Source organism: Sediminibacterium sp. FW305-C-269 (assembly GCF_058231045.1).
In genome coordinates this window covers 1-57,671 of record NZ_JBIQXQ010000001.1, presented here as the reverse complement: position 1 = coordinate 57,671, position 57,671 = coordinate 1, and the positions used below count along the sequence as shown (strand labels likewise).

The window sequence follows — 57,671 nt, the reverse complement described above, 5'->3', positions numbered from 1 at the left end:
GGGTATATTCACCGTGCTTTTGAAAAGATCGCCGAGCGCAGACCTTTGTACCAGATCACGCCGCTGACAGATCGTTTGAATTATTGCAGCAGTCCCATTAATAACATGGGATGGCATCTTACCTGCGAGAAGCTGCTGAACGTGAAAACACCCAAGCGGGTGGATTACCTGCGGGTGGTCATTATGGAGCTTGCCAGGATCGCAGACCACCTGATCTGTAACTCTATCGTAGGAGTGGATACCGGTGCCTATACCGGCTTCCTGTATGTGATGCAGTACCGCGAATTAATCTATGAGATATATGAAGAAGTATGTGGGTCCCGTCTTACTACTAATATTGGGCGTATTGGCGGCTTTGAAAGGAATTTCTCAAATACAGCGTTTACGAAACTCGAGAAATTCTTAAAAGAATATCCTTCCGTGCTGAAGGAGTTCGAGAACCTGTTCACCCGCAACCGCATTTTCATGGACCGTACCATGGGTACCGGGGCCATCAGTGCCGAGCGTGCCATGAACTATGGATTTACCGGACCGAACCTGCGTGCGGCCGGTGTTGACTATGATGTACGTGTGCACGCACCTTACAGCAGTTACGAAGATTTTGATTTCAGCATACCTGTTGGTAAAACAGGCGATAACTACGACCGTTTCCTGGTGCGCAATGAGGAAATGTGGCAGAGCCTGGGCATTATCCAGCAGGCTTACCAGAAGATACAGGCATTCAAAGGAGAGGAGGCAGAAGTATACCATGCCAATGTTCCCGAATACTACCTGCCTAAAAAAGAGGACGTATACACCAAGATGGAAGCCCTGATCTGGCATTTCAAGATCATCATGGGCGAAGTGGATATGCCGAAAGGGGAAGTGTATCATTCAGTGGAAGGCGCCAACGGTGAACTGGGTTTTTACCTGATCAGTGATGGAGGACGTGCCCCGTTCCGCCTGCATTTCCGCAGACCCTGCTTTATCTATTACCAGGCCTATCCGGAACTGGTGACCGGCGGTATGCTGAGTGATGCGATCGTAACAATGAGTAGTCTGAACCTGATCGCAGGTGAGATGGATGCATAAAACATGATTTGAAAATGTGGCAATTTGAAAATTACGGCTGTTGTTCTGCCGGTTTTCAAATTTTCAAATTTTCAAATTTTCAAATTTGAAAAATAGTATGTCGAAATTTTCAGAAACACAACTGGCCGAAGTAAAACGCCTCGTGGCACGTTATCCGGAAGGCAAGCAGAAAAGCGCTTTGTTGCCGGTACTGCACCTAGCGCAGGATACTTTTGGCGGATGGCTGAGTACCGAGACGATGGATTATGTGGCAGAGCTGCTGAACATCACACCTATTGAAGTGTATGAAGTGGCCACTTTCTACAGCATGTACAACCTGAAACCGGTGGGCAAGTACCTGTTCGAAGTTTGCCAGACGGGCCCCTGCATGCTGCGCGGCAGTGATGATATTGTTGCCTATATCGGAGAGAAACTGGGCATTAAACCCGGTGAGACAACCGCAGACGGTCTGTTCACTTTAAAAACGGTTGAGTGTCTGGGCGCCTGCGGTTATGCACCGATGATGCAGTTGGGTAAACATTACCGCGAACACCTGACAAAAGAAAAAGTGGATGTGATTATAGACGAGTGCAGGAAAAACGCAGCAACGAATAATTAATGTATTAAAAGATGCAGACAAGAGTTCAATTGGTATATAATGATGTTTGTACTGTTGGCATATTGAGTTTGCTTCTTTTCGAACGGGTTCATACAAGAGATTTTTTTTGGATAGGACTACTCATATACTTTTTGATAAGGCAGTTTATCGCACACAAAGAGTATTTCAAGGTGAATAAAAAAGTGTACTAAAAAAATGCGCATTAGCCAATTTGCTAATTCGCTAATCGAATACTATGGGTGTAAAATTATTACTGGAAAAAGCACATGTAGAAGGCATCCGCTCCTACGAAGTATACCGCCGCGAAGGTGGTTACCGCAGTGTGGAGAAAGCCCTGAAGACCATGAGTCCCGAAGCCATTGTAGAGGAAGTGAAGAAGAGTGGATTGCGTGGAAGGGGTGGTGCCGGGTTCCCTGCCGGTATGAAATGGAGTTTTATTGCCAAACCGGAAGGAGTACCCCGTCACCTGGTATGTAATGCCGATGAAAGTGAGCCCGGAACCTTCAAGGACAGGTACCTGATGGAGAACATCCCGCACCTGCTGATTGAAGGATTGATCGTGGCTTCTTTTGCATTGGGCAGTAATGATACATACATTTATATCCGTGGTGAATATGCGTGGATCGTGGATATCCTGGAACAGGCCATCGGCGAAGCCAAGGCCAACGGGTTCCTGGGGAAAAATATACTGGGTACCGGTTTTGATTGTGAAATACATGTACAACGTGGTGCCGGAGCCTACATCTGCGGAGAAGAGACCGCACTGATCGAATCACTGGAAGGTAAACGGGGTAACCCGCGCATCAAACCTCCGTTCCCGGCCATACAGGGATTGTGGATGCGTCCAACGGTGGTGAACAATGTGGAAACACTTTCTGCCGTGGTGCCTATCATCAATATGGGTGGAGAGGAATATGCCAAGATCGGCGTAGGTAAATCGACCGGCACCAAGCTGATCTCGGCCTGCGGTAACATCAACAAACCCGGTGTATACGAGATCGATATGACCATCTCTGTGGAAGAGTTCATCTACAGCGATGAATATTGTGGCGGCATTGCCAATGGTAAACGCCTGAAAGCCTGTATTCCCGGTGGTTCTTCTGTACCGATTCTGCCGGCTAACCTGTTATTGAAAACAGCCAAGGGTGAGACCCGTTACATGAACTACGAGAGCCTGAGCGATGGTGGTTTTGCCACCGGAACCATGATGGGATCGGGCGGTTTCATTGTACTGGATGAAGACCAGTGTGTGGTGAAGAATACCTACACATTTGCCCGCTTCTACCGCCACGAAAGCTGCGGACAGTGTTCACCCTGTCGGGAAGGTACCGGCTGGATGGAAAAATTATTACTGCGCCTGGATAAAGGACAGGGCAAGTCAAGCGATATTGATCTGTTGTGGGATATACAACGTAAGATAGAAGGAAATACCATCTGCCCCTTGGGTGATGCAGCGGCCTGGCCGGTAGCAGCAGCCATCAGGCATTTCCGTGATGAGTTCGAATGGCATGTGACCCATCCGGAAGAAGCGCAGAAAAGGAATTTTGGATTGGCGCATTATGCGGATCCGATCCATGTTCCTACCACAGCGTAAAAAACAAGGCACGCAGAGGCGCAGAGGCGCTAAGTGTGCCGGGATGAAAACAATGTTTTAGTGAATGGCAACAGTTGCGCCTTAGCGGCTTTGCGAGAAATAAAAAAGTATGTCGGAGCAACCCTTATTGAAAGTAACCATCGACAACATCACCATCGAGGTGCCAGCCGGGACCACCATCCTGAATGCTGCCCGTAAAATTGGTGGCGATGTGGCACCGCCTGCCATGTGCTATTACAGCAAATTGCAGGGCAGTGGTGGTAAATGCCGTACCTGCCTGGTAGAAGTGAGCAAAGGTTCTGAAAAAGATCCGCGCCCCATGCCCAAGCTGGTGGCATCCTGCCGTACCACGGTGATGGATGGCATGGAGGTGAAAAATATTACCAGCCCGAAAGTACAGGACGCACGCGCGGGTGTGGTGGAATTCCTGCTGATCAATCACCCGCTGGACTGCCCTATCTGCGACCAGGCCGGTGAATGTCACCTGCAGGACCTGAGTTATGAGCACGGTTCAGAAGGTACACGTTTCGAGTTCCAGAAAAGGGTATTCAAGAAACATGACCTGGGCCCTTATATCCAGCTGCACATGACACGCTGTATACTCTGCTACCGTTGTGTATTCACGGCGGACCAGCTTACGAATAAAAGAGAACATGGTGTACTGGACAGGGGAGACCATGCAGAGATCGCTACTTTCATTGAAAAGAACCTGGATAATGACTTTATCGGCAACGTGATCGATGTTTGCCCGGTAGGTGCTTTAACCGATAAGACCTTCCGTTTCAAGAACCGTGTATGGTTCCTGAAACCGATGAATGCACACCGCGATTGCCCCAACTGTTCCGGTAAAGTCACTTTATGGAACCGGGGAGAGGAAGTGTTCCGCGTTACCGCACGTAAGGACGAATGGGGTGAGGTGGAAAATACAGAGGATGGCAAGACTGCCTGGATCTGTAATACTTGCCGCTTTGATAAAAAGAAGACCAGCGATTGGGTGATAGAAGGACCGCGCGAGATCAACCGGCATTCCGTGATCTCACAGGGACATTATGCCGGTAAGATCGGTACTACCCAACCCAAGGAGACGTTTACCGCAGTGCATGATGGCCGACAGCCGAAACTGCTGATGGACATACACTCGGTGAGTGAAGTGAACCGTCCGAATATCGAACTGAGTTTGATCAACGGCCCGGCGCATTCCGCTGATTTTAATAAGAAGAAGGACTAATAGCTATATAACACATGACACTACTTGCTATTGATTGGATATTACTGATCGAAAAACTGATCCTGATCGCGATCATCGTGTTTGCGAGCCTGGGCATTGCCCTGTATACCACATTCGCAGAACGTAAAGTGGCGGCGATCCTGCAGGACAGGCCGGGTCCGAACCGTGCAGGCCCGTTCGGATTGTTCCAGCCCTTTGCGGATGGTCTGAAACTGATCATGAAAGAAGAGATCATTCCGAATACCGCGAATAAATTTTTGTTTGTACTGGGTCCCGGACTGGCCATGACGGCTGCCCTGATGACCTGTGCCGTGATACCCTGGAGCAGCCAGGTACACCTGTTCGACAGGACCATCGATCTGCAGGTGGCCGATATCAATATCGGTATCCTGTATGTGTTTGGTGTGGTGAGTATGGGCGTATACGGTATCATGATCGGGGGCTGGGCCTCAAACAACAAGTTCTCTTTGATGGCGGCATTACGTGGCGCATCACAGGCCATCAGTTATGAGCTGGCCATGGGCCTATCCCTCATCGCTGTTCTGATGCTTTCCGGATCTCTGAGTCTGAAGACCATTGTGGACCAGCAGATGGCCCCCGGCCACTTATGGAACGTAGCTTACCAGCCACTGGGTTTCCTGATCTTTTTCATCTGCGCACTGGCAGAGTGTAACCGTACACCATTCGATCTGCCCGAGGCGGAGAATGAACTGAACTTTGGTTACCACCAGGAATACTCATCCATGAAACTGGGTTTTTACCTGTTCTCTGAATATGTGAATATGATCATGAGCAGTGCCATCATGGCTTCCCTGTTCTTCGGCGGTTTTGATATTCCGTTCCTGGACGAATCCACACTGGCGCCCAACCTGGCGGCAGGACTGGGCGTACTGGCATTACTGGTCAAGATCGTGATCTTCATATTCGTGTTCATGTGGATCCGCTGGACCGTTCCGAGGTTCCGTTATGACCAGCTGATGAACCTGGGATGGAAGAAACTGATCCCCCTGGCTTTGGTGAATATGCTGATCACAGGTGCAGTGATCCTGTGGCTGCAGGGGAAATAGGCATTAACGGATGAACGGATCCCGGATCAATGAATACACCATCCGAGATCAGTGATCCGGGTTGGCTAAAAACGATAAATCATTTTGCAGGCCTGGCCTGCCAAAAGAAAGATAAACATGCAAGCATTAACGAACAGATCAAAAGAGGTAAGTCGCAAACCCATCAGTTTCCTGGAGAGTTTGTACCTGCCGGCTATTTTTAAAGGTATGGCCATCACATTCAGCCATATGTTCAAAAAGCAGCCTACGATTCAGTATCCTGAACAGAAACGCCCGTTCAGTCCCGTATTCCGTGGCCTGCACGTGCTGAACCGTGATGAGGAAGGCCGTGAAAGATGCACCGCCTGTGGTCTGTGCGCTGTGGCTTGTCCTGCAGAAGCCATTACCATGGAAGCTGCAGAACGGTTACCCGGTGAAGAGAACAAATACCGTGAAGAGAAGTATGCAGCCCGCTATGAGATCAATATGCTGCGTTGCATTTTCTGTGGTCTGTGCGAAGAAGCCTGTCCGAAAGACGCCATCTACCTGAGTGAGACTTTTGCACCGGCTAACTTTACGCGCAAAGGATTCATTTATGGCAAGAGCGACCTGCTGATCCCGGATCCGAAAACAGAACCGGAAGCATACGCGAAAGCATTGGGAAAAGGAGAAAAAACAACTGCATCACCGAATTGATAATTACTGATTGGTAATGAGTAATTGGAAAGCCAATGATAATTACTAATTATTAATTACTAACTACTAATTAATTATGAGTACGATAGAAATATTATTCTTTTTCCTCAGTGCACTTGCCGTTTTCAGTGCCATCATGGTGCTGGTGAGCAAGAACCCGGTGCATAGTGTGCTGTGGTTGATCGCCGTATTTTTTGCCATATCCGGCCACTATGTGCTGCTCAACGCGCAGTTCCTGGCCATTGTGAACCTCATCGTGTATGCGGGAGCCATTATGGTACTGTTCCTCTTTGTGATCATGCTGATGAACCTGAATTCGGAAACCGAACCCCAGAAACATATCTGGATGAAACTGGCCGGTGTGATCTCGGGAGGTTGTTTTCTGATGATGCTGATCTCGCTGGTACGCCAGGCCGTTGAAATGGGCGGACGCAAAGCCATGATGGCAGAAGGCGATATCGGCCTGATCAAAAACCTGGGTAAAGCGCTGTTCAGCGAATATGTGGTGCCGTTCGAGATCACCAGCGTACTGTTCCTGAGTGCGATGGTGGGAGCGGTCGTTATCGGAAAGAAGAATTAAAGAGATACCTGCCGCGGAAGGCTAGCCTGAATGCGGTAACAACATATAAAGATTATAAAACTGCGGTGCGCCAACAGCGTTCCGCACCAAGCAAAGAAAATGCCGATACAATATTATATCTATCTCTGTTTGACCCTGTTCAGCATCGGAATCATCGGTGTGCTGACAAGGCGTAATGCGATCATCGTATTCATGTGCGTGGAGCTGATGCTGAATGCAGTGAACCTGTTGCTGGTGGCTTTCTCAAAAATGCACCATGCCACAGCAGCTGTGGGAAACACTGCCACCACCACCGGGATCGAAGGACAGTTATTCGTATTCTTTATCATGGTAGTGGCTGCGGCGGAAGTGAGTGTGGGACTGGCCATCATCGTCATGATGTACCGGAATACGCATTCGGTGGATATTAACTTTTTGAACAGATTAAAAAACTAAACAACGCCCAATGCCGAATGCAGGCACAGGATACATACAATGTTCCGTGTTTCGCTGCCAGCTTTGAACGTTCAGACTGATTGATATGAGCAAACTTGTTTATTTAGTTCCATTGTTTCCCCTGCTGGGTTTCCTGATCAACGGGCTTGGCAGGAAGTCGATGTCAAAATCATTGATCGGTATCGTGGGCAGCGGTTCCATCCTGGCTTCCTTCGTGGTGAGCCTGCTGATCTTTTTTGATGTGAAAGCCACTGGCGGCAGCGTGGTTACCCTGTTCAACTTCATCAAGGTGGATAGTTTCACCATACCGTTCGCATTCCAGATAGACCAGTTATCGGCCCTGTTCCTGCTGATCATCACCGGTATCGGTTTCCTGATACACCTGTATTCTTCTGCCTATATGCACGAAGAGGAGCCACAGCATTTCGGCCGCTATTTTGCCTACCTGAACCTGTTCGTATTCTCCATGTTGCTGCTGGTATTGGGCGCCAACTACGTGATCATGTTCATTGGTTGGGAAGGGGTGGGTCTCTGCTCTTATCTGCTGATCGGGTTCTGGTTCAAGAACGATAACTATAACTACGCAGCCAAAAAAGCATTCGTGATGAACCGGATCGGTGATCTTGGGTTCCTGCTCGCATTGTTCTGGCTGTTGTTGAAACTGGGTACCGCCAGTTACGGTGATGTATTCGCCAATGTTTCCAAACTCAGCAGTTTCGATATCACTGCGATCACCCTATTATTGTTCGTAGGAGCCATGGGAAAAAGCGCACAGATCCCGCTGTATACCTGGTTGCCCGATGCGATGGCCGGTCCCACACCGGTATCGGCACTGATCCACGCCGCCACCATGGTAACGGCCGGTATTTACATGATCGCCCGCAGTAATATCTTATATACGCTGGCACCGGCAACCCAAACGCTGGTGGCGGTGATCGGACTGGCTACGGCCATTTTCGCTGCGACCATTGCACTGAAACAGAACGACATTAAAAAAGTGCTGGCTTACTCTACCGTTAGCCAGTTGGGATATATGTTCTTAGGCCTGGGCGTGGGTGCTTATACAGGCGCCGTGTTCCATGTAATGACGCATGCTTTCTTCAAGGCCCTGTTGTTCCTGGCAGCCGGTTCTGTGATACATGCCATGCACCATGAACAGGATATCCGTAAAATGGGCGGACTGAAAAAATACCTACCCATCACACATATCACTTTCCTGCTGGGTTGCCTGGCCATTGCCGGTATCCCTCCGTTCTCAGGTTTCTTCTCGAAAGATGAGATCCTGACCGCAGCTTTTGCACAGAATCCACTCTATTACTTTATCGGGGTGGCAGGCGCTTTGATGACCGCTTTTTATATGTTCCGTTTGTATACCCTCACTTTCCTCGGACAGTTCCGGGGTACACACGAACAGGAGCACCACCTGCATGAGAGCCCCTGGCAGATGACATTACCACTGATCGTACTGGCAATCCTGTCCGTAGTTGGCGGATGGGTGGGTATACCTGAAGTGTTTGCCGAGCATGCACATAGCCTGGAACATTTCCTGGCGCCGATCTTTGCGGAATCAGCCAAGCTGGCTGAGCAGCATCATCTATCAGCTTCACAAGAATACCTGATGATGGGGGCTTCCACCGCAGCGATCGTTGTGGTGATCCTGCTGGCCATCAACAGCTATAAAAAATACCAGGCCAGTGATGATGCAGCAGCTAGCGGCCTGGGTAAGGTACTCGAGAACAAATGGTATATCGATGAACTCTACGATGCCGTGGTGGTGAATCCATTGCACAGCATTGCCGGATTCTTCAAGAATATCATAGAGAAGAGCGGTATCGACGGACTGGTGAACGGAGTGGGCAAATTGGTGGGCTATGGTTCACGTCAGTTGCGCCTGGTGCAGAGCGGACAGGTGGGCAATTATATCCTCATCATGGTGTTGTGCATGGTGGTGTTCTTCCTGATCTGGTTCAACGATGCCACCATAGTTCGCTTTATCAGTAAATTATTTTAAACAGCTTGTTGCGTTAAAGAAAGCATATGATCCCTGTTTCACTCATATTGATCCCATTGATTACCGGACTGGCCGCTTTTTTCCTGAAGGGAGAAAATGCTGCCAAAAACTGGGCGCTGCTGTCTTCGGCGATCACGCTGGCCGTTGCAGTTGCCGGTATCTTTTACCTGCCCGCGCAGTATCTTTCTTATGATGCGGCCTGGTTACCCCAACTGGGCAGCCGTTTCAGCCTGATGACCGATGGTATGGGCAAGATGCTGGTGTTATTGACCACCCTCTCGTTCCCGGTGATCATAATCGCAACCGCTAAGAACCAGTATCAGAACCCGGGTAGTTTCTACGGTTTACTGCTGCTGTCGCAAACAGGTCTGCTGGGTGTGTTCCTGGCGGCAGATGCGCTGGTGTTCTATTTCTTCTGGGAGCTGGCGCTGGTGCCGGTCTATTTCCTCTGTTCGATCTGGGGAGGTGAAAAAAGGATCGCTGTCACATTCAAGTTCTTCGTGTACACTTTCCTGGGTTCACTGCTGATGCTGGCGGGTATCCTGTACCTGTATTTCCAGTCGGCCGACCATTCTTTCGCTTTACAATCGTTCTACCATATCAAACTGAGCATGGGCCAGGAGGCATTGATCTTCTGGTTGTTCTTCATCGCATTTGCGATCAAGATGCCGGTGTTCCCTTTCCATACCTGGCAGCCGGATGCGTATGAGCAATCACCTACGGCTGTTACCATGATCCTGAGCGGCGTCATGGTGAAGATGGGCATTTTTGCGTTGCTGCGCTGGTTGCTGCCGGTGTTCCCGCATGCTTCCGCACAATATGCGCATCTCATCATCATCCTTTCTGTGATCGGTATGCTGTATGCATCATTGATCGCCATCCGCCAGGATGATATCAAGCGTTTGATCGCCTACTCTTCTATTGCGCATATCGGGCTGATGAGTGCTGCGATATTTGCACATGAGCAGACCGGCCTGGAGGGAGTGATGATACAGATGTTCAATCACGGTATCAATGTGATCGGTCTCTGGATCGTGGCCGATGTGATCGAACAACAATTGGGAACCCGTAAGTTCAGCGACCTTGGCGGACTGGCACAAAAGGCCCCTGCCATGGCCATTCTGCTGGTGGTGATGGCATTGGCGAACATTGCCCTGCCGCTGACCAATGCTTTTGTGGGAGAATTCCTGATGTTCAACGGACTGTTCCGCTATAATATATGGATCGCAGCTATCGCCTGTATCAGTATCATACTGGCGGCAGTGTATACTTTGAATATGGTGCAGAAAGTATTGTATGGCAGCACTACGGCAGTTACAGAGAATGCCAGGGAGATCGGAGGTAATGTGCAGTGGATGCTGGCGATACTGGTGATCATCATCATTGCGCTGGGTGTGTATCCGCAGCCGATGATCGATCTGACAAAAGATACCGTTCACGCCATACTGGCTAATCGTTAATAATGAAATCGATCCGCAGCTGATCCTGCGGGTTCAAGATAAGTTTGTTTTATGAATGCAATCATAGTTTCTGCTTTATTGGGTGTGGTCATGATGTTCAGTGGCATCATTGTAAAGAACCGCTCTTACCATACGGTGATCGCAGCCGGTGGACTGTTGCTGTTGCTGTTGGCCAACCTGCTGAACAGTTATGGCATATGGGTGATCAAAGTGGATACCCATAACATGTTCAACTTTGAGCAATTCGGCATGTACTTCAATACCATTGCCATTGCTGCTACTTTGATCTATGTGTTACTGAGCGGTAAAGCGGTTGAGAAGATCAGCTCGTACAGCGCGGACTATTATGCCCTGATCTTTTTTGTGTTGTGTGGTGTTTCCATTCTTTCGGCCTTTAACAGCCTGCTGATCCTGTTCCTGGGTATCGAGATCCTGACCATTCCTTTGTACATACTCACCGGTGCCGATAAGCGCAACCTGAAAAGTAACGAAGCTTCTCTCAAATATTTCCTGATGGGATGTTTCTCTACAGGTATCATGCTGATGGGCGTTACCCTGATCTATGGTGGTACCGGAAGTTTCATACTGGGAGAGAGCAAAGTGCCCGAAAGCGCACTGATGCCCAAAACCTCATTCCTGGAGATCGCGGGTATGATCCTGCTGTTCGTCTCCATGTCTTTCAAAGTATCCGCTGCGCCCTTCCATTTCTGGACACCTGATGTGTACGATGGGGCACCCGGCGTATTCACTTCATTTATGGCCACCATCGTAAAAGCGGCCGGATTCATTGCATTCGTGCGCCTGTTCGACCAGCATACAGAATTACTGGGCCCCAGCTGGAAGATTCTGCTGTCGTTCGTGATCATCGCCACACTGCTTGTCGGTAACATCACGGCGGTGTTCCAGCAGAGTGTGAAACGGATGTTGGCTTACTCGTCCATTGCACAGGCTGGGTTTATGTTGTTCTCTTTGTACGGCGCCAATGATTTTGCGAGGGAAGGTATTCTCTTGTATTCTTTTGCCTACAGCCTGGCTACCATCGGCATTTTTGCTGTACTCATCAAAATGAAGGATTATACTTTTGAGGGTTTCAACGGACTTGCCCAAACACAGCCGGTACTGGCATTGTCTACGGCCATCTGCCTTTTGTCATTGGCCGGTATCCCGCTGACTGCGGGTTTCTTTGCCAAATACTATATGCTGGCTTCTGCGGTAAAAGCCGGAGGCTCTTTATGGTTGGTAGTGATTGCCGTACTGTTTGCTGCGGTAAGCGTGTACTACTATTTCCGTGTGATCCAGGCCATGTACTTCAAAGAGGGCGAACCCGAAACCGAAGAGATCACCGGACCATTTAAAGCGGGCCTGCTGGTAGTGGCCGCACTGGTGATCCTGGTCGGCATATTCCCTTCCTTGGTCCTGAACTGGTTCTATTTTTAACCGCTCCTCACATTTCTTGCCTTGGGATGGCCATGTTCGGCAATCTCAATTATCTTTATAAGGTTGATCATTGGAGGAACCCTTATGAATGGCATGACTACCCTGGATTCCCTTACCCTGGCATGGCGTACGGTTCGCAGCAATAAATTGCGTACCGGTATCACTGTGGCCATTATTGCCTTTGGTATCATGGCCCTGATCGGCATTATTACGGCCATTGAAGCCATGAATCAAAGTTTGCGGGAGAGCTTTACCTCCATGGGTGCCAACGCATTCAGTATCCGCTACAAAGACTCAAGGGTTAGAATGGGTGGCGGTAATAGACAGTCATTTACTAAAACGAAACGGGGCAGACGGGAAAAGAAATCCAACCTCGATAAACCCATCCGTAAAGAAGAGGCTGAATTCTTCAAAAAGAATTTTAACTATCCCGGTGCACAGGTCAGTATTTATCGTCGCGGCCCTGGCGCGCAGGAAGTGCATTATGGCGATAAAAAAACCAATCCGCAGATCACCTTGTGGGGAGGCGATGAGAATTATCTTTCCGTGAACGGTTATTCTGTCCAGTTGGGACGTAACCTGAACAACCTCGATATTGAAAGCGGTCGCAGCGTGTGTTTGCTGGGCAGCAATGTGGCCACGAAACTGTTTGGCGACAAACCCGAGAAATGTATCGATAAAGTGATCCGTGTGGGCAGTCTGCCTTACCGTGTCATCGGTCTCCTGAAAAGCAAGGGCTCCAGTGCTATGATGCGGCAGGATGATATGATCCTCACTTCCTACACCAATGTCCGCCGTTTCGAGAATGCCAATCCTTCCTACCTGGTGGGTGTGATGGTGAGCAATGTGAAGGAACTTGATGTGGCATCGGATGAAGCCACTTCTGTTTTCCGCGCCGTTCGTAAACTGGAACCGGTGGAAGAAGTGAACTTCGTTATTGAGCGCAGCGATAAGTTCGCGGAAATGTTCATCGGGTTCCTCAGCAGCATCACCGGATCTGCCGGAGCCATTGGCCTGATCACCCTCATCGGTGCAGCCATCGGCCTGATGAATATCATGCTGGTTGCGGTGAATGAACGCACCAAGGAAGTAGGCCTGATCAAAGCCATCGGTGGTAAGAGCAAGAATGTACGCCAGCAATTCCTGTTCGAAAGTATGATCATCAGCCTGCTGGGCGCACTGTTCGGGATCCTCCTGGGTGTGCTGGTAGGTAACCTGTTCTCCATCGTATTGAAGACCGGTTTCGTAGTACCCTGGATGTGGGTACTCATCGGTATCATCATCTGTTCCGTAGTAGGCCTGGCCGCCGGTATCTACCCCGCCATGAAAGCCGCCCGCCTGAATCCGATCGTGGCATTGCGATATGAGTAGTAAGTAGTAAGTAGTAAGTAGTAAGTGGTAAGTGGTAAGTGGTAAGTGGTAAGTAGTAAGGGATGCCTGTATTGCGGTGCTATTGCCCATTCACCATTGCCCATTCACCATGAGAGCCCATATGTCATAACTACCCACTCACCACTCACGATTGACGACTCACGATTCTCAACAACCCGTCATTTCTTAAAGAACAACTTCAGTTTCTCGTTGATATAATATTTCAGGTCCTCTTCGGATCTGTTCTTGCGGAGCCAATCGCTGGTGGGGCGGTATTGTTGCATGAACTGTTGTAACTCTTCATTCTTCAAGCCACTGTATTGAGTGACCAGGGAAGCAGGAAAACGATAGTTGATATAGGCTTCCTTCTCATTGGTCTCAAAAAAAGCGAAGGCTTTGCGTTTGTTCTTCTCGTGCCTGGAAAAACGATCCAGGTTCAGTGCAATGCCAGCACCCGAATTGGCCTGTGATACGGTTGGGATGGTATAGTTGACAATGTCCTGCAGAAAGTCCTTTCTTCTTTCAATACTGTCCAGCTGATAACGGCTCATGCCTTTTGCTGTAACAGTTACATTGCCGAGGTTATGCGCTAATGGACTCAGTAACAAACTCAGGGTATCCTGCAGCAGCAACTGGTTGCTGTAATGGATCGTATCAAAATGGTAACCTACCGCGGCAAAGGACAGTACCTGGTTTTCTGCCAGTTCTATCTTAAAACGGCCGGTAGTGCTTGTCATCACTGTGGTTTGGGTGTTCAGGTTGGTCACACTGGCCAGTACAATGGGTTCACGGGTAATACTATCCCTGAGGTAACCCCAGCGTTCATTTTTTTTCTGTGCGTTGGCCATCAATCCGGTCAGCAGTAACAGAAGTCCAATACAATATTTCATAAACAGCATTTGTACAAAGGTACGTCATCGTTGCTGCTGTTACGGTAACATGAAAAAGTCCCGCCATTTGGCGGGACTTTTTTAACAATCAGGTCGGGTCTGTTGTGCAACAGCTGACCTTATTTTATTTGGGATCCAGTGCTTTTTTGATTTTTTCAGACAGGTCCTGCAGATGAATCTTACTCATACGGTCGGTGGCAGAAGCCGCAGCGGCTGATACCTGAGAACGTAACTGAACCAGCTGGGCACGGGCAATGCTGTACACATCGCTGCGGTTGGTTAAACCGGTGGCGTATGGGTTAGGACGTCCACCTGCACCAGGGAAGCTGATGGTCATGGTAGCAGTGGTTGCCGGTGGATTGATCAGGTTATCCAGTTTGTCTACATAACTCTTCTGCAACATCCTGCGGTAACCGTCAATGGCTTTGTTGGACTTCAGTTCGCTGAACAGATCGGCCTGTAATTCACTGAGCATATCCAGGGCGCTGTAGGCCTTATCGGCACCAAAACGCTCTACGCAATATTGCATGCGGTTCAGCCTGTCGCCGGAAAGAATACCTGCCAAAGCAGATTCCTGTGCACTGGCAATTGGGTCAACTGTTCCGGGAGGGTTGATCTTGTCCCAGATCTTTTTGTCGATCAGCCATTTCGGGGTCTGGAACAGCTGCCTGTTCAGGAAGCCCAATGCATCGCGCTGCATGGTTTTGGGAGTGATCTCATATACGGGTTCATCCTGCTCGGCAGTTTTGAAGGTCTCGTATACGCCACCGATGTTACGGGAAACATGACCCACATACCTGCGGAACTGGCCCAGTAACTGACCATACATTTCTTCAATATTGTCGTTCAGGTCAGCTTCTTCCTTGGTCCACTCAGGCAGTTTTACCAGGATGCGCTGCAGGTTCTTCACGCCATAGTCACTGGCTACCACAGCGTTATCACTCAGGTCTTCGCTCTGGCTTCTGGGATCCGCCTGATTACCAGATTCGTAAGTGCCAAACCAGGTGCGTGGATTGCTTTTCAGGGTCTCGGTGATCAGCTTGCTGCTGTTCTTTTTCACTTCTTCCTCAGAATTGCCGGGGATATAGCCATAACCCCATTTCATAGCCCACTGATCGTAGTCGCCGATGCGGGGGTACAGGCCCTCCTTGCTGATATTGTCTTCCGGCTGTGCCACGTAGTTGAAACGGGCATAGTCCATGATAGAAGCGGTGTGACCGTTGGCTTCCACCCAGGCTTTGTCGCGCAGTTTGGCTACCGGGGTCTTGCTGCTGCTTCCCATGTTATGGCGCAGACCCAGCGTATGGCCTACTTCGTGAGAAGAAACAAAACGGATCAGGTCGCCCATCAGCTCGTCGTCAAATTTCATTTTGCGGGCGCGTGGGTCTACGGCAGCGGTCTGTACCATGTACCAGTCGTGCACCAGTTTCATCACATTGTGGTACCAGCCAATATGGCTTTCCAGGATCTCACCGCTTCTGGGGTCGTGTACGTTGGGGCCGTAAGCGTTCTCAGTGCTGGAAGCAAAATAACGGATCACGGAATAACGGGCATCTTCCATGCTCATGGTGCTGTCGTTCTCAGGCCATTCCTTACCCATGATGGCGTTCTTGAAACCGGCTTTCTCAAAAGCTTTCTGCCAGTCGTTCACACCCAGGATCAGGTGTTTTCTCCACTGTTTGGGCGTAGCGGGATCGATATAATAAACGATGGGTTTCTTGGGTTCCACCAGTTCACCTCTTTTCCATTTCTCCACATCTTCGTCTTTGGGTTCCAGTCTCCAGCGAACGGCAAATTCCTTGTTCTCCACTTTCTGCTGGTCATCGCTGAACAGAACATAATCGTCTGTAAAGAAACCTACCCGTTTGTCGGCAATGCGCGGCGTCATGGGTTTCTCAGGCAATAACAGCAGGGAGGTATTCAGTTCCAGGGTAACGGCACCGGCTGCATTGGCAGCAGGAACGCTGGTACCACCGGGTATGCTGATAGCGCCGAAGCTGGTACCGCCCGGAGTGGCTGTAAAGGTCTTCACCGTACGTACCTCCACATTGATCGGGTAGGGGGCCAGTTTCTGGATATAGGACCTGTCTGGAGCGATCTGTGCCAGTCCCAGGCTCCTTTTCACACCACTGTTGATGCTTACCACCTGGTTGTCACCTTTGAAGAAATCGGTCACTTCGATCACTACAGCGGAACTGTCTTTTGAGAAAGCAGCGATCGGGAAAGCGGCCGTGATGGCATTCAGGTTGGAATTGGAAACGGCTTTGTAGATATCGTCTTTAGGGTCAGCGGCATTCACCAGCGTGATCACGCGGAGAAAGATGTTGTTGCTGGGTCCTTTTTCAAAAGCCAGTGTTTGCTGGTTGGCGATCTCACCACCGTATACACCGCGTCCGCCGCCATTGGCAGGCACTTTGATGTAACGGGTCACCGCCAGGATCTCGCGGCCCAGCAGGGCATTGCTGATCTCGAAATAGTACTTGTCCTCCACCTTGTGAACGGTGAACATGCCTTTTTTGGATACGGCTTTATCGGTGATTACTTCACGGTAAGGACGGGGTGTTTGTCTGGCGGCACCGGCAGCCTGGCCAAAAGCCGCGCCCAGTGCCCCTCTGGCTCCACCACCATTGGGGATCGAATCTCTCTGTTGGGCAGTGGCCAGGGTTCCGGCCAGTAATGCCACAACTAACAGTTGTTGTTTCATAAGCAGTAAGAAATAGTTTAAGATGAATCCTTAAAGATAAGTGTCCCGGGCAAAAAAGGAACAAATTAGATTGGCTGATATATGAATGGTGGAAGGTGGTTTTTTGTCGGTGAAAAACTTAGGGGGATAAGGGGTTATGCAGTATCTTACGGCCCCATGAAAAACCCCGGGGAAGGCTATATTATTTGCCGAAATCTTAATTTGCCGCTTTCGAAATAATACCTAATTTGTACTCCCTTTTTATACTGATTCCAAGAATGTTTTGTTAATTCAAAACATTTTTCAGTAGAATTGCGGAAACTTTTTTTAAATCAACTGTAATTTTTAAAAAACCAAAAATCAATTGAATCATGGCTGAGACAAAACCAACTGCAGGTGCTGCTGCAAAAAGCCCATCTTCTGCACAACCTAAGAAGAGCAGTAACTCGATTTCCTGGCTGGCGCCACTGTTATGTGTGATCATCGGTTTCATTATCTGGCGCTTCGTGTTGGGTGCTCCGAGTAACTTTACGAATCCAGACCCCGCTGGTGGTTTTTGGCCTAATCACAAAGGACCTAAAGGTACATGGCCTAAGATGTATGAAGGTGGTATCGTTGTACCTATCCTGATTGCCAACTTCCTGACCGTACTGACTTTCGTGATCGAAAGGTTCCTGACCGTTTCTAAAGCTGCCGGTAACGGAAGTATCGCTGAATTCGTGCGTACTGTACAGTTCCACCTGGCTAACAAAGAAGTAGACAAAGCGATCGCTGCCTGCGACAAACAGAAAGGTTCTGTAGGTAATGTGATGAAGTCTGGTCTGCACAAATACAAAGAAATGATCACCAATACCGAACTCACTACCGAGCAGAAGGTATTGAATATCCAGAAAGAAGTAGAAGAAGCTACCGCCCTGGAACTGCCTATGCTGGAGAAGAACCTGGTGTTCCTGTCTACCATCGCATCAGTAGCTACCCTGTTGGGTCTGTTGGGTACGGTAATGGGTATGATCAAATCATTCTCTGCCCTCGGTGATGAAGGTGGTGGTGATGCTGCCCGTGAACTGTCAAAAGGTATCTCTGAGGCCCTGTTCAACACCGCCCTGGGTATCGGTACTTCAGCAGTAGCGATCATTATGTATAACGTGTTCACAACCCGTATCGATGGTATCACTTACGGTATCGATGAATCAGGTTTCACTTTAACACAGAGCTTTGCTGCCAATTACAAATAATCTTTCAGATTTTTTGTGGAATTGACAAAGTTTTGAATCATTAATGTGAAATATTAAATAATAAACAATGGGTAGAGCCAAATTACCTCGTAAGAGTACCAGCATCGATATGACGGCGATGTGTGACGTGGCCTTTCTGTTGTTGTCATTCTTTATCTTAACAACGAAGTTCAAGCCCTCCGAGGCCATCGCTGTTACGATCCCGAAATCGGTAGCCGCCAAAGTGGCACCGACCAAGGATATTGTTCAGGTAATCATTGACAAGGACGGAAAAGTGTTTCTGGAAATGGATGACGAAGAAGTGAAGGAAACCATGGCCAATACGCTGAATACCACCAAGAACCTGGGACTGGATGTGAAAGCATTCAAAAAGAGCCCATTCTTCGGTGCTTCTTTCGGCGGCCTCAAAGCTTTCCTGGCCCTTCCGGAAGACCAGCGCAAGGGTAGCCTGCTGCCCGGTATTCCTGTAAAGGATAGTTCCAACAACGAGCTGACCGAATGGATGACACTGGTAAGGGACGCGTACCAGGGAAAAAAGCCTAACCTTCTCTTAAAAGGAGATAACCTGGCCAAGTTCCCTGCTTTTAAAAGCGTAATCACCGCTTTCAAAAAGAACGACTTCCTGAAATTCCAGATGGTGACCAATCCGGAAGCCGTTCCGGTAGGAACCGAACTGTGGAAGAAAGCCCAGTCAGGAGAGAAGCGGGAAGAGTAAATAAATTGCTAACGAAAACTAAATTCTACCGACATGGCAGAAATGGATACCTCGAGTGGTGGTGGTCATAAAAAAGGCCCCGGGGTCAAGAAAGGGAAGAAGCTGTCGACCCGAGTTGACCTGACGCCCATGGTGGACCTGGGCTTCCTACTCATCACTTTTTTTATCTTCACCACAACCATGAGCCAGGCTACAGCTATGAAGCTGATCCTGCCCAAGGACGCGGATAAACCGGAAGATCAGAATAAGGCCAAACAGTCGGGTGTGATTACCATTCTCTTAGGAAAAGACAATAATGTCTTCTACTATGAGGGAGAACTGGATAATACCGCATCTAACTTCAAGTCATCTAATTTTCATGATATCCGTGAAGTGCTGATCAATAAAAAGAACAGCGTAAGGGACGTCAAAGATTTCGTAGTGATACTGAAACCTTCAGACGAGTGTACTTACAAGAACGTGGTAGATATTTTAGATGAAATGACGATCAACGTGTGTACGCGTTACGCGCTGGTTGACATCACCGACATTGAAGCACAGCTGGTGATGAAATCAGAGGCGATGGCTGCGGCCGCACCGGCGAACTAATCGTGAAATTTCATCAAAGAAACTAATTACAAAAGAACCAGATCATGGAGATAAACAAAATTTTATCCGCTGATATTCTTGATATCCTTTTTGACGGAAGGAATAAGGACTACGGTGCTTATGAACTCCGCAAAACGTATAACAAGCGTATCAAGATCTCTATAGGCGGAATGGTACTGATCTGCGCACTTTTACTGGTGGGCTCGCTGGTAGCGAACTCAACCAAGAAAAAGCAGGCGGAGATCATTGTGGCCGATATGTCGCTGGAGAACGTAAACAAGGAGGAGAAAAAGCCGGAGCCACCACCTCCGCCACCTCCGCCAAAACAGGAGCCACCCAAAGTGGAGATCACCAAATTCACTCCTCCCAAGATCGTGAAGGATGAAGAAGTGAAACCTGATGAGGAAATCAAGGAAGTGGAAAAACTGGAAGATACCAAGATCGGTACCATTAACCAGGAAGGTGCGAAAGACGAAGGTGTTGTAGCCCCTCCCGTTGAAAAAGGAACCGGTGTGGTGGAAGCCCCTAAAGTTGAAGAAGACTACGATAAGGTATTCACCGTAGTACAGATCCCCGCGGAATTCCCCGGTGGTTTGCCTCAGTGGACCAAATACCTGGAGCGTAACCTGAACAGGGACCTCCCTGTTGAGAACGGTGCCCCTCCGGGAAAATATACCGTAGTGGTATCCTTTATCGTGGCCAAAGACGGAAGTATCAGTGATGTAGCAGCGGAGAACGATCCCGGCTACGGAACCAAAGCAGAAGCGATGCGCGTAATCACCAAAGGACCTAAATGGAAACCCGCGGTGCAGAACGGACGTAACGTTATCTACCGTCACAAACAAAGCATCACTTTCGTGGTATCAGAAGAATAATTCTGAACGACAGAAATTATAAAAGCCCTGCAATTTTTTGCGGGGCTTTTTTGTGAATGGACAATGGGCAATTGTGAATCGTCAGTTGTGAGTAGAATGAGTGAATGAGTGGATGAGTGAATGAGTGAATGGGTAGGTGTGAGTGGTCAGTGGTCAGTGGTGAGTGAATAGCCTATTCACAATTGACAATTGCCCATTCACTCATCCACTAATTGCCTCTTATGGAATTTTTGCAAAATTTACTCGTCGTTTTGCGGTGTGGATTTTTTGTTGTGGGAGAATCATAGTAGAAACTCACTACTATGGAAAAGTCACAGATCCTCTCCGCAGATATCCTGGACATCCTGTTCGATGGACGGAATAAAGGCTATGGCGCCTATGAATTGCGCAAGACCTACCAGAAACGGATCCTCTTTGCCTTGTCGGTTATGCTGTTGCTTTGTCTGCTGGCCGTGGCCGGCAGCTTACTGGCCAATGGCAAGAAGAACAGGACAACCGCAGAACTGGTGACCGTGGTGGAACTGGAGAATTTCAAACAGGAAGAACCCAAACCCGAACAGCCCAAACCCATCCCCAAACAGGAACCACCCAAAGTGGAAATGGCCAAAGTAACGCCTCCCAGGATCGTGGCCGATGACCAGGTAAAAGCCGAAGACGAAGTAAAAGAGATCGACCAGCTGGAGAATACCCGCATCGGTACCATCAACCAGGAAGGCGCCAAAGACGAAGGTTTTGTGGCCCCTCCCGTTGAAAAAAGCACTGGTGTGGTGGACAATATTTTGGAAAAGGATGATATAGACAAAGTGTTCACTTCCGTGCAGATAGAGGCACAGTTCCTGGGCGGAATAGCCGCCTGGCGCAAATACCTGGAAAGAAACCTGAACCAGGATATTGCTGCCCAGAATGGGGCTCCCCCAGCCGATTATTCGGTGATCGTATCCTTCATTGTTGACCGCGAAGGCAATATCAGCGACGTAAGGGCCGAAAACGATCCCGGCTACGGAACCAAAGCAGAAGCCATCCGCGTCATCCAGAAAAGCCCCCGCTGGATGCCCGCAGTGCAGAACGGCCGCAACGTGATCTACCGGCAGCGGCAGAAGATCACGTTCAGGGTGGGGGAACAATGATAGCATGATAGAATGAGTGAATGATAGAATGTTTTGATTCTGTTTCACATTCTATCATTCACTCATTCTATCATGCTATCATTCTCAATTCCCTCTCATTGTTCTACTTTTGCCTGTAAAGCAGACACTATGAGCACGCACTTGCGGGGTTGGGATGATACGATCGTGGCGTTGGCCACGCCGCCGGGGGTGGGGGCCATTGGGGTGATTCGGGTGAGCGGTAAAGAGACCTTCCGGGTGCTGGATGAGATGTTCCCCTCGAAAGACCTGTTCAAACAGCAGTCGCATACCATTCATGTGGGACTGTTGCAGCACCAGGGACAATTGCTGGATGAAGTGGTGCTGTCTTTGTTCAAAGGTCCCAGGTCGTATACGGGCGAAGACGTGATCGAGATCAGTTGCCACGGTTCACCATTCATACAAGAGAATATCATTCGTGCCCTTACCAGTAAGGGCGTGCGCCTGGCCAAACCGGGTGAGTTCACCCAGCGGGCCTTCCTCAACGGTAAACTGGACCTGACCCAGGCCGAAGCTGTGGCCGACCTGATCGCCAGTAATACGGAAGCCAGTCGCAGGGCCGCTTTGCACAGTATGCGCGGGGGCTTTTCCTCAGACCTGCAGCAACTGCGTGAACAGCTGATCCGCTTTTCGGCCATGATAGAACTGGAACTCGATTTTTCGCAGGAAGATGTGGAGTTTGCCGACAGGGCCGCTCTGCAGACCCTGGTGAACCAGCTGGCCCTGTCCACACACCAGCTCATCGGTTCCTTCCAGCTGGGTAATGTGATCAAGAACGGGGTGCAGGTGGCCATTATCGGTAAACCCAATGCAGGTAAATCCACCTTACTCAATACCTTACTGAACGAGAACCGCGCCATCGTGAGCGATATCGCCGGCACCACGCGCGATACCATTGAAGAAGTGCTCAACATCAAAGGTATCCTGTTCCGGCTCATCGATACGGCCGGCATACGCGAACATACCCACGATGTGATTGAAAGCATCGGCGTGGAAAAGAGCCTCGAAAAAATGCGCTCCGCCAATATCGTACTGTACCTGTTCGATGTGAATGAGATCACCGAAGCAGACCTGCAGCAGGTGGTGCACACATTTGAGAAAGAACAGATCCGCTACCTGCTGGTGGGCAATAAGGTGGACGGACAGAACACAGCGGCGCAACAGCGTTTTGCCGCTTTTACAGACACGGTATTCATCTCTGCCAAGGAACATACGCATATCGAGCACCTGAAAGAGGCCCTGGTCAGCAAAGCCATTGATGGTGATATTTATGCCGAGTCCACCATCGTTACCAATGCCCGCCACTACGAGGCTTTGCAGCACCTGGCCAAAGCACTGGCCGATGTACAGCGCGGACTGGAAGAGAAAGTGCCCGGCGACCTGCTGGCCATCGATATCCGCCAGTGCCTGCATTACCTGGGCACCATCACCGGCCAGATCACCAATGAGGATCAACTGGATTATATCTTTTCGAAGTTCTGTATCGGAAAATAAACAGCGTACGATTCATACGCGTTCTACACGATTTATATTGATTATCAGCAGATTTTATTTGCCTTTCCTTGCCTTTTACTGCCTTTAGTAGCCGGATATTAGTGACTATTCTGTTACTACTTTTTGTTTCGGAGTATTTTGAAATAAAGAGGGATGAATTATGGGCAACAATGATATAGTATGATACACAATGATGCAATAGTTAACAGGTGATTGGTTGCATTATTGCTGTTTTGCAATAATAACTGTTTGAACTCCTTGTATATATCCATTTTTATTTGCATATTGTATGCCGATTCTCCCCCTTTTAGACTGTCATATCACAAATCCAATAGCCTGCTCACACCTATTTTAAATTATTCCTGACTTACATATGGCAGACGCCGATTTTTTTAAGACACAAACTGCATCTTCAAAAATTAAAGCAAATATTGTAGCCAATTATTTTCCGAAATATTGCAAAATAATTTTAAAATCCCGACAAAAGGAGATACGTTATCTTGACTTATTCGCGGGCCCCGGAATTTATGAAGACGGGAGTTTGTCGACCCCGATTTTGATAGCAGACGCTTGCGCAAAAGATGTTGATTTAAAAAACATTGTACACCTAATGTTTAATGATAACGAACATATTGAGTCCTTAAAAAAGAATTTTGAAGCACGTTATGATGAATCCACTTTTTTATTTAAACCAAAATTTGGAGACAAAACAGTTGGGGAAGATGAAAAAATAACGGCATACTTGAGAAAAAAGAATACCACTCTTAAAAACCCATACCCTACTTTGTTGTTTTTTGACCCCTTTGGATATAAAGGGATAAATACAAAAGATTTAGCCAATTTTCTCTGTAATTGGGGGAACGAAATCTTTTTGTTCTTTAATATTAAAAGAATTCACGCTGCTGTCGAAAATGAAAAATTTGATGATTTGATGACTGAGTTGTTTCCTACTACAATCGAAACTATTAGATCTGATAGGAAATACGTTGGTAAGGTACAAGAACGGTTATCACTAATAATCGCAAACTTGGCTGACGAGTTTAAGAAGATTGTTCCGAATGTGTTTCATTGTGCTTTCAAATTTCAGGAGGAGGACAGCAATACTACAAGTCACTATATAATTCATTTTACCAAACATAATCGGGGATACGATTTAGTAAAGCAAATTTATAATGACTTTGATAATCTTGGCGCTACTTTAGGGGCAAATGGTGATTATACATTCGATGCGAAAAAATTAGATATGGGCGATGGGCAGATTGATTTTGGCGACCAAAATATCTATGTGCTTGGGAAGGAGCTTTTGGAAAAGTTCAAAAAAAGAAAACTGTCTGCGATTCAATTATTCAACGAGCACCAAGCATTGTCGAAATATTGCAGAACTCATTATTCGGACACTTTGAGAGATCTGGTTGAACAAGGTAAAGTGAAAGCTACTTTCACTGATAACAAAGAGCATAGTGTTAGCGTACTTATAAATGAATACTGTATTTTAGAATTCAATTAACCAATATGGCAAACTCTTCAATAGAATGGACAGAAATGACATGGAACCCAACTACCGGGTGTACTAAAATATCTGCAGGATGCAAGTTCTGTTATGCAGAGATTATGACACGAAGGTTAAAGGCAATGGGTCAAGAGAAATACAAAGCTGGGTTTAAAGTTGTCAAAACCCATTCCGAAACTTTGGATATTCCTTACACTTGGAAGACTCCAAAGATAGTTTTCGTTAATTCTATGAGTGATCTTTTTCATAAAGATGTATCACTAGAGTTTATTAAAAAGGTCTTTGCAGTGATGAACAAAAATCCACAGCATGTATTCCAAGTTTTAACTAAAAGAGCTAATCGGCTTTTCGAAGTTCATAAGGAACTTAAATGGACGCATAACATTTGGATGGGGGTTTCCGTTGAAGATAAAAGAGTAGTAGACAGAATTGATTTCCTACGAAATACTAGGGCTAAAGTAAAATTTCTTTCTCTTGAACCTTTGATTGGCGAACTTTCCGGGTTGAATTTAAAAAAAATTGATTGGGTTATAGTAGGTGGCGAAAGCGGGCATAATCCTAGACCGATGGATCCGGATTGGGTAATTGATATTCAGGATCAATGCGAAAAGGCAAAAGTTGCGTTTTTCTTTAAACAGTGGGGTGGTAAAAACAAAAAGGCTTCAGGTAGGATCTTAAACGGACGAACATACGATGAAATGCCTATAGTGCGAGAATTGAGTAAAGGCGATTAATTGTGGTAACTAAATAATAACTACATAGCGATAGTATTAGTTATGGATTTTAAATTTCTAATAAACTCGAAAGGACACATTCGGCAGCGTGAGAGTACTGATTTGGAATTCAAGGAAACCTTTCATTATGAAAGCATTCCGTTTTACTTACGGTCTATTGTAGGCATGGCAAACAATAAGGGAGGGCAAATAATTTTTGGAATAAAAAATTCGCCTCATATTCCAGAAGGACTCAAAAATGAAAAGTTCTTTAAATGCGATCCAAAAGAGTTCAATGAAAAGATGTTGGAATACTTTTCTCACGAATTTGAATGGCAATTAAACACGCTTGATTACGCTGGAAGGCAGTTCGGTCAAATATGGGTCCCAGAGGCAACAAGCAAACCGATTTTGTGTAAGAAGAATAACGAAAAGTGTAAGCTTCGCGAAGGTGCAATCTACTATAGATATCGTGGTGAAACCAAAGAAATAGCCTATCCAGAACTTTACAAACTTATTGAATCTGAAAAAGAAAAAGAGAAGAAACTGTGGATGGAGCATATACAGAAAATAACTTCAGTAGGGCCAAGGAATATTCAGATATTGGACTCATATAAGGGTGAAATGCAAGTGGGTGAAAAAAAGATTCTTTTAGATAAAAGCCTGCTTTCAAAAATAAAATTTATCAAAGAGGGGAAACTTGTAGAGAAGGATGGTGCGCCAGCACTAACGATAAAGGGGGAGATTGAAGGTATTGTAGATAATAATCAAGTTGTGTCATCCGACGAGTTGTATCCACTTTTGGCTAGCGATTTGATTAAAAGTTTATCTCTTAATCAACATGAGGTCAAATGTCTTCTTTGGAAATTTAATATTAAGGGCGATAGGCGGTACCATAATTCAATAAAAACAGGAAAAAATTCAGTCGTAAATAAATATTCGAAAAAGGTACTGGAAATGTTTAGTAGATACAAGGCTAAAGATAATTACATAAAAGATGTCTGCGATGAGTATGCAAAAAAGCATCCCTCAAAAGGGCGTATCGCTAAAAAAGCAAAAAAAAAATAAGCCGACTTTGTTAGCTCAATTGAAAACAAGCCTCTGTTATCTTCTCTAATTGTTTTACAAAACACACCACTGCATCCCTCTCATTGGCCTCATCATAAATAGTATTCGGCGATGTTAACGCTACCTTGTAAGTACCCCATTTCTCAAACAGTACTAAAGTGTCTTTGTGAGAGCGAATACGGCATCCCTGTAGTTCATCTCTGCCGGATCATCCATCCTTCTTATCCGAAAAAGAAGGCAGTTTCCAATGGTATTTCATGGCCAGTATACGCAGCAGTAAGCAAACCAGGAAACCTACGGGGAACACCCATGCATCCGGCAGTTCCAGGTAATTACCTGCTACCACCACAATAGCGCCCAACAGGGCGGCGGAAGCATAGATCTCTTTTTCAAAAATGGCGGGAATGCGGTTCAGGAAAATATCACGGATCACACCGCCACCTACGGCAGTTACCATACCTATCAGTATGGCCACTTCATAGTTATGACGAAAGCCCAGCGCTTTTTCTGCACCCGAAACGGCAAAAAGGGATAAGCCCAATGCATCAAACAATAATACCGGTCCGGCAAGCAACCTGTTCAGCGGAGTAACGCCAATGGTAATGAGGGCTGCGGTCATGGAAACCACCAGGTAGCGCCAGTCAGATAATCCGGCAGGAGGTATATCGCCAATGCACAGGTCCCTGATGATACCGCCGCCACAAGCTACCGTAAAAGCCACTACCAGGATGCCCAGCACATCCAGTCCCTTTTGTTTGGCAGCAGCGGCGCCACTTACGGCAAAAGCAAAAGTGCCGCCCAGATCGATCAGCGTATATAGGGTATGTAATTTATCCATTTACGATAGTTAGGGTTTATCCAGCCACGCAGCCGCGGCTGTGATCATAGCCTGCAAACCTGTTTTGAGGGTGGGATGCAGAACCGGATAAAATTTGGGTGAATGGTTTCCCGGAATGGTATTGATGCGGCCCTCGTTCCGGGCTTTGATGAAAGTATCCGGATCAGTGCCACCCACAAACCAGAAAACATAGGGCACATTCCAGCTCCTGCCGAAAATACTGAAATCTTCGCTCGCCGAAGCGGGGGGCGTTTCATAGGATCTGTCACCAAACTGCAGCAGGAACGCTTCCGCAAGTTTTGCCGTGGCGGCAACATCATTGTCGGTGATGGGGTAACTGTCCAGAGTGGTGAACTCCGGTTCTTTGGGTGCATTGGAAGCAGCCGATTCGGCACAGCAGATGCGTTTTACCGCAGAGAGAATATGATCCCGTACCCCTTCGTTGAAAGTGCGGATATTCAATTTCAAAGTGGCATCGTTGGGAATGATATTTTCTTTCACTCCGGCCTGTAAGGCGCCGATCGTTAATACGGCATTTTCAATAGGTGCTATTTCCCGTGAAACGATGGTTTGCAGCCGCATGGTGGTTGCTGCCGCCATGATCACCGGATCTATGGAAGTCTGGGGAGCCGAGCCATGTGCACCCATCCCGAATAATTTTACCCGTAAGCTATTGCCTGCTGAGAGGATGGGGCCTGCGCGATGTCCAACGGTGCCGGCTTCACCCACCATCACATGCTGCCCCAGGATAATATCCGGTTTGGGGAAGCGCTCCATCATGCCATCGTCGATCATCGACTGCGCCCCGCGGCCCACTTCTTCGCCTGGCTGAAAAACAATGAGTAAAGTACCCTTCCACGATGCTTTGTGCGTTGCCAATAACCGGGCAGCACCCATTAACCAGGTAACGTGCAGGTCATGACCACAGGCATGTGATACACCAACCTCCATTCCTTCTTCATCTTTTGCTTTCAGCGTGCTGGCATAAGGCAGGCCGGTATCTTCGGCCACCGGCAGCGCATCCATATCGGCCCGGAGCATTACTACCGGCCCTTCGCCGTTTTTCAGTAGACCCACCACACCGGTTACACCAATGCCGGTGGATACTTCATAGTGATAACGGGCTAAATACTCTGCAGCTATTCCGGCGGTGCGGAACTCCTGCATGGATAATTCAGGATGAAGGTGAATGTCTTTGTAAATGACTTCCAGTTCAGGAAGCATTGCCTCCAAGTCCTTTTCTAGTTGATCGTTCAATGATCGGATCTGTTCGGCTTGCATGATGGACAATTATTTCATGCTATAAGGTACAATATTTTATGCGTATGTCATACGGGTAGGACAGGCCTTACCGCCACAAAGATGGTGCATACTTTTATGCGTGCACCGAAGGCCCCCCTTTATAAGACATCTCCGTTCGCCAACCGCGCCTTACTGCCTCCGCGAGCCAAATTCCCCGTCATGCATAAAGCGCAGCAGCAGGAACGATCACGGTCATTCTGCCCACATCGGACTTAGTGCCTTTGTACGATACAACACCACATCTCCCCCCGGTGACTCATTTGTCACATCAACCAGGCTGCAGCTATGGTAAACATTCCTGTGATTCTGTTATACCCGTCCATCGCTCAGTCAAACAGGGAAACAGCTCACTCAAAGGGAGCTGTTTCTCCCTTTTAGAGAGCTATGGGAGTGTTTCAGAGGGCTGTAGGGCAGGTTTTGAGAGGGTCTTCCTCCAGTGTCGCCCTTCGGTGAGAGGTCTCCATTGCCAACCGCGCCTGAGTGCCTCCGCACGCAAATTCCCCGTCCGCTCATAAACTGCGGCAGAAAATAATTAAAGACAAAATTATCCTTAATTAGTACTTTCGCGACTCAATAATACCAGCAGGATGCAAGAATTATCGTTACACAGGTTCCATATACCGGTGATGGGATTGGCTTATACCATTGATTCTCCCATCAAAGTGGCCAGGTTTGGCATTTCTTCCGTGATCTCCATAGTAGAAGACCGTTTGGTTGAAATGATGCGGAAAACCTATTATCCCAGTATCAATAAAACCTATTTCCCCATTTCCGTGCAGGAAGAGGATTACCGGGCCAAAAGAATTACCGATTACCTTAACCTGGTCAATACCATTGTTCAGGAACAGGTGGAAAAACTCAGAAATGCTGCATTTGAGGCTGGTTCTGAAATAGTCAGATATTTTGAAATGCTGCCCGAAAGCAGCGCTGTTAAAAAATTGTATCGTCAAATGATGGAGCTGGACTGCCAGGCGGAGAAAGCGCAATTGCAGGAACGTTTGCGTAAGCTGATCCGGCCGGGCAGTATCGATGTCAATATCATGACCAAACTGGACCGGGAACAAACAGATAGGGAAGGCATCATTCCGCCGGATAGTTCTGAAGCAGTTACTGCATTGCGTGGGTATGTGAAAAGTGACCTGGCAGACTCTTCCGTCGTGTTTTCCGCAGGCATGAATCCCCGCCTGTATAATTACCTGGAAAACTGCCCGGAACTGGATATGAATGCGGACGGCAGTTTTACCAAAAAAATCATCATTAAGGTCAGCGATTACCGTTCCGCATTGATCCAGGGTAAATACCTGGCCAAAAAAGGCCTCTGGGTAAGTGAGTTTCGGGTAGAGTCGGGCCTCAACTGCGGCGGACATGCTTTTGCAACCGATGGGTACCTGCTGGGTCCCATACTGGAGGAGTTTCGGCAGAACCGGGCCGGGCTCACCAGCGCATTGTTCGACATCTATAACGCGGCACTGGTACGAAAAGGAAAAGCAGCACTTCAGGAACCACCCGGCATGATCTTTTCTGTGCAGGGAGGTATTGGAACCGCGGCAGAGGATCAACTGTTGCATGAGTACTACGGGATGGAAAGTACCGGCTGGGGAACTCCATTTTTACTGGTGCCCGAAGCAACCACTGTGGATGAGGATACGCTCAGGAAATTAAGTGCGGCAAGGGAGGGAGATATCACCCTGAGTCATCATTCTCCATTGGGTGTACGATTCCATTATCTCAAAGGCACCAGTTCGGACAAGGAGCGACGGGAAAGGATACAGCAGGGTAAACCGGGAAGTCCCTGTACCGAAAAACACCTGGTCAATAATACCGAATTTACTGCGGAACCTATTTGTACCGCATCCATCAAATACCAGCAACTGAAAATTGAACAACTGAAATCGATGGATCTTCCGGAACAGGAACGCAAAAAGCAAATTGACCAGGTACTGGAAAAAGAATGTTTGTGCATCGGCCTCAGTAATTCTGCTGCCATCAAACATCAGCAGACTTTTGTCAAAAACCTGGAGACGGTTACGATCTGTCCTGGTCCGAATATTGTAAATTTTTCCAAAGTTGTATCGCTGCAAACCATGGTGAATCATATTTACGGCAGAACCGATGTACTGATGAACGCCACCAGGAGTCATATGTTTGTGTCTGAGCTGAATCTGTATATCGATTATTTACAGAACGAGCTGAGTAATGAAAAACAGGAAGAGCTAACCCCTAAAAAGAAAAAGTTCTATGCGGGGTTTTACCAGAATATCAAAGAGGGAATCCATTACTATAAAGCGCTTGATTCCATTCCGGCAGCTGATCGGGAGAAATTTCTGCAGGATCTTGCTTATGCAGAAGTTGCGCTGGATGGAGTGAATTACAGGTATGCCTTAGATCTGAATTAAATCAAACAACTGCAGGCGGAAATACGGATACCGGGAGGTTCTTCGATAACTTTCCGGCTATTGAGCATGTCTTTTGCAATCAACAACGAAATGATTCCCGCAGCGTTTCTCTTTTGGGGACACCTGCGGAGAATACCCTCTCTGCAAATATCTCATGACAGCAGCAGATACCAGTTACTGGTGGTTGGTGTAAAACCCGCAAGACCTAATTTTACTATTTGGCATCCACAGGGAAATCCGATAGCGCATAAACAATAGGAATTCCGCCAGAGGTTTACTAATTTAACTTCAACAAACCGGCTTTATAGTGACCACGCAGCAGGTAAGCCAGGCATCCGGAACTTCTGCTACTTTTAGTTTTATTGCCCAGTCGTGGATGAACTCTTCAGCAATCGGGTTGTAATTACCATGCGTCGAAGAAAATTCATATTGACCACCATTGCCACAGTTCCTTTCATGGCATTTGCAAAATATAAAACAGTATATCCTATGAGAACAGAAAAACCATTTCAGGTAAAGTCGGGTGCGTCAAGGTTTGGTAAACGTTTCAGAATGAAAGGAGTGACTTCTAATACACTTGACATAAAAATATCCGGAACTGATACCAACCAGGAACTAGCCGTATTTGAACAAAGCGGGCAAACTCCGAATGGAGGTCCACCCCTGCATATTCATATAGACCAGGATGAATGGTTTTTTGTTACAGAGGGAGAATATTTGTTTCAATCTGGTGAAGACAGGTTTACGGTAAAAGCCGGCGAAACTATTTTTCTTCCGCGCAACATACCCCATGCGTTTATACAGCTTACCGAAACAGCAAAGACCCTCGTTTCTTATATGCCGGCAGGAAAAATGGAAGCCTTCTTTGCAACTACCGATCAGTGGGCATCGCTGCCATCCAAAGAAGAAATCAACAAAGTGTTTGCTGACCACGGCATGAAAGTGGTAGGCGGGCCATTGAAAATTGATTGACCGACTAATTGCAGGAGTGTCAAGAACCTTCCTGCCTAATCTGTGTGCTGGCCTGGCTCTCATATTCTGCTCCCCGCAGAGCACCCCCCTCGGGGAGTGGTCTGCGGAGAAAAGAATACGGTATGGTCAGGAATTTGCTGATCTCATAGAATTGTGTGGATCTGACCCGGTAGCTGCCATTTATTTTGTAATGGTTACAATCAGTTTAGAAGCGAAGACACTGTTATATCCATAGGCCATAACATACCAGGTTCCTGAGCGTGGACTTTGGAATGTACAGATCTCATCCTCTCTGTTGGAGTTGACACTGCCACAATCTGCAGTCCAGGTGTAACGGGGGCTGACGCTCACCGTTGGCTGGCTGCCATACCGGACAAACATATCTGCCAGATTGTAGTCGGCCTGTCCGCCATCTTCCGTAAGTTTTACCGTCAGGCTTTTAGCCCCGGCGGGTACGGTAAAAGAATACATTTTTTTGTCCAGCCTTTTGCCTGTGACCAATTCGTTTAGCAGTGTTTGAGTAGTACCTCCTGAACTGCCTCCGCTGCCGCCACTGCTTCCACCGGAGCCACCGCTACCGCCACTGCCTCCACTGCCTCCACTGCCGCTGCCGCCACCTGAACTACTGCCACTGCTCCGGACCAGTCCATAGAGTGATCCGCCGGAAGGTTTTACCGTAACCACATTACCGATGATCTGAACGGTTCCTGTAGTGAAAGAACCAAAACCGTTATTTCCTCTTACACTGCCGGTCCAGGTATCATCACCTGTTCTGGTCATGCCTGTGAAAATATAATAACCTACCAGGATTCCCAAATGAGGTATCCCGGCTTTTGAGAAAAAGCCTGAGCTGCTGGACTCATCAAGTGTTACTTCCCATCCATCATTGGTTTCAAATACACCTTCGAAGTTCAGGGCCTTATTAATCAGCTCTGCTACTTTTTTACATTGTATGTTGGAAAAACTCACCAGGCATATCAGACCTAATGCCAATATGCGATGGATACCGGACCTAAAAAATTTCATAGGGATTGTTTTAATAGGCTTGCAAGATGAGGGATTTGCCTGGCCGGAACTATACTGATAAGTAGGTATTTTTCTATCTCTGCAGAGCTCACCCGGGAGGGTGTTCTGTTGCATTACCCCGGTAGCATAAGAAGGAATAAAAGATGGCCAGCTATTGGCAATGCTCACACTGCTGGTTGGGAATCATGATCCGGGACCGACTTACCGGGGCAGTGGTTTACAAAGAAATTTTCTCTTCCACTACCAAACCGGTGGTCAGGTCAGTACCTGTTAACTCCACATATTCAATATTGGGCTTGAACAGTGTGCCACCATTTACCGAAATGAAGATGCGGCTAACCATGATTTGTTTGTTGTTAACGGTGGTGTAGATATGGTACCGCTTATCCTCGCCTTCTTTCAGGTAGAGTTTCAGTTTTTTGTAAGCAGTCAGGTAACATTCATAACTGTTCTCATCGATCGCGGTGGTTTTGATGCCGTAAGCGTATTTGCGCTGTATGTCGGTAAGTTCTTCGATCTGTCCTTTTTTGGCATAACTGATCCAGTACACATGTATGGGGTGCTTTTTGTTGAGCACGCCATTGTCCAGGTTCAGTTCATAGATCAGGGTATTGGTATTGGGCGGACGCTGCAGGTAGAACAGCTGGTTCGGATTATGCGGTGGTATGGGATATGCTATCTCCTGCGCAGACAGCGGCATGAATGTTGTTGTCCAAAATAAAGTAACCAGGTAAAACAGACTTCTGTATATCCTTCCCATAGTGAACGAAGTGATCTTTGGTTAGTGAAATAGGAGCCCTCAATGTTTACAGCAATATACTCCTGTTTGAGCAGATTTTAACGCCAGCGGGTATGGGTTAATAAGCGGCCCATCCACTATCGGCCACCAGTTCGGTGCCATAGCGCAAACTGGTTTTGTTTTTGCCCGGTTCCGAAGCCACACCGGTAACAATAGCTATTTAATCGGACAATCTGCTCAGGGAGTTTTTTTGAAAACTACCCATTTCTGCAATCCTAAAGAATGATATGCATCAACAAACGGAGCTGGATGATCTGCGGGCATGCCATTCATAAAATAAAAGAGAAAAAAGTATTTTACTAGCCAATCTTTCTTAGTTTTGCGTTCAAGAAAACTGCGTATGGTATCAAAGACCTGCGAAAATGCGATCAGGGCTTTACTGTTTGTGGCACAGAAGTCAAAGACCGGAGTCAGGGTAGGGGTTAAGGAGATCGCCAGATCGATCGACTCGCCTGAGCCTTTTATCGCCAAGATATTGCAGGACCTGGGCCGCAAGGGCCTGGTTTCATCCGCCAAGGGACCCAATGGGGGGTTTTATCTGGATGCCAATGGTTTGCGACAGAGCCTGGCCGACATTGTCAATGCCATCGATGGCGACAAACTATTCACAGGTTGTGGATTGGGTTTGCGGAGCTGCTCGGCCAAAAAACCCTGTCCCATACACGATCAATTTGTGGAAGTGCGTGCCAGGATCAAAACCATGATGCAGAATGCCACCCTGGGCGATTACAATACCGCATTAGAACTGGGAGAACGTTATTTAAGAAGATAATTTTTTTGAATCAGTAAAAGAGTAAAAGGTCTTAAATTATTTTATATGCTGAAAAGAGGGATGTATACCCGTATCAAAGCTATGCTGATAGCTGCCTGTTTCTTTCCGTTGTGGACGAATGCGCAGCAGGCAGGGGGTGTTGAAAAACCGGGAACTACATTATTGTTCGTATTGCTGGCAGTACTGGTTGCGGTATTACTGGCGGCATTTTTCTTGTCCGTCTCCGTGAGCAACCTGGTTGAAAAACGCAGGAGTCGGACCGCCGGTTCGCAAAAGCAGCAACTGAAGGATTACCTGACCAATTTCAACAGCCGGCAGATCCGGCAATTATTACACATCGCTCAGCAAAAAAGAACGGGTGGCCGGAAACTGCTCACCTGCCTGGCGATTTTGCTCCTGGGAACTTTGCATAGCAATCCTTTGCTGGCCCAGGTAACGGTTACCAAAAAAGACCTGTTCAGTGAAACCGGCATCATCATCACCATCACCCTTATCCTGGTGCCGATCCTGGCGGCGATAGGGATCATGATCGTGAAACTTTCGGCTATGTTGCGCAGGCAGCGTAACCGCGAAGAACTGGATGAAGCTGAACAACTGGCCGCATATCTGGCTACACTGACCGATGAACAGGCCCTGCAGGAACTGGCCAAAAGAAAAGAAGCCCTCGACTACCACCTGACCCATACTGAATTATCGGGCCAACAGATACCCGCAGACAACAAAGGCCTGATCAGTAATGTAAACACACGTACCTTCTTGCCCTTTGTGTCGCCGAAGAAGAAAGCGCTCAAACGTCCCAATATCGATCCGCAGCTGTCCAGGCTGATCCTGTGGTATATGGGCTGTGCTGCTTTCTGGCTGCTGTTCGGCACCACCATCGGCGAATACCTCGGTATCAAATTCGTATCACCCGATGCAGATCATCTAAGCTGGCTAAGTTTTGGCAGGTTACGTCCCGTGCATACCAATGCTGTATTCTGGGGCTGGGCATCATTGGGCATGTTGGGACTGGGATATTATATCGTTCCCATGGTCAGCAATACTCCGCTGGCCAGTATTAAAAAAGGATGGTATGCACTCTGGCTCATCAATGCGGCCGTGGTATTGGGTACGGTATGCCTGATGGCTGGCATCAATAATGGCGGCGGCGAATACCGGGAATATATCTGGCCGGTAATGCTGTTGTTTGGTCTGGGGCTGATACTGACGTTGATCAATTTCCTGCAGACCATTGCCAGGCGCAAGACCAAAGAGATTTACATTTCCAACTGGTACATCGTTTCAGCTATCATGTTTGCACTCACCATTACCGCAGTGGCATATATACCCACCTGGCAGAATGGTCTGGGCGAAACCATCATACAGGGCTATTATATGCACCAGGGAGTGGGCATGTGGTTCATGCTGTTCACGCTGGGCATCGTGTACTATATGTTACCCCAACAGTTGAACCAGCCCATCTATTCCTATAGCCTGGGTATACTGGCGTTCTGGACGCAGATCCTTTTTTACACGCTTATCGGTACACACCATTTTGTATTCAGTTCCATTCCCTGGTGGTTGCAAACCGTGGCCATTGTAGGAAGTATGGGCATGGTGATACCGGTAGTGGCGGGCACTACCAATTTCATTATGACATTCAAAGGCGCCTGGCATAAAGTGGCAGGCAGTTATACGCTTCCGTTTTTCCTGGTGGGTATTATTTTTTATTGCACGGGATCTTTGCAGGGTACGGCCGAAGCTTTCCGTTCCACCAACCTGATCTGGCATTTCACCGATTTCACGGTAGCCCATTCACACCTGACCATGTATGGCATCATCTGTTTTTTCCTGTGGGCTGGCATGTATGCCGTATTACCCAGGCTGACCGGAAGGGAAGCACCTCAGGTGACGGTAGGAGCCCATTTCTGGCTGGCGCTGATCGGACTCTTGTTTTATACCATTCCACTGATGATCGGCAGCACCCTGCGCGGGCAGATGTGGATAGAAGGCAAACCCTTTATTGAAACCGTGGTGCATATGGCGCCCTACTGGTTATGGCGGGCCATTGGCGGAAGCCTGATGTGGTTGTCGCATATCTTCTTTGCCTGGAATTTCTATAAGATGATCAGCAAACCCGAAACTGTTGATATCAAAGAGCTGGCACTGCAAAAACTGGAAGCGCAAACGGTGGCTACTATTCATTAATCATTTATCGAATCCTGTTTATGGAATTTTTCAATAATCATGTAAAACTATTCAGAACGGCATTTTTCTTTTTTGCAGGACTTACCCTGCTGGTGGCCATCCTGCCTGCCCTGAATAACCAGCAGTTTAACAAACCTCTACCCAACGCGGCGGTGATGAGCGAAGAAGCCGTCAAGGGCAAACAGGTATTCATCGCCAATGGTTGTGTGGCCTGTCATACCCAGCAGGTGCGCAATGTGGATATGGATAAGGCCTGGGGATCCAGGCCCAGTGTCGCAGCGGATTATGCGGCCATTACACGTACCGATATCTGGCGTAATACGGCTACCCTGATGGGTACCGAACGTACCGGTCCCGATCTTACAGATGTAGGCAACCGTCAACCCAGTATAGACTGGAACCTGGTGCACCTGTTCAATCCCAGGGCTGTGGTAAAAGAATCCATCATGCCTGCATACCCGTGGATGTTCACCTTCAGGAAAACATTGGCGAAAGGGGATGTGGTAGTGAATGTTCCCAAAGAATGGCTCGGCGGCAAGGAAGGTAAACTGGTGGCAAACCCGGAGGCTTTACAACTGGTGGCTTATTTGCAGTCGCTGAAACAGACCCCGCTGCCAGATGGTTCTCCTGCTCCCGAATTCCTGTATAAACGAAAGCAGGAAACAGCCAGTGGCACAGCTGCCAAAACACTGGATGGTGCTGCTATCTATACAGCCAATTGCCAAAGCTGCCACCAGGCTAATGGCGAAGGCTTACCGGGTGCATTTCCTCCGTTAAAGGGGAGTCCGATTGTTACCGGCGATAACCTGGAATTGTATGTCAACATCATCCTGAACGGCTACGATGCCCGTGCCGAATATGGCGTGATGCCTGCGGTAGGCACCAATGCTAATCTGACTGCAGCAGAAATTACAGCCATCATCAACCATGAACGCAGTTCCTGGGGTAACAGTGCCAAAGAGGTCAACGAAGCAGATGTGAAAAAACTCATGGACCTTGTCAAACAGAAAGCTCCTAAATAAAACGGTATGATAAAGAAACTTGTATTGGCGGTCGGTTTGCTGTTCCTGCGTTCCGCGGTGATGGCCTGTGCTGTCTGTGAAAAACAGCAACCCAAGATACTGCAGGGTATTACCCATGGCAGCGGTCCGCAGAGTAACTGGGATTATCTGATTATTTCGGTAACGGCAGTGATTGTGCTGGTCACACTTGTCTTGTCGGTAACCTGGCTGATACGCCCGGGAGAGCGTTCTGCAGCACATATCAAACAATGGATCTTAAAAGAGGATTATTATGGAAGATAAAAGTAGCGTAGTTGTCTTCATTGATGACGAAACACAACCGCTGGCAACTTTTATACCACCGGTAAATTTTGAAATGGATACACGCAAACTGGTGGATGGCAAACATACGTTGCGTATTGTGAGCAAAGACCCCACCGGAAAGGAAGGTATCCGCCTGATACCTTTTGAAGTGCGTAACGGGCCCGCCATTGATGTGGAAGGCATCCGCGAAAATGCCGTGGTAGATGGTATCATTCCCATTATGATCAATGCCTACGGCAAGGGTGATCAGAAACGTTTTCTCATAGAAGGAAGTGAGACTCCCAAGAGCATTCCCTCCTGGGTATGGATACTGATCATTGGTTTTGCCGGCTGGGCCTTATTTTACCTGTTCACCTATCTGACCAAACAAGCCTGAAACCATGAAGAAAGATATACTCGCCCTGGATGATGTAAAATTACTGGTAGACCGGTTTTATGAACGTGTCAGGAACGATGCCTTATTGGGTCCCATCTTCGAGGAACGTATACAGGACCGATGGCCCGCCCATCTTGCGAAAATGTATGGGTTCTGGCAAACAGTGCTGCTGGACGAACACACATATGATGGTGCACCATTTCCGCCGCATGCGCAACTGCCGGTAGATCACCAGCATTTTGAACAATGGCTGCAATTGTTTACCAGTACGGCAGACGAATTGTTCTCAGGCGATAAGAACGAAGAGGCCAAATGGCGTGCTGCCCGCATGGCCGAACTGTTTGAGCGAAGGATCGACTACCATCGTTCATCCGGAAACAAAAGCCTGATATGAGCCATGATGCTACAGTCATACAGTTCACTATCCGTCAGGACGGTGACGATACACTGGTGCGTACCCGCACCCATGGTTACCGCAACCTGATGGTGTTGCTGAATAATCATTGTTATCTTGAAAATTTCGGTGAGTGCGGTGGCATGGGCCGTTGTGCCACCTGTGTAGTGAAATTATCTGGTAAAGAACCTCCACTTACTAACCTTGCACGTAACGAGCAGGCAACGCTGAACAGATCAGGTATTACGGATCCGTCTATCCGTTTGGCCTGTCAGATACCTATTACCCCTGAATTGAATGAGAAACTGATCGAGATCATAGATGATGCCTGTTGATTTTATCTCTTGTCTGTTATCTACGTCCCTCTGTTATAATGTGTTAAGAACTTTGACCCTGACGATTGTCACCAAAGGGTAAATTCAATAAATAATAAAAGTAAATAAATACTTTTATTGGATCGGGCTCACTACCTTTGACCTATCAAATCATTTAAAACAATTTTATATGCAGACTACCATAGCTGAGAACATCCTGAATGTAACTTTACTGGAACCCAAACAAAAACACCCCACCATTTTTGCGCGTTTTGACCTGTTGGCGGAAGGGGAGAGCCTGACCATTCACAATGACCACGATCCCAAACCGCTGTATTACCAGTTACTGGGCGAAAGGGGTAATATTTTTATCTGGGAATACCTGGAAGAAGGACCGGAGTGGTGGAAAGTAAGGATCTCAAAAAGGGTTACCGGAGAGAACGATGAAACACTGGGCGAGATTGTCGCTAAGGATCTGCGTAAAGCGCAGGTATTTAAAAAGTATGGACTTGATTTTTGCTGTGGTGGAAAGAAAACGGTGAAAGAAGCCTGCGCCGAAAAAGGATTGGATGTAACCAAAGTGGAGAAGGAGTTACAGCAGGCAGATGCTTTACCCGCATCGCGGCCGTTGCCTTATGGTGATTGGAGCCTGGATTTTCTGGCGGATTATATTGTTAATACGCACCACAGTTATGTGCGGAAGAACCTGCCTGATATCAAAGCGTATGCGAACAAGGTAATGAAAGTGCATGGATCACGGCACGCTGAGCTGTTACGCATCAACCAGCTGGTGGAAGAGATTTATGCGGAGCTGACAGCGCACCTGGTGAAGGAAGAAAAAGTGCTGTTCCCATACATAAAAGAACTGGTAGCCGCTACCAATGGAACACAGCTGTTACAGGCTTCCCATTTTGGTACGGTGCAGAACCCGATCAATATGATGGAAATGGAGCACGAGATCGTGGGTAAGAACCTGGCGGAGATCAGGGTACTCTCGAACGATTACACTTTACCGGAAGATGCTTGTGCGAGTTATAGTTTATTGTTCCGCATGCTGGACGAGTTTGAAGAAGACCTGCACCTCCACATACACCTGGAAAATAATATCCTTTTCCCGAAAGCACTGGATATTGAAAAACGTTTAAACTAACTACAATGCCAAATCCTATTAAACGCCACCAGGCCATGGTGTCTTTTTCCAAAGACCACCATTTCGGCTTGCTGCTGGTATGGAAAATACGTCAGGGTCTGCAGAAGGCTGTTGCGCCGGAACGTATTGCCGGTTACGTCCGGTTCTTTTTTGAAGCGGATCTGAATAAACATTTTTCCGATGAGGAACAATTGCTGTTTTCCCGTTTGCCTGAAACAGACGTTTTGCGTGTGCAGGCCGAAAAAGAACATGCTGCCGTTTATGGGTTGGTAAAAGACATCGGTCAACAGCCAACCGATACCGCCCTGCTTACCCGTTTGGCGGATGCATTGGAACAGCATATCCGTTTTGAGGAACGTTCTTTGTTCAATCACCTGCAGCAACATATTCCGGAAGCGGAGTTGCAGGATATTGAAAACAGGATATCGAATAACAGCAAGGAGATAGAAGAACAATGGAAGGATAGTTTCTGGTTATGATCTTTCTGAAAATTTTTCACCAAATCCATCAATGATGAAATATGTATTCCTGGTATTGTTATCGACGGGTATGCTGCTGGCCTGTCGATCAGTCAATGACCGAAAAGAGAATGCTCCGGCAGACAGCGTGGCAACCACGCAGGAACAACATGCGGAACATGCCGAAGGGCTGGCTTTGAACAACGGCGCCAAATGGCAGGCCGATTCGACCACCCGCGTGAACGTGACCTTACTGCAGCGAACGATCACAGATGCCAAAACAGCGAAGACCGTCAATTACCTGCAGACCGCGGCTGCTTTGCAGGAAGGGCTCAATAAAATGGTAAAAGAATGTACCATGCAGGGGCCCGATCACGATGCGTTACACCAGTGGCTGGAGCCGCTGATGGAAAAAGTAAAAACGCTCAAGCAGGCGGATACCGCTGAGAAAGCTTCTGCCATACTTGCGGATATAGAGAAACACCTGGATCTGTTTACCCAATATTTTATGTAGCCATGACCATCAACGCCAATACCCGTATAGCAGAGTTGCTGAAAGCCAATCCCGATGCGTTGGAAGCGATCATCAGTTTATCTGCCAAGTTCAATAAACTGCGTAACCCTATCCTCCGCAAAGTGATGGCGGGCAGGACCAGTATTGCCATGGCGGCGAAAGTAGGAGGCTGCAGCATCGATGATTTTTTTGCGAAGCTGCGTCCGCTTGGATTTCAGGCGGATGTTTCCGTGGCCGCAGTTGCCGAAGAGCCCGCTGCATCAGCAAAACCATTGCCGGATTTCCTGGCAAAACTGCCGGCCGATCAGCTGGTTGACCTGGATGTGCGGCCGGTGATCGAAACCGGCAAGGATCCGCTGCATGTGATCATCAGTAAAGTGAATTCGCTGGAAACGGGCCAGGTGCTCAGGATCATCAACAGTTTTGAACCCACGCCCCTGTTGCATTTACTGGGCAAACAGGGTTTTGTTTCGTTCGTGGATACCATTGGTCCGGAACTGGTGCATGCCTATTTTTACAGGAAGGTGGATACGGCCCTGTTCACAGCTCCGGTAGCGCCAGCTGCTTCGGGTGATTGGGAGGAAGTATGGAACCGTTACAAGGACAGGCTGATCAGCATCGACGTGCGTGCGCTGGAAATGCCTTTACCCATGCATACCATACTGGAAGCATTGGAAGATCTGCCAGACAACAAAGCGCTGTTCGTACATCATAAACGCATCCCCGTTTTCCTGTTACCCGAACTGGAGGAGCGGAAGCTGAGCTATCGCATCAAAGAGATCGCTGAAGGGGATGTGAACCTGCTGATCTATAAAGACTGATATGTTTGCCACTACCGGAGATACTGCCACTGCCACCACTTCTCACAAAGTGGTACTGCCGTTTTACCTGTATGCGGCCATCGCTTTCCTGGTGGCAACGGTACTCCTGTTATTGTCGGCCAACAGTATCACCGAACATTATTTCCTGCCGCATACTTTGGCCATTGTGCATATCATGGCATTGGGCTGGGGCACCATGATCATCCTGGGAGCCAGTCACCAACTGGTGCCTGTGCTGATTGAAGGAAAACTGTATAGTGATACGCTGGCACTGCTTTCTTTTGTGCTGGCGGCATTGGGTATTCCCCTGTTATCCTATGGTTTTTATGTATTCGATATGGGATGGCCTGCACAATGGGGTGGTTGCCTGGTGGTACTGGCCATCGTGTTGTACCTGGTAAACCTGGCAGTGAGCATGCTGCAAAGCAAAAAAGAGAATGTACACGCCGTATTCATTTTTACATCGGCATTGTGGTTATTGACCACGGCCACGGTAGGGTTGTTGCTGCTGCATAATTTTACGCAGCCTATTCTGTCGCGCAACTCGCTCGACTACCTGGCGCTGCATGCGCATTTTGGCATCGTGGGTTGGTTTCTGTTGCTGGTGACCGGTGTGGGTTCAAGGCTGATTCCCATGTTCCTGATCTCAAAATACGGTAACGATCGCCAACTCTGGTGGATCTATGGTTGTATCAATAGCGGATTATTATTGTTCATGTATGTGTTCCTGTATTCCGGTAACAGGTCTTTGTTATTGCTGCCGGTATTGTTGGTGGCATCGGGTATTGTGTTATTCGGTAACTTCTGTTACAAAGCCTACCGGCAACGTATCCGTAAAAAAGTGGATGAGCAGATGCGGCTGTCGCTGTTGTCGGTAGCCATGATGGTATTGCCGGTGGTATTTTTGGTGGTGATCGTGGCGGTGCTGCTGGTTACGGACAAAGCCCAGACCAGGCTGGCCATTGCATATGGGTTCATCATTTTTTTTGGATGGATCACGGCCATTATCCTGGGTATGACTTTTAAGACCTTACCGTTTATTGTCTGGAACAAAGTCTATCATCACCTCGCTGGCAAAGGCAAAACGCCCAATCCGAAAGACCTGTTCAGTAATGGGCTATTCCAATGGATGGGTATTGCCTACCTGCTGGGTTTTGTTTTATTCACTGCCGGTATTGTTGCCGGTCATGTGTTTACTTTGCAGCTGGCGGCAGTATTGCTCATCATCTGTTCCGTTCTGTATAACTGGAACGTGTTACAACTGCTGCTGCATAAACCTGTTACAACATGAACGTGATCTCCAACAATACGCTTAGGGCCACGGTGGCATTGGCAGCTTTGCAGAACGTGGTGGATCCGGAGATCGGACTGAACGTGGTGGATCTCGGACTGATCTACCAGATAGATTTTGATGAAGCGGCTAAGAAAGTCTATTGTACCATGACACTGACCACGCAGTTCTGTCCTATGGGAGAATCCATCACCGATGCAGCCCGTACCGCTTTGCAGGAAACATTTCCGGGAGAAGATATTACGGTGACCCTTAGTTTTGACCCACCCTGGACCCATGAAAGGATCTCGGAGGAAGGGCGTGAATTTTTAAATGAAAGATAAATGCTTAGTCTAACCTGTAAAACGGCCATTAAAGCCGTTATATACCTGGCTTCCAGGTTCAGCTCGGATGAAAAAGCGGGTATCAAAGAGATCGCAGAATACATTGATGCCAGCGAACATACCGTAGGTAAGCTATTGCAGGTGCTGGTGAAGGAAGAAGTGATCAACAGTGCCAAAGGACCTACCGGTGGTTTTTTTATTACTGCCAGGCAAATGAACCAGCCCATTCTTTCGGTGATTGATGCCATTGATGGTAAGGAAGTATTCGAACAATGCGGCCTTGGCCTGAGCAAGTGCTCTGCTACACATCCCTGTCCCATACATGCCGATTACAAAACCATCCGCGACCAGTTTAAACTGCTCTGCCAGCAGAAAAAGATCAAAGACCTTTGCGAGACCGTTACGGACGGTCTGACCTACCTGATCGGCTGATATACCTGGCCAGCTTATTCTTACTGATAATCAATTATTTAGTTTTTGGAGCTAGATTATTCTCCTATGTAATTCGACGATTATCTTATATTTTTAAGTAATATCTGTGAATACCTTTGCAGGCGGTATTGTTTATTTGCCCTATTCTATCATTATGGAAAACCTTCTCTCCGGCATATCCAAAGCAAATAGTGCTTTATTGGAAACGGATGATCTGCACAATTCGCTACAAACTGTAGTAGCTACTCTGGGCTCTTCTACCGGTGTTGACCGATGTTATATTTTTACCAATAACCTGGTGGACGGTGATCTTCGTCTGTTCTATACACAAGAATGGTGTAAAGAAGGTGTGGAAGTACAGTTGGGAAACCCTGTATTGAGTAATGTGAGTTATGATATGTTTCCGGGTTTATATGATGGACTGTCGACCGGTAAAACCATTTACGGTCTGGTAAGGGAATCGGAGGACCAGTTTTTCAAGGAGGTGATGGAAAGCCAGGGCATTTTTACCTACCTTTTTGTGCCCATTTTCCAGAAAGATGACTTCTGGGGATGGATGGGCTACGACAATTGTACCGATGAAAGAAAATGGGAACTAACAGAGGTAAACGCGTTAAAAGCGGTAGCACATAATATAGGACTCCGTTTGGGCAGGGAAAGGGCGGAAGCCGAACATGCTTTATCGATAGAAAGGTTTGATATGTCGGTACAGGCTTCGCAGCAGGGATTGTGGGAATGGGATATTGAGAACAACAGGCTTTCTTTCTCCGCTATCTTCATGGAGATGATCGGGTATACACACCATGAATTCGAACATACGTATGAGAACTGGAAGAACCTGATGCATCCGGATGATTATGGTGTGGTAGAGCCCACATTGCAGGCTTATCTGAACAAGGAAACAGCAACCTATACTACGGAATTCAGACTATTGCATAAGAAGGGGTACTATGTATGGATCAGGGGCTCCGGGGTCGCCAAATGGAATGCCGAAGGTAAACCGGTTTATATGGTGGGCTCGCATCTCAATATCACCGAGCTGAAACACCAGCAGGAAACCCTCGAAATGCAACGTAACGATTTCAATAAACTGCTGAACAGCCTGGGTGAAGTGGTATTCAGGCTCAATAGCAATAATACGCTCACCTTCCTCAATCTTTACTGGGAAGATATTTCGGGCTATCTTCCTGCTGAATCCCTGTCGCGGTCCATCGAATCCTTTTTTGTACCCGAAGATGCGGCAGAAGTCCGGGAGAACCTGGTAACCCTGAAATCGGGTAAACAGGTCTCCATTTCATTTGAAGCTCGTTTGCAGCAGAAGAATGGCCAGTGGCGATGGGTACATGTGATCATGAAAGAGAATGGTATTCCGCAGGACGAAGAATATTTTATCTCCGGTAGTATCATTGATATACACGATAAAAAACTGGCAGAAGAAAAAGAAAAGGAACTGGCAGAACTGAAAGCCAGTTTTGTATCGGTTGCTTCACACCAGTTCAGAACACCGTTAACCGTGATCTTTACCAATATTGAACTCATAGAGATCATGGTAAAAAGCCTGGAAGGCAGCCTGCTGTACAGGATCGCCAAGTCTACCGAACAGATCAAGAACGAGATCAGCCGTATGACCGAGCTGATGAACAATATCTTGCTGGTAGGCAGGTATGATGCGCGCCAGATCAAGTTTAACCAAACCGTTGTTTCTATTTCGCCGCTGATCCATTCGGTGGTGAACACGTACTTCTCGAACCGGGCGGATGGGCGTATGATCCACATACATGAAACACCCTCGCAACGAAAAGTAGTGATTGATGAACTGTTGTTTACGCATGTACTGACCAACCTGATTTCAAATGCTTTCAATTATTCGGAAGGGTCAAAAGATCCGGAACTGTACATCCGTTATACGGAAGATAACCTGGAGATCTGTATACAGGATTACGGCATCGGTATCCCTGCAGATGAACTGGAGAAAGTATTCAAATCGTTTTACCGCGCCAGCAATACCATCAGCTATCGCGGTTCTGGCCTGGGACTGGTTGTAGCCAAACAGTTCATGGAGCTGCACAATGGTTCCATAAAGCTGGAGAGCGAGATCAATGTGGGTACCAAAGCCATTTTTACCCTGCCACTGGTTGAGGAAAGCAAGATCGCTTAACGCGGGTTGTTGTTGATAAAGATGACACCATCTTTGATTTCAGCGGCAAATTCCTGTATGGACTTACTCTCAAACAGGTCTTTCAACTGTTTACGTATTGGTTTGAATTGCAGGTGCATGGGGCAGGGCTGTGTTTCGGAACACTGTTTCAATCCCATGACACATTTTTCCAGCCTTTCTTCTTCACCCATGGCCTGCAGGATCATCCTTATGGGTAATTGTTTGGCTTTTTCTGTCAGATAAAATCCGCCATTAGGGCCACGCACCGAACTTACGATATGGTTGTCGCGACTCAGCAGTTGCAGGATCTTGGCGGTGAAGGATTTGGGCGAGTCGATCGCCTGCGCGATCTCATCGATGCCCAGTTTGGCCACTTCGGATCCTTTCTGCGCAATGAATATGGTAGCCCTGAGGGCGTATTCGGTAGCTTTTGAAAACATGTGAATGGTTTAGTGCATTTTCTCAGCGTGGAATGGCCGGTATAAAATTATCCTGATTTATCCATTCTGCATAGGAATTGCTGGTCTCATACAATTTCATGTACGATAACCGGGCGTTGGCAGGCACCCTGTTTTTAATTTTTTTTGCAATAAATATCAACAGGTTCTCCGCAGAAGGCTCCACTTCCCAGGTAACCAGGTTGTCCTGGGTGACAAGCGCCGGATGGGCTGCCAGAAAATCACGTGACAATACCAGCTTATGATCAAAATAACTGATCACTTCCGTCGCTACCAGGTGTTTGATATCCTTAAAGTCCACTTCGAAGCCGGGTTGGGGAATATAGTCGGAACCATCATTCAGTCCGGTAATCCCTATATGCAATTCATAGGAATGACCATGAATATGTTTACAGGGGCCTTCGTATCCAAAAATGGCATGTGCCATTTCAAAATGGAAGATTTTAGTAAGCTGAAGCATAATTGAGTATCATTGAGAGTGCCTAAATGGCAGTTTAGAGCAAATAAATAAAGGCAAAACTATCCTTTATTATTATATTTGCGGCATAAATCTACTTTATGGAGAAAAACCGACCGGCCCGAAAGGGACTGCGTAGACCGTCATTCAGTTCATCCGGATGGTTTTCAATGGGCTTGGTACAGCGTTTTCTCTTTATCTTGCAATCCTGTACGATCTGGCGATGTAGTTATTACATCGACCTTTTCAAAACGCAGGTACTGAAAATGGGTCAAGTCAGGCAGCAACGCCCCGTTTAGTTAACAAATTGGTAACCCGGCACTACCTGTACAGGATAACCGGATTAAATTATCACCCCCAGATATTGAACTATGATACAAAAAAGTTTACAGGAAAAGTTACAGGCTTTTACACTCCCCGATCAGTTGAAGAAAGCAGGTATGTATCCTTATTTCAGGCCCATTGAAGAGAACCATGATACAGAGGTAAAGATCGACGGCAGGAGGATCCTGATGTTTGGTTCGAATAGTTACATGGGGTTAACCAATCACCCGAAAGTTACCGAAGCCGCTAAAAAAGCGATCCAGCAGTATGGAAGCTGCTGCTCGGGTTCACGTTTTTTAAATGGTACCTCCAAACTGCATATTGAGCTGGAAGAGAAACTGGCCGACCATGTGGGCAAAGAAGCCGCATTGATGTTTACCACCGGTTTCCAGGCCAATTTGGGTACTGTGGCTACTTTTACAGGAAGAACAGGGGTGATCATCCTGGATGAGCTGGACCATGCATCTATTATTGAAGGCAGCCGCTTGTCATTCTCCAAAGTATTGAAGTTCGCACACAATGATATGAACGACCTGGAGCGGGTATTGAGCAAAGTGCCTACCGATACGGTGAAAATGATCGTGGTGGATGGTATCTTCAGCATGGAAGGAGATATCTGTAACCTTCCTGAAATTACCCGTCTGGCCAACCAGTACCATGCATTGGTGATGGTGGATGATGCCCATGCATTGGGTGTGATCGGCGACAAGGGAAAGGGTACTTCCAATCATTTCGGCCTCACCGAAGAATCAGACCTGATCATGGGAACTTTCAGTAAGTCATTGGCATCTGTAGGTGGTTTTATTGCTACTACCAAAGAAATGATCAACTACCTGAAACACAATGCACGTCCGATGATCTTCAGCGCCAGTGTACCGCCGTCTGCTGTGGCAGCTGCCATGGCCGCCCTGGAGATCATTCAGAATGAACCTGAAAGACTGGATGCTTTGTGGGAGAATACCAACTATATGGCCAGCTCCCTGCAGGAGTTGGGTTTTGATATCAACACATCCAAAACACCGATCATACCGGTGTATATCCGCGATAATGAACTTACTTTCCGCTTTAACCAGCGTTTGTACGAAGAAGGTATATTTGTAAACCCGGTAGTATCGCCGGCTGTGAAAAGTGATGCTTCCCTGATCCGTTTATCGATCATGGCCACACACACACGTGAACAGCTGAACGAGGCGCTGGGTAAGATCGAAAAAGTAGCCAACGAGCTCCATGTGCTTGAAATGAAACATTCATGATCCTATGGAGTGAGGCTGGCCATACACATTCCTGATCATGCCTAAATCATGCCCATGAGCATCACTGTAAAAGAGGTTACCACTAAAAAAGAGCTTGACGATTTTATACGATTCCCCCTTAGTCTGTACAGGGGGAATCCCTGTTTTGTACCCCCGCTCCACTTCGATGAGAAAGCTACATTGCGCAAGGATAAGAATCCTGCATTCGATTATTGTGAAGCCCGCTACTGGCTGGCTTACAGGAACGGGAAACCGGTAGGAAGGATCGCTGCCATCATCAACCATGCATTCATCGAAAAATGGGACAAACGATACATGCGTTTCGGCTGGGTGGATTTTGAGAATGATCCTGAAATAGCAGCCAGTCTCATCGGCGAAGTAGAAAAATGGGCAAAGGAAAAAGGCATGACAGCTGTACATGGTCCCATGGGTTTCACCGACCTGGACCATGAAGGCATGCTGGTGGAAGGCTTTGATAAACTGGGAACCCTTGCCACCATCTACAACCATCCATATTACCCGCAGTTCATGGAACAACTGGGTTATTCCAAAGATGCCGACTGGATAGAGTACCTGGTAAAAGTACCGGAAGTGATACCTGAGAAGATGGAGAAAATGGCCAGCGTGGTAGAACGACGTCTTGGTTTACGGATATTGAAGGCCAAGAGCGCTAAAGACATCCTGCCCTATGCACCGGCTATTTTTGAGCTGATCAATGAAGCTTATGCAGATCTGTATGGCGTGGTTCCTTTAACAGAAAAGCAGATCCAGTATTATACCAAACAGTATTTCTCTTTCATACGCCCTGATTTTGTTCCGCTGATCCTGGATAAGGAAGGTAAACTGGTGGCATTTGGTGTTACCATGCCATCGTTATCGGCAGCGTTACAGAAAGCAAAGGGCAGCCTGCTTCCTTTTGGTTTTGTGCATATTCTCAAAGCCTTGAAGAAAAATGACCTGGCAGATCTGTACCTGGTAGCAATCCGTAAAGACATGCAGGGAAAAGGAGTGAATGCATTGCTGATGTATGAAGTGAACAAGGCGTATATCAGGAACGGGATCCGTTATGCAGAAACCAATCCGGAGCTGGAGATGAATACCAAAGTGCAGTCTATCTGGGAGCACTTTGAAGCCGTTCAGCATAAGCGGCGGCGCTGTTTTATCAAACACTTATAATTCGCCGGATGCAAAAGAATATCCTGATCACCGGTGCCAGTGGTTTTATCGGAAGTTTTTTAGTGGAAGAAGCTATCCGGAAAGGCTATCGTGTATTTGCCGGTATCCGGGCATCCAGTAGTCGTCAATACCTGACAGATCCCTCCATCCATTTCCTGGAACTGGACCTGATGGATAGCGTGGCCATGCAACAGGCGTTGCAGCAAACGGCAGAAAAATATGGTGCCTTCGATTATGTGATACATGCGGCGGGCATCACCAAATCACTCCATCTTTCAGAATTTTACGAAGTGAATGTTGCCAGCACCCAACGCCTGGTGAACACTTTGCAGCAGCAACAGTTGCTGAAAGAAAAATTCGTGTTCATCAGCAGCCTGGCTTCCTTTGGACCGGGTGTGGGCAGTGAGCCTATTACGGCACGATCGGTACCCAACCCCATCACCGCCTATGGCCGCAGCAAGCGTGAGGCAGAGGATTTGTTGTATCAGACCACCGATTTCCCTTTTCTGGTGATCAATCCCACTGCAGTGTATGGGCCGCGTGATAAGGATTTCCTGTTTGTATTGCAAACGGTACAGCAGAAACTGGAGCTTTATGTGGGAAGCCGGGAGCAGTTGCTGAGTTTTGTGCATGTGGCAGACCTGGTAAAAGCCATATTCCTGTCCATGGAATCGGAGCGTACCCGCCAGAACGTACTGGTATCCGATCTCACCAATTATACCACCGCAGAAATGAACCGCATCATCAAACAGCAGTTGGGTGTTTCGGCCATTGCGGTCACCGTACCTACCTGGATCGCTGTATTTGCGGCCGTATTATCCGAAGCCGTAGGCAATCTGCGCGGTAAGGTTCCTTTGCTCAACCGGGAACGTTTAAAGGAATTCAGGGCCAGTAACTGGGCCGCCAGCTGTGCCGAACTGGAAAACCTGGGTTACCGGCCTGACCACAACCTGGAAAGCGGCTTGTCAGATACCATTGCCTGGTATCGTGGAAAAAATCTGTTGAAATAACTCCGATTCAATTACAACTCTGACAGCCCGGATATTGACCTATCCGGGCTGTTCTGTCAATTGTCAACTTCTTTGATCCCCTTTATCGGTCATTTGTTCAACAGAAAAGAAGTTCCTGGTATATAAAATTCAATTTTTTATAAATAGTAGTATTTATACTACTTAAAATATCATTAAAATGATTAAATATTTACATTAAAGTAGTATTAAAACTACAAAATATCGTTTATTTGTTATTGTATATCCCATGCTGTCTATTTTTTGTTTAACTGACGAAAAATAGCGGTTTGTTGACGGGATTTACTATTCACTAACTGATTTACCATATTTAATAGGACGCAAAACTTCGTTTTGTATACCTGTTTGATAAAACGATACTGCGAATGAGCGTTGTACCCCCAACAATCACTACCCAGCGCATTGACAGATCCTTTCTTCGCGCTCTCCTGGTTGTTTTTGTATCACTGTGTTCCGTAACGTCCGTTTTTGCACAGGCGTTGGACGTTGCTTCCTGCCCGATGATCGATAAAAGAAGTAATGGTAATGGTCAGGCCAGCCGCTCGCCGGGTAATTTTCCTGGTTATAACCAGAACAATCCCGTTGCCGCCAATGTGGTGGGAACCAGTTACCAGAATGTACCGTTCGATCCTGCCACCAAAACTGGTAATATCAATTTTAAATGGTCTTCGGCAACCACCATTACCAATCTGCCGGTGATCACCCGTACCTGGGTCACAGCCAGTGGCAGCAATAGTGGAACTTTGAGCGCAGTTAAATTTGGTCCGCCTCCACCGCCGGAAATTGTTGGGCAGAATTATTATGTGAGTTATTCTTTTTACGTACAGAACTTACCACCTGCCGGAAAGATCACACTTGAGTTTGCAGATCCGCAAACCAACAAACCTGTATTCCGTTGTACGTTCGATCTGCAGTCGAATGGAACTGCTACTGAACCTGTTATTTCCTGTGCACCCACCATTACCACTCAGCCGTCAAGTCAGAGCGTATGCGGAACCGGCAATGCCAGTTTTACGGTGGCCGCAGACGGGGCTTCGGGCATTCAATGGCAGGTGAATAACAGTGGCACCTGGACCAATATCAGTAATGGCGGAGATTACAGCGGTGCCACATCCAATACCTTGACCATCAGCAATCCTGCCAGTTATGATGGCAAATCATACCGTGCAGTTGCCTTGGGTGATGGTACCTGTGGCAATACCAACAGTGACGCTGCTGTATTGATCGCCAAGCTCAAACCTACTGCAGTATTTTCCGGTGCTGCTGCTTTGTGCGGAACGGGAACCCGAAGTATGGGCGTGAACCTGACTGGTACAGGTCCCTGGAGCATTACTTATACCACTACGCCTTCGGGAGGCAGCACTACCACTACTACGGTCAATAATATTGCGTCAAGTCCATTTTACTTTTCTGTAAGTCCCTCGGGCACCACTACCTATGCCATCACTTCGGTTTCTGATGCGTATTGCAGTAATGCGTCTCTATCGGGGAATGTTTCGGCTACTGTATATGCGGCGCCTACGGTTACACCAACCAATGCCATATCCTGTGTGGGAAGTGGCAGTTTCCAGCTTTCTTACACCGCTGCCGGTAACCCGGATAAATATACCCTTAGCGCAGGGGTGCGGGCAGTGCCCGGTTTTACAACGATCACCAATGGAAGTTTGTCTGCCTCGCCCTTAACAATCAGCATCCCTTCCAATACGCCGGCAGGTGTGTATGATTTTAACCTGGTGGTAAGCAACAGTGTATCGGGTTGTGCTTCAACTGTGATTCCTTTCAGTGTTACGGTAAAAGCACTGCCAGTTATGGGTGCAACAGCAGGTGATGGAACGGTTTGTGCGGGAGGTACGGCTACATTAACGGCTTCTCCGGCGGGACTGGCTTCTTATTCATGGACACTCTCAGGTGTGGCAGTGGCTTCGGGTATTACTCCAACCGTTACCGTTGGCACCAACCCCAGTTATACTTATGTGGTTACCGGAGTAGATGCTACGGGATGTGCGGCAACAGCCAGTGTTACGTTGACCACTGTGTCTGGTCCCAGTTTAGTGATTACACCTGCTTCGGCCAATATCTGTAACGGCAATTCCACTACGTTGACCGCTTCAGGCGGTAATACCTATTCCTGGAGTCCGGCTACGGGTTTATCTGCTACAACAGGAGCTTCCGTAGTAGCGTCTCCTTCTGCTACCACAACCTATACGGTAACCTCTAAAAATGCTACCGGTTGTCAATCGGTGGGTACGGTAACTGTTACCGTTACCACACCTGCCATTTCTGTTACAACCAGTGCTACGATTTGTGCAGGCACCAGTAAAACATTGACCGCAACCGGCGGAACCAGTTATTCCTGGTATCCGGCCAGCGGTTTATCTGCTACAACAGGCTCATCAGTAGTGGCTACGCCTGCTGCTACCACTACCTATTATGTGGTGGGTACGGATGCGAGTGGTTGCAGTGCCACTGCTGCTACAACCGTAACGATCGCAGCAGCACCTGTGGATGCAGCCAACAATGTGGGTTCTACCTATTCTTTTTGTTCTTCTTCCACCACATCATTCACACTGCCGATCGTATTAACGGGATCTGTCAGTTCTGCCACCTGGCAATATGCGAGTGCGCAGGGGGGGCCTTATACCAATTTGAGTACGGGCGCCACAACTGTGGGTTCGGGCGGTTCGGCCGTAACCTTTACAGTAGCAGCTTCCGGATTGTCGAATACATTGGCGGTCAGCAACTATTCCAATGGAGGATATGGCGGTCCGCGTTATCTGCGTTTGGCGATCGCGGATGCCAACTGTACCTATAATTACGATATTCTTCTCTATGATATCAAAGGTAGCGGTACGGCACCCACGCCCACTGCAATCAAAACCACTGTCTGCAGTGGTGAACCTGCTGTATTGTCTATCGGAGGCTTGAATTCAACTGTAAACATCCAATGGCAATCGGCGCCTACTTTAACGGGTACTTATACGAATATATCCGGGGCCACCAGCTCTGTCTATACTACGGGTAATCTTAACAGCGGTACCAATAATTTCTTTAAAGCCGCATTATCTACAAGTGGAGGTGGCGGTTGCTCATACACTGCCGGCCCTTTACAGATCAACATTGCATCAGCAGCGGCAAGCAATACCTTGACGCCGACCACCAGTTGCACCGACGGTGTCAGCAACCTGACCATCAATGGTTCTGCTACCAGCGGTACCTATCAGTGGCAGAAATCAACGGATAACAGTTCTTTTTCGAACATACTGGGTGCGGTGAGTCAGAATTATACTTTGCCCAACACTACGGTGCCTGTGAAGACCTACTATCAAAGGGTCTCCACAGAAGGAAGCTGTTCTGCCACCACCAGTAATACCGTGGAAGTATATGCCCCACTGGCCAGTAACCAGATCAGCAATGATGTGACTTCTTATTGTACCACGGCAGCTGCTACCGTATTGAATGGCACCACCCCTTCGGGAGGAAATGGCACTTATACGTATCAATGGCAGTCCTCCACCAACGGTACCAGCTTTTCGGATATTGTTGGCGCTAACGCTACCAACTATACCACTTCTTCACAAACACAGACCTACTGGTACCGGAGGATCGTGACCAGTGGTGGCTGCAGCTCTACCAGTGCCAGTTTCAAGATCACGGTAAACAGCACACCTTCGGTTTCTGTTACGCCCGGCTCATCGCAATGTGCCGGAACTGCCGTGAGTTTGACCGCATCGGGTGCTGTCAGCTACAGTTGGAGTCCAGCTACGGAATTGTCTGCTACCACGGGCGCTGTGGTGATAGCCACAGCCACCAGTACACGTACCTATACGGTAACCGGAACAGATGGTAATGGATGTACGGGCACCGCCACTACTACCATCACGGTTACAGCTAACCCGTCTACACCAACCGTAAGCACTGCTACTAAAACGATCTGCAGCGGAACCAGCACTGATCTTACTGCCCTCGTCACTTCAGGTGGTACTACGGAATGGTATACGGCACCTGAAGTGAATGCGGCATACCTGGTGGCTAGTCCTACCGCTGTGTCAACAGCGCGTACGTATTATGTATTCGCCAAATCAGGAAGCTGTTACAGCAACGGTTATGCTACACTGACCCTTTCTGTAACAGATATTACCGCGCCGGTAGTTGCGGCAACTTCATTGAGCTATTGTGCCCCGGCAACGGCCGATCTTACGGCACTTCAGCCAGTGGCTGCGAATGGGGTAAGCCTGGAATGGCATACGGCATCGACTGGTCCGTCGGCAGGTAACCTGGTGTCAACACCAACGGCGGTGGGTAGCGGTACTTATTACCTGTATGCCTATGCTACTACCGGAAGTTGTTACGGAACAGCTTCTTCGGCTGTAACAGTTACCATCAATACGCCTACCAATGCTTCGGTTTCAGGTACCACGGCTGCTGCCTGTGCGCCCGGTACGGTAGACCTGACAGCCTACAACAATACATCCGGCGCCAATACCTATAGCTGGTATTCGACTAATAACCCTGTTGCCGCCAACCTGGTGGCGATACCTACGGCAGTCAGTCAGTCAGGTACCTATTATCTCTACGCCACCAATGCAAGCGGTTGCCAGGGTAGTGCCTCGTCCGGCATCACGGTCACTATCAACAGTAAACCCACGGCAGCCATCAGTTCTCCAACAGCTGTCTGCGGAGGCGCTGCCAGAACCATTACGGCAACCAGTAATGCTTCGAGTCCCACTTATCAGTGGCAGGTATCTGCCAACAGTGGCGGCACATGGTCCGATCTTACCAATACGGGAGTGTACAGTGGAGTAACTACTGCGTCTTTGTCCATCTCCAATACCACAGGACTGGGAGGAAATTATTACCGGTATACGGTGACCAGTGGTGCTGCCTGTTCCACTACCAGTGAGGCGGCGATCCTGATAGAGGAAGCTACCCCCAACATTGCTACGCAGCCGACAGATATTACGGTGAATTCAGGTGCCACGGCTTCGTTCACAACAGCTATCGCGAATAGTCCTACAGCGGATTACCAGTGGCAAATCAGTGTCAATGGCGGATTGAGTTATACAGATATCACAGATTATACAACGTATTCGGGTGTAAATTCTTCTACCCTGATCATTCCTGCTGCTACATTTTCGCAGACCACCTATAAGTTCAGGGCCACGATATCCAACAGTTGTAATACGTTAACGACGGATGCCGCAACTTTAACGGTGAACAGCTGTGTGCCACCTACCCCCACTTTCTCGCCAACGGTATCGGGATCGGTTTGTGTGAATTCGGATGTGACCTATACCACCCAATCGGGAAAGACGAATTATATATGGACGGTGCCCGGCGTATTGAATACGGATTATAGCATCAGTGCAGGAGGTACCGGTACCGGTAGCAATACGGTCACCATCAAATGGCTGACGGCCGGGAGTAAAACGGTTACGGTAAACTATACAGAGACCTGCCAGGGAAATACGGCAGCTTCCAGTACGATTACGGTTACGGCAGCCAGCGTTGCGGGTACGATCAGCGGCGGTGGTGTGACGGTATGCTCCGGTTCGAATAGTACTACCTTGACCTTGACTGGATATACCGGTACGATTCAGTGGCAGTCATCTACCGATAATAATAGCTTCAATAATATTGCTGGCCAGATAGGTGCAAGTTATACGGCAACGAACTTAACTGCTACGACTTATTACCGTGCAGTGGTGACCAGCGGTGTATGTACGTCAGCAGTCAGCTCAAGTACAGCCATTACCGTTACAGCGGTCAGTGTTGCTGGAACGATCAGTGGCGGTGGAGTAACGGTATGTTCGGGTTCGAACAGTACCACATTGAATCTGACCGGTTATACGGGTACGATCCAGTGGCAATCTTCAAGTGATAATAATAGCTTCAGTGATATAGCGGGTCAGACAGGAGCAAGCTATACGGCTGCTAATTTAACAGCTACCACTTATTATCGCGCAGTAGTAACCAGTGGTGTATGTACCTCTGCGATTAGCTCAAGTACGGCTATCACCGTTACAGCGGTTAGTGTTGCGGGTACGATTAGTGGTGGTGGTATAACAGTATGTTCCGGTTCGAACAATACTAACTTGACCTTGACTGGTTATACGGGTACGATCCAGTGGCAGTCGTAAAGTGACAATAACAGTTTCAATAATATTGTAGGCGAAACCGGTGCAAGCTATACAGCGACGAACCTGACTGCTACTACGTATTACCGAGTAGTAGTTACCAGCGGTGTATGTACTTCAGCGGTTAGCTCGAGTACGGCTATTACAGTTACGGCGCTTAGCGTTGCAGGAACGATCAGTGGCGGTGGTATAACGGTATGTTCCGGCTCGAACAATACTAGCTTGACCTTGACTGGTTATACGGGTGCGATCCAGTGGCAATCGTCAAGCGACAATAACAGCTTTAATAATATCGTAGGTCAGACGGGTGCAACTTATGCAGCAACAAATCTGACTTCGACAACCTACTACCGGGCAGTAGTTACCAGTGGCGTATGTACTTCAGCGGTTAGCTCGAGTACAGCTATCACCGTTACAGCGGTCAGCGTTGCTGGAACGATCAGCGGTGGTGGAGTGACAGTATGTTCCGGTTCGAACTCTAACACCTTAACATTGACGGGCTATACGGGTACGATTCAGTGGCAGTCATCAAGTGACAATAACAGCTTTA

The 57,671-nt window shown here is 47.7% G+C and carries 50 protein-coding genes and 1 pseudogene (1 of these 51 running past the window's edge); 43 read left to right on the top strand and 8 right to left on the bottom strand.

Annotation, left to right across the window (positions count from 1 at the left end; translation table 11 throughout):
• The 12 genes from ACH3Y6_RS00255 to ACH3Y6_RS00200 form a co-directional block, all read left to right on the top strand.
• Positions 1 to 1,071 carry the 3' portion of an NADH-quinone oxidoreductase subunit D gene (locus tag ACH3Y6_RS00255; protein ID WP_490833552.1) on the top strand. 159 nt of this gene lie to the left of the window's left edge, so the window shows 1,071 of its 1,230 coding nt (coding positions 160-1,230); its start codon lies off the left edge, out of view; the stop codon is at positions 1,069 to 1,071.
• 97 nt (positions 1,072 to 1,168) lie between these two features.
• Positions 1,169 to 1,669, top strand: coding sequence for an NADH-quinone oxidoreductase subunit NuoE family protein (locus ACH3Y6_RS00250; RefSeq protein WP_490833551.1), 501 nt, complete (start codon positions 1,169 to 1,171; stop codon positions 1,667 to 1,669).
• 235 nt (positions 1,670 to 1,904) lie between these two features.
• Complete coding sequence (gene nuoF, locus ACH3Y6_RS00245) at positions 1,905 to 3,263, top strand: NADH-quinone oxidoreductase subunit NuoF (protein ID WP_490833550.1); 1,359 nt, start codon at positions 1,905 to 1,907, stop codon at positions 3,261 to 3,263.
• A gap of 109 nt (positions 3,264 to 3,372) precedes the next feature.
• Positions 3,373 to 4,491 carry an NADH-quinone oxidoreductase subunit G gene (locus ACH3Y6_RS00240; protein ID WP_490833549.1) on the top strand — a complete coding sequence of 373 codons (1,119 nt, stop codon included), beginning with the start codon at positions 3,373 to 3,375 and terminating at the stop codon, positions 4,489 to 4,491.
• Positions 4,492 to 4,505: 14 nt separating this feature from the next.
• Positions 4,506 to 5,558 (top strand): NADH-quinone oxidoreductase subunit NuoH, encoded by a 1,053-nt coding sequence (nuoH, locus tag ACH3Y6_RS00235; protein WP_490833548.1) that lies wholly within the window; start codon positions 4,506 to 4,508, stop codon positions 5,556 to 5,558.
• Positions 5,559 to 5,675: 117 nt separating this feature from the next.
• Complete coding sequence (gene nuoI, locus ACH3Y6_RS00230; RefSeq protein ID WP_490833547.1) at positions 5,676 to 6,233, top strand: NADH-quinone oxidoreductase subunit NuoI; 558 nt, start codon at positions 5,676 to 5,678, stop codon at positions 6,231 to 6,233.
• Between the two features lie 76 nt (positions 6,234 to 6,309).
• On the top strand, positions 6,310 to 6,813 hold the full coding sequence (locus tag ACH3Y6_RS00225; RefSeq protein WP_490833546.1) for an NADH-quinone oxidoreductase subunit J family protein: 504 nt from the start codon (positions 6,310 to 6,312) through the stop codon (positions 6,811 to 6,813).
• Between the two features lie 99 nt (positions 6,814 to 6,912).
• Positions 6,913 to 7,248 carry an NADH-quinone oxidoreductase subunit NuoK gene (gene nuoK, locus ACH3Y6_RS00220; RefSeq protein ID WP_490833545.1) on the top strand — a complete coding sequence of 112 codons (336 nt, stop codon included), beginning with the start codon at positions 6,913 to 6,915 and terminating at the stop codon, positions 7,246 to 7,248.
• A gap of 85 nt (positions 7,249 to 7,333) precedes the next feature.
• Positions 7,334 to 9,259: an NADH-quinone oxidoreductase subunit L gene (gene nuoL, locus ACH3Y6_RS00215; protein WP_490833544.1), complete on the top strand. Its 1,926-nt coding sequence runs from the start codon at positions 7,334 to 7,336 to the stop codon at positions 9,257 to 9,259.
• 26 nt (positions 9,260 to 9,285) lie between these two features.
• A complete protein-coding gene (locus ACH3Y6_RS00210) occupies positions 9,286 to 10,719 on the top strand; it encodes a complex I subunit 4 family protein (RefSeq protein ID WP_490833543.1) in 1,434 nt (477 codons plus the stop codon).
• A gap of 51 nt (positions 10,720 to 10,770) precedes the next feature.
• A complete protein-coding gene (locus ACH3Y6_RS00205; protein ID WP_490833542.1) occupies positions 10,771 to 12,156 on the top strand; it encodes an NADH-quinone oxidoreductase subunit N in 1,386 nt (461 codons plus the stop codon).
• A gap of 93 nt (positions 12,157 to 12,249) precedes the next feature.
• Entirely contained in the window at positions 12,250 to 13,527 is a 1,278-nt protein-coding gene (locus tag ACH3Y6_RS00200) for an ABC transporter permease (protein WP_490833541.1), read from the top strand.
• 179 nt (positions 13,528 to 13,706) lie between these two features.
• Here the strand turns inward: ACH3Y6_RS00200 and ACH3Y6_RS00195 are convergent, their stop codons facing one another.
• Together ACH3Y6_RS00195 and ACH3Y6_RS00190 are read right to left on the bottom strand one after the other, a co-directional pair.
• Complete coding sequence (locus ACH3Y6_RS00195) at positions 13,707 to 14,417, bottom strand: hypothetical protein (protein WP_490833540.1); 711 nt, start codon at positions 14,415 to 14,417, stop codon at positions 13,707 to 13,709.
• Positions 14,418 to 14,541: 124 nt separating this feature from the next.
• Complete coding sequence (locus tag ACH3Y6_RS00190; RefSeq protein ID WP_490833539.1) at positions 14,542 to 17,121, bottom strand: zinc-dependent metalloprotease; 2,580 nt, start codon at positions 17,119 to 17,121, stop codon at positions 14,542 to 14,544.
• Positions 17,122 to 17,471: 350 nt separating this feature from the next.
• On the opposite strand from ACH3Y6_RS00190, the gene ACH3Y6_RS00185 reads away from it, so the two are divergent.
• The 9 genes from ACH3Y6_RS00185 to ACH3Y6_RS00145 all read left to right on the top strand — a co-directional run bounded on the left by ACH3Y6_RS00185 (position 17,472) and on the right by ACH3Y6_RS00145 (position 26,443).
• Positions 17,472 to 18,335, top strand: a complete 864-nt coding sequence (locus tag ACH3Y6_RS00185; protein ID WP_490833538.1) for a MotA/TolQ/ExbB proton channel family protein — start codon at positions 17,472 to 17,474, stop codon at positions 18,333 to 18,335.
• Between the two features lie 67 nt (positions 18,336 to 18,402).
• A complete protein-coding gene (locus tag ACH3Y6_RS00180; RefSeq protein WP_490833537.1) occupies positions 18,403 to 19,050 on the top strand; it encodes an ExbD/TolR family protein in 648 nt (215 codons plus the stop codon).
• A 33-nt stretch (positions 19,051 to 19,083) separates the two neighbouring features.
• Complete coding sequence (locus tag ACH3Y6_RS00175; protein ID WP_490833536.1) at positions 19,084 to 19,638, top strand: ExbD/TolR family protein; 555 nt, start codon at positions 19,084 to 19,086, stop codon at positions 19,636 to 19,638.
• A gap of 44 nt (positions 19,639 to 19,682) precedes the next feature.
• Positions 19,683 to 20,513 carry an energy transducer TonB gene (locus tag ACH3Y6_RS00170; protein ID WP_490833535.1) on the top strand — a complete coding sequence of 277 codons (831 nt, stop codon included), beginning with the start codon at positions 19,683 to 19,685 and terminating at the stop codon, positions 20,511 to 20,513.
• A 302-nt stretch (positions 20,514 to 20,815) separates the two neighbouring features.
• On the top strand, positions 20,816 to 21,640 hold the full coding sequence (locus ACH3Y6_RS00165; protein WP_490833534.1) for an energy transducer TonB: 825 nt from the start codon (positions 20,816 to 20,818) through the stop codon (positions 21,638 to 21,640).
• A gap of 129 nt (positions 21,641 to 21,769) precedes the next feature.
• Positions 21,770 to 23,152, top strand: a complete 1,383-nt coding sequence (gene mnmE, locus ACH3Y6_RS00160) for a tRNA uridine-5-carboxymethylaminomethyl(34) synthesis GTPase MnmE (RefSeq protein WP_490833533.1) — start codon at positions 21,770 to 21,772, stop codon at positions 23,150 to 23,152.
• A gap of 373 nt (positions 23,153 to 23,525) precedes the next feature.
• The gene (gene tcmP, locus ACH3Y6_RS00155; RefSeq protein ID WP_490833532.1) at positions 23,526 to 24,659 is read left to right on the top strand and encodes a three-Cys-motif partner protein TcmP; all 1,134 of its coding nucleotides are present in this window, start codon (positions 23,526 to 23,528) and stop codon (positions 24,657 to 24,659) included.
• A 5-nt stretch (positions 24,660 to 24,664) separates the two neighbouring features.
• A complete protein-coding gene (locus tag ACH3Y6_RS00150; RefSeq protein WP_490833531.1) occupies positions 24,665 to 25,396 on the top strand; it encodes a DUF5131 family protein in 732 nt (243 codons plus the stop codon).
• 42 nt (positions 25,397 to 25,438) lie between these two features.
• Entirely contained in the window at positions 25,439 to 26,443 is a 1,005-nt protein-coding gene (locus ACH3Y6_RS00145; RefSeq protein WP_490833530.1) for an AlbA family DNA-binding domain-containing protein, read from the top strand.
• Positions 26,444 to 26,651: 208 nt separating this feature from the next.
• Here ACH3Y6_RS00145 and ACH3Y6_RS00140 read toward each other — a convergent pair whose 3' ends face one another.
• The gene (locus ACH3Y6_RS00140) at positions 26,652 to 27,281 is read right to left on the bottom strand and encodes a trimeric intracellular cation channel family protein (RefSeq protein WP_490833529.1); all 630 of its coding nucleotides are present in this window, start codon (positions 27,279 to 27,281) and stop codon (positions 26,652 to 26,654) included.
• Positions 27,282 to 27,290: 9 nt separating this feature from the next.
• On the bottom strand, positions 27,291 to 28,562 hold the full coding sequence (locus tag ACH3Y6_RS00135) for a M20 family metallopeptidase (protein WP_490833528.1): 1,272 nt from the start codon (positions 28,560 to 28,562) through the stop codon (positions 27,291 to 27,293).
• A gap of 608 nt (positions 28,563 to 29,170) precedes the next feature.
• Here ACH3Y6_RS00135 and ACH3Y6_RS00130 point away from each other — a divergent pair.
• The gene (locus ACH3Y6_RS00130) at positions 29,171 to 30,979 is read left to right on the top strand and encodes a hypothetical protein (protein WP_490833527.1); all 1,809 of its coding nucleotides are present in this window, start codon (positions 29,171 to 29,173) and stop codon (positions 30,977 to 30,979) included.
• 408 nt (positions 30,980 to 31,387) lie between these two features.
• On the top strand, positions 31,388 to 31,951 hold the full coding sequence (locus ACH3Y6_RS00125) for a cupin domain-containing protein (RefSeq protein WP_490833526.1): 564 nt from the start codon (positions 31,388 to 31,390) through the stop codon (positions 31,949 to 31,951).
• A gap of 180 nt (positions 31,952 to 32,131) precedes the next feature.
• Here ACH3Y6_RS00125 and ACH3Y6_RS00120 read toward each other — a convergent pair whose 3' ends face one another.
• The gene (locus tag ACH3Y6_RS00120) at positions 32,132 to 32,977 is read right to left on the bottom strand and encodes a PPC domain-containing protein (protein ID WP_490833525.1); all 846 of its coding nucleotides are present in this window, start codon (positions 32,975 to 32,977) and stop codon (positions 32,132 to 32,134) included.
• A gap of 217 nt (positions 32,978 to 33,194) precedes the next feature.
• Complete coding sequence (locus ACH3Y6_RS00115) at positions 33,195 to 33,677, bottom strand: DUF4833 domain-containing protein (RefSeq protein WP_490833524.1); 483 nt, start codon at positions 33,675 to 33,677, stop codon at positions 33,195 to 33,197.
• A 418-nt stretch (positions 33,678 to 34,095) separates the two neighbouring features.
• Here ACH3Y6_RS00115 and ACH3Y6_RS00110 point away from each other — a divergent pair, with 418 nt between their 5' ends.
• From ACH3Y6_RS00110 to ACH3Y6_RS00040, 15 genes are all read left to right on the top strand, one after another.
• A complete protein-coding gene (locus ACH3Y6_RS00110) occupies positions 34,096 to 34,548 on the top strand; it encodes an RrF2 family transcriptional regulator (protein ID WP_490833523.1) in 453 nt (150 codons plus the stop codon).
• Between the two features lie 45 nt (positions 34,549 to 34,593).
• Positions 34,594 to 36,735, top strand: coding sequence for a cbb3-type cytochrome c oxidase subunit I (locus tag ACH3Y6_RS00105; RefSeq protein WP_490833522.1), 2,142 nt, complete (start codon positions 34,594 to 34,596; stop codon positions 36,733 to 36,735).
• A gap of 20 nt (positions 36,736 to 36,755) precedes the next feature.
• A complete protein-coding gene (locus tag ACH3Y6_RS00100) occupies positions 36,756 to 37,757 on the top strand; it encodes a cytochrome c (RefSeq protein ID WP_490833521.1) in 1,002 nt (333 codons plus the stop codon).
• Positions 37,758 to 37,763: 6 nt separating this feature from the next.
• Positions 37,764 to 38,039, top strand: a complete 276-nt coding sequence (locus ACH3Y6_RS00095) for a hypothetical protein (RefSeq protein ID WP_490833520.1) — start codon at positions 37,764 to 37,766, stop codon at positions 38,037 to 38,039.
• The gene (locus ACH3Y6_RS00090; protein WP_490833519.1) at positions 38,029 to 38,436 is read left to right on the top strand and encodes a cytochrome C; all 408 of its coding nucleotides are present in this window, start codon (positions 38,029 to 38,031) and stop codon (positions 38,434 to 38,436) included. Before ACH3Y6_RS00095 ends, ACH3Y6_RS00090 begins: the two co-directional genes overlap by 11 nt.
• 4 nt (positions 38,437 to 38,440) lie before the next feature.
• The gene (locus ACH3Y6_RS00085) at positions 38,441 to 38,830 is read left to right on the top strand and encodes a group III truncated hemoglobin (RefSeq protein WP_490833518.1); all 390 of its coding nucleotides are present in this window, start codon (positions 38,441 to 38,443) and stop codon (positions 38,828 to 38,830) included.
• Positions 38,827 to 39,165 carry a 2Fe-2S iron-sulfur cluster-binding protein gene (locus ACH3Y6_RS00080; protein ID WP_490833517.1) on the top strand — a complete coding sequence of 113 codons (339 nt, stop codon included), beginning with the start codon at positions 38,827 to 38,829 and terminating at the stop codon, positions 39,163 to 39,165. The genes ACH3Y6_RS00085 and ACH3Y6_RS00080 overlap by 4 nt, the downstream gene beginning before the upstream one ends.
• Positions 39,166 to 39,334: 169 nt before the next feature.
• A complete protein-coding gene (ric, locus tag ACH3Y6_RS00075; protein ID WP_490833516.1) occupies positions 39,335 to 40,294 on the top strand; it encodes an iron-sulfur cluster repair di-iron protein in 960 nt (319 codons plus the stop codon).
• 5 nt (positions 40,295 to 40,299) lie between these two features.
• Positions 40,300 to 40,773, top strand: a complete 474-nt coding sequence (locus ACH3Y6_RS00070) for a hemerythrin domain-containing protein (RefSeq protein WP_490833515.1) — start codon at positions 40,300 to 40,302, stop codon at positions 40,771 to 40,773.
• Positions 40,774 to 40,804: 31 nt separating this feature from the next.
• Positions 40,805 to 41,266 carry a hypothetical protein gene (locus ACH3Y6_RS00065; protein WP_490833514.1) on the top strand — a complete coding sequence of 154 codons (462 nt, stop codon included), beginning with the start codon at positions 40,805 to 40,807 and terminating at the stop codon, positions 41,264 to 41,266.
• A 2-nt stretch (positions 41,267 to 41,268) separates the two neighbouring features.
• A complete protein-coding gene (locus tag ACH3Y6_RS00060; protein ID WP_490833513.1) occupies positions 41,269 to 42,087 on the top strand; it encodes a DUF2249 domain-containing protein in 819 nt (272 codons plus the stop codon).
• Position 42,088: 1 nt separating this feature from the next.
• The gene (locus ACH3Y6_RS00055; protein WP_490833512.1) at positions 42,089 to 43,378 is read left to right on the top strand and encodes a cytochrome C oxidase subunit I; all 1,290 of its coding nucleotides are present in this window, start codon (positions 42,089 to 42,091) and stop codon (positions 43,376 to 43,378) included.
• The gene (locus ACH3Y6_RS00050) at positions 43,375 to 43,701 is read left to right on the top strand and encodes a metal-sulfur cluster assembly factor (RefSeq protein WP_490833511.1); all 327 of its coding nucleotides are present in this window, start codon (positions 43,375 to 43,377) and stop codon (positions 43,699 to 43,701) included. Before ACH3Y6_RS00055 ends, ACH3Y6_RS00050 begins: the two co-directional genes overlap by 4 nt.
• Positions 43,702 to 44,133, top strand: coding sequence for an RrF2 family transcriptional regulator (locus ACH3Y6_RS00045; RefSeq protein ID WP_490833510.1), 432 nt, complete (start codon positions 43,702 to 43,704; stop codon positions 44,131 to 44,133).
• 154 nt (positions 44,134 to 44,287) lie between these two features.
• Positions 44,288 to 46,291: a sensor histidine kinase gene (locus ACH3Y6_RS00040; protein ID WP_490833509.1), complete on the top strand. Its 2,004-nt coding sequence runs from the start codon at positions 44,288 to 44,290 to the stop codon at positions 46,289 to 46,291.
• Here the strand turns inward: ACH3Y6_RS00040 and ACH3Y6_RS00035 are convergent.
• Positions 46,288 to 46,731 carry an RrF2 family transcriptional regulator gene (locus ACH3Y6_RS00035; RefSeq protein WP_490833508.1) on the bottom strand — a complete coding sequence of 148 codons (444 nt, stop codon included), beginning with the start codon at positions 46,729 to 46,731 and terminating at the stop codon, positions 46,288 to 46,290. The genes ACH3Y6_RS00040 and ACH3Y6_RS00035 overlap by 4 nt on opposite strands.
• A 22-nt stretch (positions 46,732 to 46,753) precedes the next feature.
• Positions 46,754 to 47,209: a 6-pyruvoyl trahydropterin synthase family protein gene (locus ACH3Y6_RS00030; protein WP_490833507.1), complete on the bottom strand. Its 456-nt coding sequence runs from the start codon at positions 47,207 to 47,209 to the stop codon at positions 46,754 to 46,756.
• A gap of 368 nt (positions 47,210 to 47,577) precedes the next feature.
• On the opposite strand from ACH3Y6_RS00030, the gene spt reads away from it, so the two are divergent.
• From spt to ACH3Y6_RS00005, 5 genes and pseudogenes are all read left to right on the top strand, one after another.
• A complete protein-coding gene (gene spt / locus ACH3Y6_RS00025) occupies positions 47,578 to 48,783 on the top strand; it encodes a serine palmitoyltransferase (RefSeq protein WP_490833506.1) in 1,206 nt (401 codons plus the stop codon).
• A gap of 54 nt (positions 48,784 to 48,837) precedes the next feature.
• Positions 48,838 to 49,959: a hypothetical protein gene (locus tag ACH3Y6_RS00020; protein WP_490833505.1), complete on the top strand. Its 1,122-nt coding sequence runs from the start codon at positions 48,838 to 48,840 to the stop codon at positions 49,957 to 49,959.
• An 8-nt stretch (positions 49,960 to 49,967) separates the two neighbouring features.
• Positions 49,968 to 50,969, top strand: a complete 1,002-nt coding sequence (locus tag ACH3Y6_RS00015; RefSeq protein WP_490833504.1) for an NAD-dependent epimerase/dehydratase family protein — start codon at positions 49,968 to 49,970, stop codon at positions 50,967 to 50,969.
• A 383-nt stretch (positions 50,970 to 51,352) separates the two neighbouring features.
• Positions 51,353 to 57,262, top strand: a pseudogene (locus ACH3Y6_RS00010) (beta strand repeat-containing protein); the annotation flags it as partial.
• Positions 57,263 to 57,671, top strand: a 409-nt coding sequence (locus ACH3Y6_RS00005; protein ID WP_490834580.1) for a DUF8696 domain-containing protein, incomplete at its 3' end; no start/stop codon positions are given.

Coding starts and splice junctions, on each gene's coding strand:
- ACH3Y6_RS00250 (WP_490833551.1), top strand. CDS start 1,169: ATGTCGAAATTTTCAGAAACACAACTGGCCGAAGTAAAACGCCTCGTG.
- nuoF (WP_490833550.1), top strand. CDS start 1,905: ATGGGTGTAAAATTATTACTGGAAAAAGCACATGTAGAAGGCATCCGC.
- ACH3Y6_RS00240 (WP_490833549.1), top strand. CDS start 3,373: ATGTCGGAGCAACCCTTATTGAAAGTAACCATCGACAACATCACCATC.
- nuoH (WP_490833548.1), top strand. CDS start 4,506: ATGACACTACTTGCTATTGATTGGATATTACTGATCGAAAAACTGATC.
- nuoI (WP_490833547.1), top strand. CDS start 5,676: ATGCAAGCATTAACGAACAGATCAAAAGAGGTAAGTCGCAAACCCATC.
- ACH3Y6_RS00225 (WP_490833546.1), top strand. CDS start 6,310: ATGAGTACGATAGAAATATTATTCTTTTTCCTCAGTGCACTTGCCGTT.
- nuoK (WP_490833545.1), top strand. CDS start 6,913: ATGCCGATACAATATTATATCTATCTCTGTTTGACCCTGTTCAGCATC.
- nuoL (WP_490833544.1), top strand. CDS start 7,334: ATGAGCAAACTTGTTTATTTAGTTCCATTGTTTCCCCTGCTGGGTTTC.
- ACH3Y6_RS00210 (WP_490833543.1), top strand. CDS start 9,286: ATGATCCCTGTTTCACTCATATTGATCCCATTGATTACCGGACTGGCC.
- ACH3Y6_RS00205 (WP_490833542.1), top strand. CDS start 10,771: ATGAATGCAATCATAGTTTCTGCTTTATTGGGTGTGGTCATGATGTTC.
- ACH3Y6_RS00200 (WP_490833541.1), top strand. CDS start 12,250: ATGACTACCCTGGATTCCCTTACCCTGGCATGGCGTACGGTTCGCAGC.
- ACH3Y6_RS00195 (WP_490833540.1), bottom strand. CDS start 14,417: ATGAAATATTGTATTGGACTTCTGTTACTGCTGACCGGATTGATGGCC.
- ACH3Y6_RS00190 (WP_490833539.1), bottom strand. CDS start 17,121: ATGAAACAACAACTGTTAGTTGTGGCATTACTGGCCGGAACCCTGGCC.
- ACH3Y6_RS00185 (WP_490833538.1), top strand. CDS start 17,472: ATGGCTGAGACAAAACCAACTGCAGGTGCTGCTGCAAAAAGCCCATCT.
- ACH3Y6_RS00180 (WP_490833537.1), top strand. CDS start 18,403: ATGGGTAGAGCCAAATTACCTCGTAAGAGTACCAGCATCGATATGACG.
- ACH3Y6_RS00175 (WP_490833536.1), top strand. CDS start 19,084: ATGGCAGAAATGGATACCTCGAGTGGTGGTGGTCATAAAAAAGGCCCC.
- ACH3Y6_RS00170 (WP_490833535.1), top strand. CDS start 19,683: ATGGAGATAAACAAAATTTTATCCGCTGATATTCTTGATATCCTTTTT.
- ACH3Y6_RS00165 (WP_490833534.1), top strand. CDS start 20,816: ATGGAAAAGTCACAGATCCTCTCCGCAGATATCCTGGACATCCTGTTC.
- mnmE (WP_490833533.1), top strand. CDS start 21,770: ATGAGCACGCACTTGCGGGGTTGGGATGATACGATCGTGGCGTTGGCC.
- tcmP (WP_490833532.1), top strand. CDS start 23,526: ATGGCAGACGCCGATTTTTTTAAGACACAAACTGCATCTTCAAAAATT.
- ACH3Y6_RS00150 (WP_490833531.1), top strand. CDS start 24,665: ATGGCAAACTCTTCAATAGAATGGACAGAAATGACATGGAACCCAACT.
- ACH3Y6_RS00145 (WP_490833530.1), top strand. CDS start 25,439: ATGGATTTTAAATTTCTAATAAACTCGAAAGGACACATTCGGCAGCGT.
- ACH3Y6_RS00140 (WP_490833529.1), bottom strand. CDS start 27,281: ATGGATAAATTACATACCCTATATACGCTGATCGATCTGGGCGGCACT.
- ACH3Y6_RS00135 (WP_490833528.1), bottom strand. CDS start 28,562: ATGCAAGCCGAACAGATCCGATCATTGAACGATCAACTAGAAAAGGAC.
- ACH3Y6_RS00130 (WP_490833527.1), top strand. CDS start 29,171: ATGCAAGAATTATCGTTACACAGGTTCCATATACCGGTGATGGGATTG.
- ACH3Y6_RS00125 (WP_490833526.1), top strand. CDS start 31,388: ATGCGTCGAAGAAAATTCATATTGACCACCATTGCCACAGTTCCTTTC.
- ACH3Y6_RS00120 (WP_490833525.1), bottom strand. CDS start 32,977: ATGAAATTTTTTAGGTCCGGTATCCATCGCATATTGGCATTAGGTCTG.
- ACH3Y6_RS00115 (WP_490833524.1), bottom strand. CDS start 33,677: ATGCCGCTGTCTGCGCAGGAGATAGCATATCCCATACCACCGCATAAT.
- ACH3Y6_RS00105 (WP_490833522.1), top strand. CDS start 34,594: ATGCTGAAAAGAGGGATGTATACCCGTATCAAAGCTATGCTGATAGCT.
- ACH3Y6_RS00100 (WP_490833521.1), top strand. CDS start 36,756: ATGGAATTTTTCAATAATCATGTAAAACTATTCAGAACGGCATTTTTC.
- ACH3Y6_RS00095 (WP_490833520.1), top strand. CDS start 37,764: ATGATAAAGAAACTTGTATTGGCGGTCGGTTTGCTGTTCCTGCGTTCC.
- ACH3Y6_RS00090 (WP_490833519.1), top strand. CDS start 38,029: ATGGAAGATAAAAGTAGCGTAGTTGTCTTCATTGATGACGAAACACAA.
- ACH3Y6_RS00085 (WP_490833518.1), top strand. CDS start 38,441: ATGAAGAAAGATATACTCGCCCTGGATGATGTAAAATTACTGGTAGAC.
- ACH3Y6_RS00080 (WP_490833517.1), top strand. CDS start 38,827: ATGAGCCATGATGCTACAGTCATACAGTTCACTATCCGTCAGGACGGT.
- ric (WP_490833516.1), top strand. CDS start 39,335: ATGCAGACTACCATAGCTGAGAACATCCTGAATGTAACTTTACTGGAA.
- ACH3Y6_RS00070 (WP_490833515.1), top strand. CDS start 40,300: ATGCCAAATCCTATTAAACGCCACCAGGCCATGGTGTCTTTTTCCAAA.
- ACH3Y6_RS00065 (WP_490833514.1), top strand. CDS start 40,805: ATGATGAAATATGTATTCCTGGTATTGTTATCGACGGGTATGCTGCTG.
- ACH3Y6_RS00060 (WP_490833513.1), top strand. CDS start 41,269: ATGACCATCAACGCCAATACCCGTATAGCAGAGTTGCTGAAAGCCAAT.
- ACH3Y6_RS00055 (WP_490833512.1), top strand. CDS start 42,089: ATGTTTGCCACTACCGGAGATACTGCCACTGCCACCACTTCTCACAAA.
- ACH3Y6_RS00050 (WP_490833511.1), top strand. CDS start 43,375: ATGAACGTGATCTCCAACAATACGCTTAGGGCCACGGTGGCATTGGCA.
- ACH3Y6_RS00045 (WP_490833510.1), top strand. CDS start 43,702: ATGCTTAGTCTAACCTGTAAAACGGCCATTAAAGCCGTTATATACCTG.
- ACH3Y6_RS00040 (WP_490833509.1), top strand. CDS start 44,288: ATGGAAAACCTTCTCTCCGGCATATCCAAAGCAAATAGTGCTTTATTG.
- ACH3Y6_RS00035 (WP_490833508.1), bottom strand. CDS start 46,731: ATGTTTTCAAAAGCTACCGAATACGCCCTCAGGGCTACCATATTCATT.
- ACH3Y6_RS00030 (WP_490833507.1), bottom strand. CDS start 47,209: ATGCTTCAGCTTACTAAAATCTTCCATTTTGAAATGGCACATGCCATT.
- spt (WP_490833506.1), top strand. CDS start 47,578: ATGATACAAAAAAGTTTACAGGAAAAGTTACAGGCTTTTACACTCCCC.
- ACH3Y6_RS00020 (WP_490833505.1), top strand. CDS start 48,838: ATGAGCATCACTGTAAAAGAGGTTACCACTAAAAAAGAGCTTGACGAT.
- ACH3Y6_RS00015 (WP_490833504.1), top strand. CDS start 49,968: ATGCAAAAGAATATCCTGATCACCGGTGCCAGTGGTTTTATCGGAAGT.